Source organism: Pseudoalteromonas sp. SWXJ133 (genome assembly GCF_015864365.1).
GTDB classification, from domain to species: Bacteria; Pseudomonadota; Gammaproteobacteria; order Enterobacterales; family Alteromonadaceae; genus Pseudoalteromonas; species Pseudoalteromonas arctica.
Genome location: NZ_JADYXJ010000006.1, coordinates 115,343 through 173,013, shown reverse-complemented (window position 1 = coordinate 173,013; position 57,671 = coordinate 115,343). Strand labels below are relative to the sequence as shown.

Here is a 57,671-nt window from a genome sequence, read left to right as displayed (position 1 = left end):
GTAAACTGAAAAATGTTACGCGCTGTATTGTCCAAGTCATAACTATTGAAGCTTCTTATAATATCAGCATCAATATAGTCACTCACATCTGTATACCAAACATTGGTGCTTAATCGCCAACGGTCATCTTTAGCCGATTTAATATAAGTAGCACTTATTGTATGCGCTGTTTCAACGTCTAAATCAGGGTTACCAATATAGCCATTACCATCGCCATACCAACCAATCATGGTGGTTGCCATGGTACTTACACCCCAACTGTATCGCTCGTATAAATTAGGCGCTCGGTTTTTACGGGCAAGACCAAGTTGCAGCTCATCATAATTTGTTATTTGGTAGTTAATTAATAAGTTAGCATCAACTATAGTGTCGGTTTTATCTCTGTCGCCAGCATTAAAATTCTGTGCAGCAATGGTATTATCTGTAGACGTATCGCTCATGGTCATACTTTCCATACTACTCATATCGTCCATATCCGTCATACTCATGTCATCGTTGTAAGATTGAACCTCTCCAACATGGGTATTAATACTTTCAATGCGTACGCCTGCGTTTAACCATAACTTTGTATTTATTTGGCTCTCAAATTCTGCAAATGCCGCTATGCGCTCTCGTTTGCCGTTATTTACATTTACGTAATCGTCTGGTCCCATCATGGTTGAGCCTTCAATACCTGGCCACCAATCATCAATACTGTAATTGTAATATTCTTGACCGAGTAAAATACTGCTGTTTTTATCAAGCGCGATACGCCATTTAAGCTGCGTACTTATATCTTGTGCATCGGTTTTCATTGGCATCATGCCTGTTTTTTCTTCACTGAAAAAGCCCATTTCGTGCTTTACGCTATGCCAGTTAACTTGCCCTTCAAGCTCGCTGTTTTCAAAGGAGCGCTTGTATTGAGCTATTGCACCGTAACTGGTGTTATCGGTCATATCCATATACTGATTTGCAAATCCCTGATACGGGATTTTTTGATGCGTTAGCTTTATAACTAATTGCTGTTTATCATCGCGCATAGCTGCGGTTAAACTATGATTTTGTGCTCGATACAATGTATCTAATACTACATCGCCGTTACCGTCTTCATAACTATCTGCGTCACTAAACGAACCCTGATAATTAAGGCTAAACGTGTCACTTGCTAAACGTGCACCAACGCCAAGTTTACGTCCGTTATCAACGCTACTGTACTTTGCTGACACATAACCTGAGTGCCAACCTAATTCATTGCTATCGCTATACTGTGTTGAAATAGAATTAACGCTTATTACACCGGCAATATTATCCCCGCCCGCGCTTACTGGCGACACGCCTGCAACCACATTGTAAGACGTAATTTGATTAGCCGAGATATACGAAAGTGGCGGGTTCATATGATTAGCGCATGCAGCGGTTACATCTGCACCATCAACTAACACTTTAACTCTGTCGCCCATTAAACCATTTAAAATAGGTAAGTTAGATACGCCGCCCGCTGCTGAAAAATCGACACCTAAATCACTTAATAACGATTCTGACGAACCAAGTGCTAAATGCTTATTTTGAGCATGTCCGTGTACTTCAATCACTTCTAAAGGCGTATCGTCGGCAAATGCAAAAGGAGATAGCACACCGCTAATAAAAAGTGCGACAGGCGTTAGTAAATATGTTTTTTGAGTTTTGCTTTTATAAACCATTGTTAATTTATGCCACTGTAATAATTGACGTAATTATAGTATGAGTTGCAAAAGCAAAAGCGCGACATATTGTCGCACTTTATCAATTTAAAATGTTGTTAGGTGTGTTTGAACACATAAGAAGGCAGCTTTAAACATAGGAACATGCAATTAACTAAGTATTTAACTTAGCTACCGTTTGAGAAACAATATCGGCTCCATGTTCAATCTCTTTAATAACCTCAGACACATTAGCAATAAGCTCTCTTCCTTGTTTTGATGAGTCTGAAACTGACGTTATTTGCTTTGATATATCATTAGTGAGCTCTTGGTTATTTTTAACAACACTTGCTATTTCATTAGTAGAGCGACTCGTGCTGGCTGCAAGCTGCCTTACTTCATCAGCTACTACAGCAAAACCTCGACCATAATCACCAGCACGCGCTGCTTCTATTGCGGCATTAAGTGCCAGTAAATTAGTTTGATCCGCAATGCTGCTAATTGTCGAAACAATGGAGCCTATGACCGCAGACTGTTCATTAAGATTTTTTATTAAATCTACCGATTTAAGTACTTGGCTTACAATGGCGTCGGAGTTCGCTATAGAGCTTTGTAGTATTTCAGAGCCTTTTTTAGCGGTTGTAGCAGTAGCTACCGCCGATTCATGTGCTATTGCAGCGGCTTCTGTCACTGCACTGTTATTATTAATTCGATCGGTAATATTTGATGCAAACTTAATTATTTTAATTACATTACCTTTGCTATCTAAAATTGGGTTATAAGTTGCTTCTAACCAAATTTCTGAACCGTCGGCGGTAATACGTTTAAATTTTCCTGACTTAAACTGCCCCTGCGCTAATTCACTCCAAAAGCGTGGGTTTTTCTCATAAAACAATTTAGTACAAAACATTTTATGATGCTTGCCTACAATGTCTTTTAAGCTATAACCTATTGTTGCTAAAAAGTTTTGGTTCGCCTTTAAAATATTACCCTCTGGGGTAAACTCTATTGTAGCCAAGGCTTTGTCGAGTGCATTTGCAATAGCTTCTTGCGCTTTTCTTTGTATGTAACTGTTTGTAATATCAGAGGCTATTTTAATAACTTTGGTGACTACGCCGCGCTCTTCTACAGGAAAGTAAGTTGCCTCAAGCCAAAGCTTATCGCCATTAGCTTTGTACCTTAAAAACGAGCCTGCTTTAGAATTCCCTGCTCTCAATGCTTGCCAAAATTGACTATATTCGTTTGACTTTGCATATTCAGGTTCGCAAAACATACGATGATGCTTACCAATTATTTTCTCTTTGCTATACCCAATCGTTTTTAAAAACAACTGGTTTGCATCTAATATTATTCCATCAGGTGTAAACTCTATATAAGCAACGTGCTTATTAATTGCCGATAAAATAGATTGTTTTTGAATTAATTGAAGCTCCATTTCTTCAATTTTTGCGTTTCTTTTAGAAATACCAAACATATAAAAACCTTAAGGAGTAAATTAGTACAAAAATTAGCAAATTAATGTGATATCAATATGTAGCTGTACTGTAAATATAAGCTTTAAATAACCTTTCGGCTAATATTTAATATCTTATATATATATGCTTTATAAATAGTTTTTTTATTTTATAAATGTTAAGTAGCATTTTCTTCTAATTAACATTTTAAAAACCTAATAAAACCACTAATTTATGCATGACTCTGTACTTTTTTTAACTTAAAATAGCGCCCTCACAGACTACCCTCTCACACCAAAATTTAAGCATACACATAATATTTCCTATTCAAGATCTATTGTGCAGTTTCATTTTTAAAATTAAACCTTAAGGGATCATCTATGACATCAGATGTAACGTCGGCATCTAGTCAACTTAACAGAACCGCTATTTTACTCGTATTAGCGCTAGGCACATTTATTTTAGGATTATCTGAGTTTTCGATGATGCCTATGCTGCCACTAATTAGCGAAACATTTGGCTCAACGCCCTCACAAAGTGGTTACGCAATTAGTGCTTACGCCATTGGTGTTGTAGTTGGCGCCCCTATTTTAATGCTCACTACAGCTAATATGAGAAAGCGCAAAGCATTGCTCATTTTTATAAGCTTAATGTTTATCTCAAACGGGTTAAGCGCGATGGCAACATCGCTTGAGCAGCTTGTAATATTTAGATTTTTAAGTGGTTTACCTCATGGTGCATATTTTGGCGCGGCTATTTTATTAGCATCGGATATTGCCCCAAAAGGTAAGCGTGCTAGCTTTATGTCTAAGGTGTTTATGGGTTTAACTGTAGCTACTATTGTTGGTGTGCCTGTTGTAACACTTGTGGGTCAAAACCTTAGTTGGCGGTATTGTTTAGCCGGCGCTGCAGTGCTTGCATTTATTGCTTTTATTTTTGTTTATAAAGTAGTTCCAAATATAGATAACGCTAAGCCTTCTAACTTACTAAACGAGTTTGGCGTACTTAAAAACAAACTGGTTTGGTCTATTTTGGGTATTGTAATTATTGGCTTTGGCGGGGTGTTTTGTATTTATACTTACATTGCAGACACCATCTTAGTGGTAACAAAAACAGCCCCGTATACTATTTCTATCGCAATGGTAATGTTTGGTATTGGTTGTACGCTCGGTAACTATGTACTGGGTAAAGCAGCCGATAAATCAGCAATTAAAACGACTGGCCTTGCGCTTGTATGTACCATTGTATTTGCCTTTGCTTATGTAACGGCAAGCCATAATATTTGGGCTCTTTATGCAGTGATCTTCTTTATTGGTTGCAGTGTGGGCTTGGCTACGCTGATTCAAACGCTTTTAATGGACGTTGCACCCGAAGGCCACGCTATGATTGGTGCCTTAGTACAGTGCGCATTTAATACTGCCAATGCTATAGGCCCTTGGGTCGGTGGAATTGCAATAGCACAGGGTGCTGCACCTAATCAAACAGGTTACGTTGCAGCTGCATTATTTTTAGGTGGTTTGGGTATGTGGCTACTAAGTTACTTACAACTAAATAAACAGCAACCAACAGCGCAAGCTACTAATTAACTTGAGTTCAGATTAATTTAAAATACAAAAAGAGCCGCTAATTAGCGGCTCTTTTTAGGTAAAATTAAGCGTTTAACGATGCCATATCAATAACAAAGCGGTATCGTACGTCTGACTTTTCCATACGCTCGTATGCAGTGTTAATTTCGTCAATGTTGATCATTTCGCACTCAGGTAGCACGTTATTTTCACCACAAAAGTCGAGCATTTGTTGCGTCTGTGCAATACCACCAATAAGTGAGCCTGCAATACGACGGCGACCCATTAATAATGGCACCGTGCTTAGCTCATCTACAGGACCAACTTGGCCTACGATAACTAAAGTACCATCTACATCAAGTAGTGGTGTGTAAATAGATAAATCATGTTTTACAGGTACCGTATCTATAATGACGTCAAAGGCAGATTGCGAGTCTTTCATTTCGTCATCATTAGATGACACTAAGTAATGCTGAGCACCCAATTTAACCGCATCATCTTTTTTAGACTCACTACGGCCAATTACCGTAACGCTTGCGCCCATTGCAACTGCATTTTTAACGGCCATATGGCCAAGTCCGCCTAGACCAACAACACCAACACGGCTACCTTTTTTTACGCCCCATTTATGAAGTGGCGAGTAAGTAGTAATACCTGCACAAAGTAGCGGTGCTACGCGAGAAAGGTCTAAATTTTCTGGTACGGAAAGTACGAATTCTTCGCGTACAACAACATGTTTAGAATACCCACCTTGGGTCATTTCACCACTAATGCGGTCTTTGCCTGCGTAAGTACCAATCATACCTTCGCGGCAAAATTGCTCTTCATCGTTATCACATTGATCGCAGCTTTGGCACGAATCAACCATACAACCAACAGCAACCGTGTCGCCTTGCTTGTATTTTTTAACGTCGCTACCTACCGACATAACTTTACCAACAATTTCATGCCCAGGTACTAATGGGTAGTCACTGCCACCCCAATCATTTCGTACGGCGTGTAAATCTGAATGGCACACACCACAGTATAAAATTTCAATTTCTACATCGTTATTTCGTAAATCGCGGCGCTCAAAAGAAAACTCTGTCAATTCAGAACCTTGGCTTTTTGCTGCATATCCTACTGTTTTCATAATAACTCCATAGTGGTTAAAAATTTAAATCATCAACAGCATAGTACATAGCCTGTGAATAGAACCTGACAATATAAAATAGGCACAAAAAAAGCCCAAACAGTGTTTGGGCTTAATCGTTAGGACTAGGGAGCTAAATTTAATTATTTTGCAAGTAAGCTGTTTAATTCATTAATAATTGAATGAATGCGCTCTGCATTTTTTCCTAAATCACTACGCCCTACTCGCGACTTACTACGAATATCAACAAAACGTTGGCTGCCTTCATCTTTAATACGAATTACCACATCGTCTTTAAAACCAAACCACGTTGTTGTATCGGTAGCTTCCACAATACCTGTAGCCGTATTTGCACTTACCAATGCAAAGCCAAGATTTTTAACTGCTTGTTCGCTTGCTGTCATTAAATCGGCTTTAGATTGTGCAAAGCTTATCGTTACCAGCTCCGGGTATGCTTTGCGTTGCTGTACTGCCGTTTCTTCACCCGCGTATTCTACTGGGTTAGATGCATTTGCACGTAGTGGTGCAATTGCTACAAATTTTGGTGGATTAACTAAATCAGTTGAAATGTCATGAATTGCCGGTACACCTTCAGCCTTGTTCATCATATTAAGTGGCATAGCAATAGCCACAACCGAAAATACAAGTGCAATAACACCACTGCTTAGCGTTAACGTTTTACGCATAAATAACGCTTGTACTATAAGTAGCACCAATGCAGCGCCACCAGCATAAACGCCAAATTTAAACCCCGTAAACGCAACACCTAATTCTACAATACCAAATTTATACAAAGGCCCTGGCAGTATGACGAGTAAAAAAGCGATTAAACTAACTAAGCTCACTAAAACTTTCATTTTATGATTCCTATATTGTGTGTGATTTTTATTATTAAAACAGATAAGCACTATTAACCAGTAGCTTATACTACTAACAAGTGCTTTTAGATTACTATTAGCGACTAATTACACAAAAAAGTCCAATGTTGTGTGATCAAAGTTACTCAAGTTTGGAAAAATATCAACAAGTTCAGAGCTTGGCACACCAAACCACTGAGCCAATGTGGCAAAGTACTGCTCATTAGCAACACTTGGAATTAAACGCCCGCCACCGGTATCTTGTGGGCCATCCAAATGTTGAGTTAGTAGCTCGCCATATATATTGCCGCCTTTTACTGCGCCGCCCATTACTATTTGGTTTCCTGCCCAACCATGGTCAGTGCCATCGCCATTTGAGGTCAACGTGCGACCAAAATCAGACATAGTAAACGCAGTCACTTTATCTGCCATATCAAGCTCTTTCATCGCGCTATCAAATTCACTTAACCCTTGAGCTAACGTATTTAATAAAGCTGGGTGCGTTGTTAATTGGTTATCGTGCGTATCATACCCCCCCATGGAAACAAAAAACACTTGGCGCTGAGTGCTCAATTTTGCCTGTACGCTAATTGTTTTAGCGACTGCTGCAAATTGCTCACTAAGACTATTATCGCTAAATGGGGTAATAAGTGCAGGCGCGCTTTCTAACGCGCTGTTCATTGCTTGAGTGTTATTTATCGCACTTGTTAAGCCATTGGCATAAGCTGTACTTAACGGATGGCTCGTATTGCCTAGTAAGCGGTTCATAATAGAAGTTACGTGCTCGCTACGAGGTTGATACCCTCCAAACGCGTTAATACTACTAATGCCACTTTTGTTAAGCGCAAATGCATTGCTAGCACTTCCCGTTTGCCATAAATTAGTACCGTCGAGTGATACATTAGCTGCAAACTCATCTTGTAGCTCTAAACGTTCTAAAAGTCGTGCGCCCCAACCACTATTAAGTGATTGTTTTTCTCGACCATACATCCATGCAGCTTGCTGATCGTTATGCGAGAACAAATGCTTAGGCAAACCTATTGTTTTATTTTTATAGTCACTCAATGTTGTGGGAGCGAGTAAAGTACCTACCCCACCTATAAATGCTAAATTTTGAGATTCAAACACATTTTGTATAGGTTCAAGTGAGGGATGAATACCGACTCCACCGGCAAACTGGCTTTTAATACTTAACTCAAGTGGGCTCTCTACAGCCAGGTTCTGCCTACTTTTCTCGTAAACACTACGTTGTTCGCCTTCAAGCGGAACTAGCATATTTAACGAATCATTCCCTCCATATAAATACACACACACTAATGCTTTGTAATCTCCTAGCTCAACTGCATTAGTCGCTCCAGTTAATGCTTGTAATTGCAGGCTCGTTAACGCGGCAGCCGATACACTGCCTTTTACACATAACGACAAAAACTCTCTTCTATTAATGCTCATTATGCGCTCCTAATACTGCACGTTAAATTCAGGTGAAATAGCAATCATATATAATAAATACGAAACCCGTTCACGGTATTGCTCTTCATTAAAATAGGCATCTAAATCAAGTAACGCTTGGCGCGTGTCACTGCTCATTGCGCCTGCAAAATATAACGTGTTGTACTGAGCTAATAGCGCGCTAACACCGTTTTTCTCTAAAAAATTCATGTCGTCTTGAACATAAATATAAATACTATTTGAATTTAAATCACTGCGCGCTTCTGCGGTACTCCAAACTAAACTTGCGTAAAGCGCGTTCATGGTACCAATCAGTGTTGCGTCGTTTGCTATTTGTAATTCTGGTGCAACAATACCTTCATTTCGCAAAGCTGCGGTTTGATAATCAGGCCTAAAAAAGTTAAATACCGAAGCCGATTGCATGGGTCCTTGTCCGTAGCTATTTATTAAATTCCATGTTTTATAATAACCCGCTGGCGATTTAGCATCGAGATTTCGCCAAAACTGTACAGTTTTTAAAATAGGCTCTTTAATTTTACCTTGGTAATTAAGCACTGAGCCAAAATGCCGCGCTTCATCATCTAAATATATAGCCTTTACTACAGCCGCTAAATCGCCGCGTACACCGGCGCCATTATCAATAAATACATTAGCTACTCGTTCAACGTATTGGGGGGTTGGATTTGACGTAATTAATCGCTGAATAAGCTGTTTGCTAATAAACGGCGCAACATTTTGATGGTTAAATAAGTTATCGAGGGCTATTTGCAATGACTCTTCTGCTGCATAACCTTGTGGTATAACCTCACCGTTTAGTAAGGTTTTTTGTTTACTAGAGTGGTACTCGTCAAATGCTTCCATTGGCTTAATATAGTCACGACTTTTACGCTTAAATGTTTCACTATCGGCAAACGTCCAACCTGTAAATACGCGTGCAAAACCCTCTATTTCTACCTGTCCGTAAGTGGCAATAGTATTACCTTGTGCATCAAGCTTGGCGCTGCCATCTAGATTTAGTTCTTCAAGGCCAATAGTAAATAACTGCATTACTTCACGTGCGTAATTTTCGTCTGGGCGAATATTAAGTGTATCGTCTGCTTTTTCGTTACCCAAATGGCTTAAGTAAGTCCCCATAATAGGCGAAAGCGTCACATCTTCAAGTAAGTCACGATAATTACCAAAGGCATGCTTTAGTAATAAATCGTAATAAGTGATCATGCCCTCAGGTTGGCCTCTTAAGGCACTATTTTCATCCGACACCACTAATATTTCACTTAACGCAAACGCAACACGTTGACGAAGTTGATCGTCACTTTGCATTACTGCTTTCCACCATGCATCTATGCGGCTTATGTATTTAAAGTCGTCATCGTCATTTAGCTTTACTAAATAATCACGGTGATAATTAATAGATAGCGCTATTTGTTTATCAAGCCATTGCTGCTCGCTTAAACCTTGTGCGTTTTGTATTTCACTAAGCTTAGGCCCCATTGTTGCTTGGTGTAGTAACCGTGCGGCGCTAATCTCATCCATATTATTGCGCGCTATAAAGCTCAGCGTTTTTACACTGCTTGCCCCTTCGTTATCGGTTGCTGTGACCGAAAAAGCGTAATTAACAGGCTTATAACTTTGCGCATTTAGCAGTGTTACTGAGGTGGTTACTGCCTCTAAAGGCCCGCTAATTAGTTCAGGCCCTTGCGTTTGTTGCCATACAACCGATGTAATAGTGCCGTCTTTATCACTGGCTGTTGCTGTTAGCTCAATTGTTTGGCCTTTACTTAATTCACTAGGAATATCAGCGACTGACAAAATGGGGATTTTATTTCCGTTAACGGTTGGCGTATCATCTGAGCCTGAACCACCGCAAGCGCTTAGTATAAAAACAGTGCTTGCGATCAGAGCAAATTTATAATGCATGTAAAGTCGTCATCATTTGTTAATTAAAGTACGTTAGTGTGTACCGAGTTTGATGCATTTATTGAAACACAAAATTTACAATTTAACTCTTTATTTTTTGTAACCGAATCATGAACGCCCCATTAATAATGCACTAGCTGCAGGGGTAAACAGCCAGAGCTTTATTATTTATGAAAACAGAAATTCGCTATTGTTTTGAATCTTCACAAGTTGCTAACCGGTTTTTACACGAGCTGAAAGATTGGCCGGTTAACGATGTAAAAACACGACTTTTTAATGGCGGCGATAGTGTAAAAGTAACATACGAATACGACGAAAGTGGTTTTGATTACACTTGCGCCGAACTTGATGACCTAGCACAAGGCCATGGCGGGAAAGAGGTTTAACAGGCAGTAACATAAAAGTAGCGCCTATTCTTATAATAAAAGCCAAGATCATGCCGATACTCTGCATTTAGCTGTATAGGGTGCTTTACAAAAATTAACTACCATAAAAAATAGCTATGTATGAATAGCCTTACTGTATAAAAGCGCCATTGGTACAGTGCTTCAATGGCGTAAAATTATATTTTTAGATAGAAAAAAACTGAAACTATTTCGCTACCGAAACTTTCGATGAAGATGAACTCGCAAGATCCAGTACTTCATAATAATTTAAGCCATCAATTTTTTTACCAATAATAAAGTAATTCATTTCGTTCATCATGGTCGGGTCGCCCAAAACATCTTCTGCGCTTTGCACCTCAGAAAATTGAATTGTAATTAAGGCGCCTATAAAGCGCATTAAATCTTGAGATTTTAATGTCTTTAAAACTTTATTAACTCCCGCCTGAGTTGACTCAGGTGTAGAGCCATCAAATCTAAAATCACTTTTTGTACTAGCGCATGCACTAAGCATTAATATTGATAGTGCGATAAGTAAATGTTTCATATATATCCTTATTTGTTATTCGTGATACTTGCGGATCATCGCCACCTTGCCGTTTTCAATTTCAATCACTTCCATCATTGTGGAGGTGTATTCTATTGGCTGCTTACTTTGCGGGTGAATGCCCTTTGCATGACTCTTATAACGAATAGCAAAGCCTGTATCATTAAACACAAATGTATTAAGCAGTGTGCTTTCAAACAACGTGTGCGCACCTAAGTAAAAACTCATACCTTTGCGCATCTGCTCTTTGCCATCAGGAGTACGTAAGTCATCCGGTTGATACGGAATATGCTGATTACCAATATCATCGGTTAACAATGCAAGATAAGCCTCAAGCTCTTTAATACCTGCGTTAGGTGCTTGTGTGGCGGTCATTGTTTTATGGTACTGCTGCGCAAACGCGTTTAAGTCGAGTGGCTTTTCAGCATACGCCGAAAAAGCAGTTACTAGAGCCAAGCCTAACGTTAAAAGTAACCTCATTGACTATTCCCTGTAGCTAAAAATATTTTATAGGTACATTACATTAGTAAGTTCAATAATCAAACAAAATCAGTTTTAAGTGAATTATCACCTACATTTTGCTCTTTACTCTGTTGGTTGCAACGCTGTTGGCAGGATCGTCTGGCCAAAAATGTTTAGGGTAGCGGCCTTTCATTTCCTTTTGCACGTCGCGGTAACTGCTAGCCCAAAAGTGCGCTAAATCTTGAGTAAGTTGCAGTGAGCGTTTACCCGGCGATAGCAACTCCATAAGCAGTGGCAATTTACCGTTGGCAAGCATAGGCGTACTGGTCAAGCCGTAAACTTCTTGCATACGCACGCTTAGCTTTGCGGGGCCGTCAAGTTGGTATTCTATTTTTATATTTGAGCCACTGGGCACTGTTAAGCGCAGTGGTAACAGTGCTTTTAAAGCTGTTTGGTGTTGCCAATCAAAACAGTTTTGTAATGCCTCAAGGTAGTTAAACTTTTTAAGCTGTGTGAGGGTTTTAATATCTTCTAAAAACACGCCTAGCCACTGCGCTGCATTTTGAATAAGTTGTTGCTCATTTATTTGTGGGAATTTATCAGGCATTAAATTACTTGCTAAGCTCATACGTATCAGCAATTGCTGCGCATCAGGTTGCTCGTTAAATAATGCAAAGCCATGTTTAGCAAATAAGCTAAGCCACGCTTTAGCACGCTCGCCCTTATCTAATTTTTGTTTACTAGGCTGGCTGGTGAGCGTTATAGCACCAAGCTTTACTTCATCTTGATGAATAAAACGTGCTGATTTTTCGTCAAACTCACAGCGAGTAAGTTCACTAAATAAATGCGGTAAAAATTCTTGTAACTCAAATGGGTTAAGCGCGGTGGCAGCAAATATACGCCCTCCTTTGTGCCCGCCCATGGTTGCTATAGCTAAGTAATCGTCGTTGTGCCAGTAATCGGCATTTAACTCAGCACCTGCACCGTTGGCAAGTAGGTAACCATTACCGCGTTTTTTAGCAATACGATCTGGGTATGCCAATGCCACTAGCAAACTAATATAATGCGTATTTAATTCGCTGTTTTCGTCTTTTACTTTTAAGCGGCTTTGCCAATATTTTAACTGTTGTTTAAATACCGGATGCGGACGTTGCTGTTGGCTATGCAGCGCTAAACTCAACTCGTTTGGACTATTTACTCGGCTCTCAAGTAATGCCACTAAATAAATAGCAAGGCGATAAGTACCAGGGAGTTGGTCATCAAGTATTTGGGCTTTTAGTAGCATATGCGCCAAACGAATATCAGCACCAAAACCTAACATTTTACTGCCAAGCGGTGTGAGCTTACCTTTGCTATCAATAGCTTCTAGCATGTTAAGCAGGTTACTTGCCTGCTCGCATTGTTGCTCAGTGGGCTTATCGAGCAAGGTTAGCTCATCAATACTGGCTCCCCATTGCTTTGCCTCAAGCATAAGTTGGCTTATGTCTGATGTGAGTATTTCGGGATTGTCGTGGCTATTACGTCGTTCAAAAGTTTGCTTTGAGCCAATTCGATAAACAATGCCCGGCTCTATTCGCCCTGCACGCCCTGCACGCTGCACAGCAGATGAGCGCGATATACTTTGTGTTGTGAGCTCAGTAACCCCTGTTTTTAAATTAAAGGTCGCTGCACGGCGCTTGCCGCTGTCAATTACAATGCGTATACCTTCAATAGTTAAACTGGTTTCGGCTACATTGGTGGTAAGCACTACTTTGCGCATGCCATTTGGCGCGGGAGCAATAGCGGCTTGCTGATTGGATTTATCTTGCTCGCCAAATAGCGTTGCGACTATAAAGTTACTGGATAGATCGCTCAGTGCTTGTTGCACACGTAGTATCTCAAATTGCCCAGGTAAAAATACCAATGTGCTACCTGTTTGCTCATTAAGTGCTTGTTTTATTATGCTAGGAATTGCATCAAGCCAGCGGCTTTCATCTTTTATGGGTATGTATACTTCGTCTATTGGGTAGCTACGACCGCTCGATTGAATTACAGGGCAGTCAAAAAACGCTGTATAACGCTCAGTATCAAGAGTTGCCGACATAAGCATTATGGTTAAATCTTCGCGCAGTGCACTTTGGGTCTCGAGCGCAAAGGCAAGTGAGGTATCGGCTGCAATTGAACGCTCATGAAATTCATCAAATATCAGTAAATCTATATCGCTTAATTCAGGGTCGTTTTGCAGCATGCGTGTAAGCATACCTTCGGTGACTATTTCGAGGCGCGTATTAGCGCTTACTTTACTCTCGCCCCTAATCCGCAAACCTACACTTTGCCCAACACTTTCGTTTTGGCACTTTGCTAAGTAACTGGCAATATTACGCGCGGCTAAACGGCGTGGCTCTAGCATTACAATACGTTTAAAATGCCCGTCGCGCATTAGTTGCAGCGGCAACCACGTAGATTTACCCGCACCAGGTGGCGCTTGTAATAACGTAATAGGATTACTTTGCAATGTAGTAACGAGTTGTTGATATATGTCTTGAACCGGCAGCACAGCTATTTACTCTAAATTACTTTGCAGGCATTGTAACAAAAAAAGGTATCAGTAGAGGGGGAATAAATTAAAACAAGCTAGTATAAAATGACTCTAAACTATTTGTAAAGTTGACGGATATAAGCTTGGCTAACCATCTCATCCAATACTTTCTCTTCTTGTTTATTAGCATAGGTTTGTTTAATCGAAACTCTATTTTTTACTATTCCTTCAATTCCTTTATTGAAGGTCATTTGCTTTAAACAAGCTTGTTGCTGTCGCAGCTCATCCTGTTGAGAATCCTTCAAGCGTGTACTTTGTTGATTAGACAAACCACTAAGGATCCCTTTCATTCCAGATAGGTTTTGTAAACTAATAGCTGATTTCATCTGCCTGCTTTTGTCCATACTATTAATATGCAATTGCAGTTGAGCTAAACGTTGCTGTTCTTCTAAACTTTTTAACTGCAATTGAGTTTGTTTAGCGAGCATAAGATCGAGTTTATCTTTTTGTATAACTAGGTACTTATTTAACATTCAACTTACTCATCACTTCATTTAATTGTATGCATGATTGAACAAAATCTACTTTTTCATTAAGACCTTGGCACAAAAATGATTCAATTTCAGGGTAAAGTGCAACAGCACTATCAAGCTCAGGATCTTTACCCGCTTGATAAGCACCCAGTGGAATTAGCTCATGCACTTGCATATACCGACTGTATAATTTTTTTAACTTATAGCAGTATTCAAGTTGTTCTGGTGTAACAATATTGGGCATAACACGGCTAATAGATGCCCCTATATTTATTGCTGGGTAATGACCTTTTTCAGCTAATGTTCGATCAAGCACTATATGGCCGTCGAGTATTGCGCGAGCATTATCGGCAATTGGATCTTGTTGATCATCTCCCTCAGCAAGTACGGTATAAATCGCCGTCATTGACCCTTTGCTTTTTTCGCTATTACCTGAGCTCTCAACAAGTTGTGTAAGCTTGCTAAATACTGAAGGTGGATAACCTTTTGAAGCTGGTAATTCACCTACTGATAAACCAATCTCACGTTGAGCCTGTGCATACCTCGTTAGAGAATCCATTAACAACAATACATTTAAATCTTTATCTCTAAAAAAAGCAGCAAGACGATGACTTAATTCTGCAGCTTTAATACGCAATAAAGGCGAATCATCCGCTGGGGAAGCAATAACAATCGCCTTTTTTAAGCCTTCTTTACCTAAACTTTGTTCAATGAACTCTTTAACTTCCCAGCCACGCTCACCAACAAGGCTCACGATAACAACATCAGCCGATGTATATCGTGTCATCATACCTAAAAGCTTACTTTTACCAACACCAGAGCCTGCAAATAAACCTAACCGCTGCCCTTTTCCAACACTAAATAAACTATTTATTGCTCTTATGCCAACATCTAAAGGCTCGGTTACACCTTTACGCTCTAAGGGTGTTAGTGAATAATCTTTCGGTAATTTAGATAAATTAACGGTCTCGTCTTTATCTAAATCGCCTAAGTTGTCGATTGGTTGCATTTGCGCATCAACAACACGGCCAAGTAGCTTTTCAGAAATAGCGACTGTAGAAACTTTAGCAGCAGGACGTACTCGCCCCCCAGAGCATAAATTTTGCGCCTTTTTCAAAGGCATCAAGTACGCTTCGTCTTGGTGAAAACCAATAACCTCTGCGTCATACCAAACCCCATCCACGCTCTCAACTTGGTACTTTTCACCAATAGCAAATTGGCCGCCTGTGGCAGTTAAAGTTAAACCATTAACTCGAATGAGGCGACCATAGCTTTGAATCAAAGGGGGTGCTGTGAGTATATTTAAGGCTGATTTTAAACGGGAATTTAAATCACTGTTCATCTGAATCATTTCTTAATATTTCAGGGATAATAGTATCGAGCAAACTTTGTAAACGCTGAGAAAAAGAAAAACTATGTGTTTGTTGTTCAGCAATTAACTCAACGTCTCCAGAGATAAGTTCATCATCAAATTGAATCGGTATTGCAAAGTTTTTTAATACAGCTGAATCTAACCATTCTTTATCCGCTGAAGAAAAAATGATCTTTGTGACAACATCTCTATCTGAAAGAAGTTCTATCGCTTTTTCTACTAATCCCAACCTTATTTCAGGCTGTATTTTAAGCTCATTATCAATGACAAACTCAGCCAGCTTAGTAATTATTTGAGTAATGTCATTTTTTAAATCAGTAGAAAGTGCCAATAGTTCGTTATTAGTTTTTTCAAAAATCACATTAAAATGATCTACTAATATTTTTTTTTCAGACTCTAGGCGTTCATTGACCGAGGTTTCAACCTTAGTCTCAACTTGTTGTTCCAAATTATTTTGCTTATCTAACGCGCCTTGCTCGAGCCCTTTTTCATATCCACTTTGCCAACCCGCACGTTCAGCAGCTTCCAAACGCTCATGGAGGTTTTTTTGCTGCTCTATTTTGTTTAAAACAGGAAAACGAAATGTTTCAGTCATAATTATCCTGCTGTTTCTTCTTGATACAAGCGGTATTCTATTTCCCCTCGCTTAGTCATATCTCTTACTATTGACATGATCTCTTTTCGGGCTGCTCTAACTTTGCTTACAGGCTGAGATGTCAAACCTTCAATCTGCTGCTGGTAAACTTGAGCCAGTCGCTTAGGTAATGAACCTAAAACTCTCTCAAGAAGCTCACTCTCAGCACCTTTTAGTGACATAACCCATAACTCATCCGGAATATCATTTAACAACTGAGTTAATGTCTCATCTGTTTGTTTCGCCAAACTATCGAAGTCATACATTTTCTCTTGAACTTCGTCAGCAACAGTACTGTTGTGCTTTTTCATCATTTCGATAATTTGACTCTTATTACCGTTATAACGATTCATAATTTCAACAGCTTTATCTACGCCGTTAACTTGAGCTCCAACTTGGCGCCCAACGAATTCAATACATGCCTCTAGAGTTAAACGAACATCATCAATTACATGCTCGCTAACTTCCCTTAAGCTGGCAATCCTATAAAGTAAATCGTCATGCTTCGATTCAGGGAATAAAGCGATAATGGCAGATGCTTGCTCTGGCGGTAAAAAAGCTAAAAATAAAGCCTGCATTTGTACATGCTCTTGTTCAAGAAAACGAACAATAAGCTCAGGAGGGATCCACTCTAGACGACGTAAATCATCGTTCATAGCTCCACCATAAATATCATCAAGCATTGTTTTTGCTAATTTCCTACCTACAGCTTTATCTAATGCTTTTTCTAGATAAGCTCTAGATGCGCCATTAACACCACTTTCATTTCGGTAGCAATCAAAAAACTCACCTAAGGTAGAGGCAACTTCTTTTTGAGTAACGTTAGAAATTTTAGCCATTCTTTCTGAGATAGCCTGAACTTCCCTGCGACCTAGCTTGCGAATAACACTGGCTGCATTTTCTTCGCCCATGCTTAACAATAAAATTGCAGCTCTGTCTAATGCCGGTAACGGTGTTACCTTATCAAGCTTTTCTTGATTCAATTTCAACCCCTTGCTCTACCCAATATTTTATCACTGATGTTACACGCTCTGTCTCTCTACTCGCTAAAAGCTGCATGTGAGCAATCTGCTCTTCAAAATCATTACCTATTTGAGGAAGTGATATTGCCGAGTGTTCAACGCTTGCATCTTTTGAGCCTAAACTATTTACTTTTGCACTAGAGCTAATTGCATCATCTAGTGGAGTACTTTGTCTGTCTGTAACATCGTTAGGTCTAACATTATTTGAGTCTTGAGTTGACGCTGCTAATTCAGATGCACTCTTTCCTTTAATCAAGTGGTTAACTAAAGGACGAACACCAAATAGAATAAGTAAAATACTAATTAATGTACCGAAAATATAGCGAGCATATTCTCTGAATTCCGGCATTTGCCACCATTCAAGCCCTTCACCAGGGGCTAATACTTTTTCTTGCACAAACGCAAAGCTAGTTATATTAAACTGATCCCCTCTAGCCTCGTTATAACCAGTAGCCTTTTTAACCATTTCACCTAATGATGCTAAACGTTCATCTGTCCAACCTGCATCTTCTAGAGATGCACCTTCATTAATAAGTACAGACAAGCTCATCGATTTAACTCGACCTACTTCAAATTGTGTATGAGTAACAGAACGTCCATTTTCAAATTGTCGATTACTCTCACTTCTTTGTGAAGTTCGCTCATTATCCTCTCCCTCTACTTGCGCATTTGGCACAGGAGGCTCATTTGCCAGAGAGCCAGGAATACCAGCTGCAAATTGGTCTAAGGTAGTATCTGACTTTACAAATTCTTGTTTTAACACATTTTGAGGATCGACGAGCTCTTTTGTTTCCTCTACTACACTAAAATCTACATCTGTGGAAACTTGAATTCTAAAGTTATTCTCACCCAATATAGGCAACAACATTATTGATGCTCTTTGCTCAATATTTCGCTCAACCTTCTGCGTAAATGCTAACTTTTTATCTGTTTCTTTACCAACTGGAGTGTTATCAAATAAATCTCCACTTAATAGTTCACCTCGTTGGTCTACTACAGAAACGGATTTAGGTTCTAAACCAGGAACACTGCCAATAACTAAGGCAATAATAGCTTCGACTTGACCAGGTTTTAACTCATGCCCCGGTGCCAAATCAACCATCACAGACGCTGCAGTTTTTTGTTCGGTACGACCGACAAATAGACTACGTTTAGGGACGGCCAAATGTATTCTAGCGTTTCGGACACCTTGCATATTAATGATTGTTCGAGCGAGTTCCCCCTCTAATGCATGCTGATACTGCATTGATTCTATAAACTGACTAGTTCCCATTGAAACTTTATCACTAATGTTTTCCATACCTTCTGGCATAGAAGCTTTTATACCTCTTGCAGCAAGAGTAATTCTTGCATCAGCCAACTTTTCTTGTGGAACTAAAATATTGCCGCTATCGGTATCAATTCGAAATGTTATTTCTTCAGTATCTAAAATCTCAAGAATATTAGCTTTATCATAACTCTCTTGGTTACCGTAAAGAGGTACGTAATTTTTTGCTGATGTCCATAATATTAATACGATTGTCGCTGCTACAAGCGTTGCTAATAATGCTATTGTTGCAATACTTCTATCACTACCAGCATTGAAGTTTAATTTATTAGAGAAGTTCACGACTTTTTCTTTTAGCTTCATGTCGTTGTTATCTAATTCTGGAACTTTAGTTAATTCGCCCTTCATCATCAGCCTCTAGAGTGACATTCGCATTACATCATCAATACCATTGAGCACTTTATTTCGCATTTCCATAAGCATCGAAAAGCTTAAGCTTGCTTTTTGACTTGCGATCATAGCACCAACAACATCTTCACTTTGTCCCGTATCAACGGCTTTCATCATATCTCCAGCAATATTTTGCTGTTCATTTATGGAACGAACTACATACTTAAAATCTTCACCTATATTTACATTTTCATTAGGAATTATATTAGGCTCAATTCGATCAGATGCAGCTAACTGCTGCATTTCCATCATTTTACCAAGCATCAATCGTTGACTTTCAATTGGGGACATTAGGGTTTCCTTTAAATTATGCTATTGCATCTATATCAATGCCGTATTCACGCATAGCGGCAAGTTTGTATCTTAATGCTCGAGTACTCACTCCAAGCGCTTCAGCTGTTTGAGTTCTATGTCCTTTAAAGCGACTTAGTAAACTATAAATATAATCAAATTCAGCTTGTTTCTTATTTTCTTTCAATTGAGATGAGCAAAAGGTAGCTGCCGCAGGTAAACAGTTAGGCAGATTGAGATCATCAGATTGAATCTCTGCACCACGAGCCATGACAAGCGCTCTTTGCATAACATTTTCAAGCTCTCGTACGTTTCCAGGCCAGTTGTAACAAAGCATAAGGTCTTCAGCTTGTTTACTAATATGATACTCAGATGAACCGTATTTCTTAATGAAATAATGAGCCAAAGGTAAAATATCATCTGTTCTATCACGAAGTGCTGGCCAACTAAGTGGCAATACATCTAATCGATAAAATAAATCTTCTCTGAAATACCCTTTTTCTACTTGCTCTCTTAGTACTTTATTAGAAGCAGCAATAATCCGTATATCTAGATTGATTTTTTGATGACTACCTAATCTTTCAACTTCACGTTCTTGTAAAACACGCAGTAACTTCGCCTGTAAATCAAGTGGTAGCTCAGTTATTTCATCAAGTAATATTGTTCCTCCATTTGCAAGTTCAAACTTACCTTCTTGGGAGTTAACGGCTCCTGTAAATGCGCCTTTATTATGTCCAAATAATATTGCCTCAAGCATATTTTCAGGTATTGCAGCACAATTGACCGCTACAAAAGGTTTATCTTTACGTTCAGAAGCTTTATGAATGAAATGAGCTAACTTTTCCTTACCCGTGCCTGATTCCCCGCTAATTAACACACTTGCTGATGTTTGTGCAGCCCGGTTAGCTAAGCGCAAAACTTGCTGTGACTTAGTCGATACAGCAATTAAATCTTCAACGCCGTTCTTCATTGAATTAGCATTACGAATAGTATTTTTTAGCTGTTGCTCAAAAAAAGGCTTTAATAAATAATCAACTGCGCCACCAATATTTATAGTCTTTGACGCAATTTGACTCTGCGAAGAATCAACAAGTGAGACTACTTGAGTAATCGGACACGTTTTGCGGATAAGCTTAATTAATTCAACTAATTCAATGTTTTTAATATCCGCATCAACAAAAATAAGCTCTGGTTTAATACTAATACAATGGCTTACTGCTTCAGCAATAGAATTGGTATGCAAAAATTTGAAGTTTTCAGATATAACTATTTCTATAAACTCAATATCCGGCTGCTGTTCACTTATCCATAAAAGGTACTTTTGGCTCATTTTATCCCCTACAAAACACATTAATTTGAATGTCGAAACAAACGAATCAAAACACGACGATTGGACGCTAGTCCTTTTTCTGAATTTTCGACAATAGGATAACGTTGACCATGAGCTCGCACTTCTAACATACCTTTAGGCAAACCAAATTCGACTAATCTTGAAGCTACATCATCTGCCCTTTCTTTCGAAAGCAGACGATTTGCTAAAGGAGAACCTACATTATCAGTGTGCCCATCAACCATGACTTTAGTTACACCTTTATCTAGCGAAACATAACGGACAAGATCTTTCAAAAAGTCTAAATCGTCCTGTTGATAAACCGTACGTTTACCTGTTTTAAAGTGAATTTCATGATCTCTTGCCTGCTTCCATGACAAAGGAGATAGATTAGTTAAACAATGTTGATATTGCTTAATAACATCACTACTGAAAATGTTTGTAAATGTCAGGCGTAATTGTTCATCTCCAAAACCTATAATACTATCAAGCCAACCACCTTGTTTTATTACTCTTAGTAAGGTGCTTTCATTAATATCAAATGTAGCTGTATTATTTGCAATATCCGAAGTGAATAAATTAAGTTGCGGAGGGGAAATACTTTTCGACTGCCAATCAGCTTTCTTAGAGTGGACTTGAACATCAGTTACAGTTTTATCTGGTATTAGCCATTTAAGAACTAATTTTTGGGGTTCTGCAGGAACGCGAATAATTTCTAACGATGCGTAGCTGTCAAAATTTTGACTCAACCGACAAGAAAAAGAACTTTCTTGTGTAGACCATAAACCTTTTTCATAAGCTTGAGTAAAAACCTGTTCTTTTGCTGTTGCATCATTAATTGTAAAAATTAAAAACAGACAACAAACTAAAAGTTTAATTGATGTGAAAATATAACTCATGAGTATTCCATACAACCTTGAATAGACCAACTAGGTCCTATTTAATATAAACAGCGAAATGTATAAAAATACATTTATAGTATTAAACGATGTCGCTAAGTTAATGTAGCCTCACGATCTTAGTTATCCCTTAGACTGGTAGCTTTGCGTCCTACACTTTCGTGAAGCTTGCCATTTAATTTACTTTAACTTTACTTTTATTACTTTTATTTTTTAAAAAGTGATAATTCACAACATGAAAAGTAACCCATATGGACTACTTTATTTTCAAGGTTATAGTTAATTAGAACCAAATGCAACTATAATTGCATTTAGTTCATCACTTATTCAGCATAACTAATAAACGAGATTAACCTAATGACCCGAGAACATTAACTCTCACAAAGTCTGGAATTTCGTTATAAGAAAGAACAACTAAGCCACCTTTTGTAAAACTCTTTGCATACCGAGCAAGCAAAGGCCTCAACTGAGGAATAACGATTAAAACGGGAGTCACCCCCCTTGTTTTCATGTCATCAACAAGTAAGGGCATCATCCGTTGAAATTGCCCTAATAAATTAGGATCAACAGGAAAGCTATCTAATGCCACTTTTCCTGCCTGCATCGCTTGATCTAGTGAACTTTGCATTGTACTTTCAAGCTTTTCATCAAGACTGTAAGCGGCAAGCTCTTCTTTATTACCCATCACCTGTTTTACTAATACATTTTGTAATGCGCAACGAACATCAGAAACCAATAAAATAGGGTCTTTTGTTACTTCAACACTATCAATTAAAGTTCCTGCTATAGTTACAATGTCTTTGATACTAATATGTTCTCGCAGTAATAACCGAATAACTTTCAGCTGTAAGTTAGTCGATAATGATTTTTCAAAAGTTTCAGCCAGACTAGGTGAAATTTCTTTCAATCTATCATTTAATCTCTGAACATCTTCGTAACTAAACAGCTCATCTAAGTGTTCTTTAATAATCTTACCAGTATGAGTAGCAATTACCGTACCAAGATCTACAACTGAATAACCCATATTTAAAGCTTTAGCTTTGCTATCGTCTTTAATCCAAACTGCTTCTAGTCCGTAAGCCGGATCGGTTGTAATTTCTCCGTCTAGAGTTCCATAAACATCTCCGGTGTTTAAAGCGAGTAGTTCTTTGGCATTTAAAAAACCGTTTGCAACGGGAACGCCTGTTAGATTAACTTTATATTCTTGAGGATTTAGCTTTAAATTATCTTTAATTCGGATTTCAGGTAATAAAAACCCTAATTGCTCTGACAGGTTTTTTCTTACACCTCGCAGAGTTTTAACCAGTTCCTCGCCTTTATTTTTATCAGCTAAATAAACAAGCCTGAACCCTAACTCCACTGACAATTTATCGACATGAGAAATATCTCCCCACTCTAAGCTAGCTTGCTGCTCACTTAAAATAGAGTCAGTTATTTGTTCAGCTTCGAGCAGTTCTGTTGTGGGGAGTGACCTTTGTAATCGCCAAGAAACGTAGAGTAAGGGAATTGCAAAACCCAAAAACGCCACAGTAGGCATGCCTGGTACAATGCCCAGGACTACCATAATTAAAGCTGCGGTAAAAATAACTCGTGGAGATGCAAGCAGTTGTTTACCAACTGTTTCACTCATATCCCCTTCATCGTTCATTCGCGTAACAATGATAGCCGCCGCTACAGCAAGTAAAAGTGAAGGAATTTGTGCTACAAGGCCATCACCAATAGTAAGTAATGCAAAGCGCTGAAAAGCTTCAGCTAAACTAAGACCATGCTGGAATGCACCAATAGAAACACCACCCAGTAAATTAATTACTAGGATGATTAAGCCTGCAATAGCATCTCCTCGAACAAACTTTGACGCACCATCCATAGATCCGTAAAAATCGGCCTCTTGGGCAATTGTTGCTCGTCTTTCTTTTGCTTGCTCTGGACCTATTAAACCTGCATTCAAATCTGCATCTATTGCCATTTGTTTACCTGGCATTGCATCTAATGTAAAGCGAGCTGCAACTTCAGATATTCGTTCTCCACCTTTTGTTATTACTACAAAGTTAATTACCATTAATATAATAAAAACAACAATACCAACAACATAATTGCCACCTATTACAACTTCACCAAAAGCTTGAATAACCCGGCCAGCTACGTCAGAACCTTCATGTCCATGTAATAACACAACTCGAGTTGAGGCTATGTTTAAGGTTAGCCTCATTAGGGTGGCAACAAGTAAAATAGTAGGGAATACAGAGAAATCTAATGGTTTCTTTGAGGATACGGCTACCAGAAGAACAATAACTGATAGAACAATATTGAATGTAAATAATGCATCTAATAGCCATGCTGGCAATGGTAAAATAACCATTGATAGTATAGCCAAAAGTATTAAAGGAATGGCTGTATAAGGCCGAGTAAAACTGCGCCAGTTCAAATTAAGACTCCAACATCTAAGATTTTTGTAAATTTTTAGGGATTTTTAATTCAGGTAATGGGGCCGGAGGCTGCCCACGACCTTGCTTATAAGCCTTTAGCTGCATAACATAAGTTAAAACGTACGCTACAGCTGTATATAAACCATTTGGAACTTCTTGGTCAATTCTGGTAGAAAAATATATCGCCCGAGCAAGAGCCGGAAGCTCTATGATTTCTTTATTATTTTGACGTCCTACCTCTCTAATGCGTAATGCCATTTCATCAACTCCTTTTGCAACAACATAAGGAGCTTTAGCTGCTCCTTCACTATATTTAATTGCAACAGCATAATGAGTTGGATTAGTAACAATCACATCGGCAGTAGGAACTCGTTCTTCAATTTTTCGATTTGCTTGCTGATATTGAATTTGTCTTATTTTGTTTTTAATTTCTGGACTACCATCAGAAGACTTCCTCTCTTCTTTTACTTCTTGATGCGTCATTTTTATTTTTTTAGAGATTTGATGTTGCTGAAAAGGAACATCAATTACGGCAATAAATAACAATAATGTCACTGTAACCATTAATGACAAAAAGAGTAATTCAATACCTTGTCCTATAGCGACTTTAATGTCTAAGCTTTGCAAAAACATTAGTTGCCCCCATAGTTTGGTTAAAAATACATATAAACAAATCGCTAATAAGCTGATTTTTAGAATAGATTTAACCAGTTCTACTAATGACTGTGTCCCAAACATTTTACCTAAACCTTTTAACGGGTTTAGCTTACTAAACTTAGGGGATACTGATTTCATTGAAAAAACGAAGCCGCCCGGCAAAATCCCTGTAATCCACATAGCTAAAAATAATAAAAACAAAAATGGTGTTAAAGTTGAGATCATATCCATTACAGCCCTACCCATGGCAATAGGCATCATTTTAGTATTATTTATAATATTGTGATCGAGCTGCATACTCGTATTCATCAAATTTACAAATAATGTATAAAATAAATTTGAAAACCAGAGTAAACCTGAAATACCAACCATCAACAGTATGGCCGTATTCAGCTCTTTAGAACGAGCTACCTGACCATCTTCTTTGGCCTTTTTTAACCTTTTCTCTGTGGGTTGTTCTGTTTTTTCTTGGGAGCTATTTTCAGACATAAATTATTGCATCGCTTGTGAAAAAACAGTGAGTACATGATACGCCAAGGAAGAGAAAGCACTTCCCATATATTCTAACGTCATAAACACACAAAAAAATCCCATCAAAAGGGACATAGGAAAACCCAATACAAATATATTAAGTGACGGGGCCGCTCTACTAGCAACACCAAATGTAAGGTTGACCAATAACATGGCTATAATACCGGGTAGCGAAAGAAGCAATGCAGAGGAGAACATCCAAGTAAATAGCATTACTATTGACTGGATATTAAATTCATAAATGCTCCTCCCAATTGGGAAAACATTAAAGCTTTCGACCATTACATTTAGAGTAATTAAGTGACCATCGACAGCAAAAAATAATAATGCCCCCATAATCCAAAATAACTGCCCTAGTAATGCAACCTGGTTTCCACTTCCTGGGTCCATCACCAATGCCATAGATAAGCCCATCTGCATTGATAATATAAGCCCAATGATCGCCATAACCTCAAATAGCATTCGCAGTGAAAGCCCCATCATTACGCCAAAAATAATTTGTTCCGCTGTTAAAATAACAGCATCCAAAGAAAATATATCAACTGCGGGGGCAAGGGGTAATTGTGGAGCAACCAAAAAAGCAAGCATCATCGAAAGGAGTATTCGTGAGCGCGGCGTCACTGCTGGATTATCAAAAACAGGCATGGACCATAATAGTGCAGAAAAGCGCACAAAAGGCCACCATACCATGCCTATCCAACTAACTAAATCACCCGCAGTAAGCGATATTAACGAACTCACCCGAAGACTCCGGGAATCATAAATTTGAGTTTATCAAACCAATCAACAAGTATTTGAAGCATCCAGTGCCCTGCAAAAACTACCATTAATAGAGTTAGTAACATTCTTGGTAAAAAAGTCAGTGTTTGTTCTTGTATAGAGGTCGCACCTTGTATTATTGCTACAACAATACCTAAAATCAGCCCCGGTACAATTAAAACTAAAATCAATTTAATAATTGTATAAACTGCAGAAGCAATAAGCTCTACAGCCATTTCTGGACTCATGGCGACATACCAAAGGTGGCTGCTAGCGTACCTGCAACCATTGACCAACCATCCGCTAAAACAAACACCATAAGTTTAAAAGGTAAACTTATGATTAAGGGTGACAACATCATCATACCCATTGACATCAACACACTACTTACAACTAAATCAATGATCAAAAAAGGAATAAATAACATAAAACCTATTTGAAAGGCTGTTGTTAACTCACTAAGTACAAACGCTGGCATTAATACTTCAAAAGGGATCTCTTGGGCAGTTAATGTTGTTGGTTCGTTTGCAATTAATAAAACCTGTCTAAGTTCGCTTTCTCTAGTTTGTCTTAACATAAAAGTACGAAGTGGTTTTTCAGCCCTCGCTAGTGCTTCTTCTAAGCCAATAGTTTCAGCTTGAAATGGCTTATACGCATTTTGATACATATCTTGCCAAACAGGTCTCATTATTAACATCGTCAACATTAACGATATTCCAATTAGAATCTTATTCGGCGGACTTTGTTGAAGCCCCATAGCTTGTCTTAAAATTGCTAATACAATAATAATTCGAGTAAATGAAGTAAGTACCATCAATAAAGCAGGGATCAAGCTCAATACCGTCATAAGTAACAAAATCTGCAACTTAACGTTATAGTCTTGGCCTTGCGCAGTATCTTTTAAAGAAAATAGCGTAAGTTCTTCGGCATTTAACCAGCCTGGTATTAAAAGTAAGATTAAAAGTAAACCAGTCTTAAAAATTACGCTTTTATTCATTTCTTATGCTTCCTCTTGCTCAGGAGCATCTTCTTTTATAAATTTAAGCGCATACTTGCCTTCAGCCATAATAACTTCAGCTTTAGCAAAGAAAACCCCATTAACTTTAACATCTAAAGGCTCGCCAGCAACTTTGTCAAGTCGCAAAACATCACCGTCTTTAGCTTGGCTTAACTCACCCAGTGTAATTTCTGTGCTAGCAACTTCTAAAGTAACTAATAAAGGAACATCTTGGAAAAATGACATATTTTCAGCATTACCTTGCGCAACTGATTTATTTTCAAACTCATCCATTCCATCTAAGTCTAAGCCAGCTAAGGCACTATCAAGATTTTCATTCATAATTTATATTACTCGTTTCTTTATTTGTTAATTCTGTTATTTGAAATGCTAAGCCTGAGTCTTGCTCTACCACTTGACCTTTAAATATATTTTTCTTACCTAATTTAAACAATGCAAGTTCATTGAGCTCTATAGGCAAAAGTTCTCCATCCATACATTTCTTTAATTGCTTAAGAGTTACTTTCTTGTTTGCCATCTCAATTTTTCCTTGTACAGAAAACTGTGGCCAAGCGTTCATTGATATGTTTTCAGGTGAAGTACTTTTATCTTTAATATTCTGTTTATTTTCACTAAAAAAAGATATAGGCAACCAAAGAAACCAGCTGATAACTTCGTTTTCTAAAATAAAACGAACTTTAAAAGCTATATAGTTTAATGGGTTTGGGTGTTTTTCATATTTTTGCACTTCGCCTAGTAAAGCTGAGCGCTCTCTAAATAGTAATTTCTGCAGCCCCTGAACTTGCCTTTGCAATAAGCGGCAACAAATTCTATTTTCTGTAGAGCTCAACTCAGCAGGAAGCTCAACTGACTCATCAGCTGAAGGATTTAAGCTATTAAACTGCCCACCAAGACATAAATCTGCCGTCTTATGAGCGCTTTTATAGTCAAGCGCTAAGTAAGCTGAGTCCTCATCAGGAACAAATAAAGGGCATTCAATAAAAATACGTGGCGACTCTTTAAACCAGCTTTCAATTACACCTTTACTACATTGGGTAATATCAATATCAAACCGCGTATCGTTGAAAAGTTGGGCGAGTTCTAGCTCGAAAACTTTTCGCATATTAACTTTTATTTCATCAGCTTTTTTTATTGCATGATCTAAAGTACGCTGCTCTATTGTAAGAGGAAAAGCGGTAAAGCTCCCTGCATCTTTAGCTTTAATTAACTTAGGCCTAACATTTGACTTTTTATGCATACAAAAGCTTTCCCCAGTTTAGTTTCATCATTTCTTTCCTTGCTCTTTTCTATACTGAGCTTGTTGCTGTAATCTTTTCACAATAGCGCTTCGTTTTGATTCATTTTTAGATGTCCATTCAACCCCTAAAAACATTAGCTTCTCATTAACTTGGCGGCGGTACATCACCTTTCCCGCTAATCGGCTATATTCATCGAATACAACAGTAAGTGTATTGGGTATTGTCTTTTCTGCGGGTACTAATATACCTACTCCACCAACACTTATATCTTTGGCAACGGCATGGCAAATCGAAATATCAATGAAAAAATTGCGTAATAACTGGACACCAACTCCACCTCGTTGAATAGCTTCTGGTTCATAGTTGTCTTTAGGATTTAAATTCCAACGTTTATAATTGCGTTTTGTTTCAATTTGGCTACTCATAACCACCTTCTAGGCGTAATACAGGTTTATTAGCAGTAGCTGCTTTAACTGATTTATTTACAGGACTCTCAATGTTGTTGTCATTAAATAATGCATTAAGCTTTTCTTCTGCATCTTTAGTTAAAATCAACAACTCTACTCGTCGGTTCTCACTAGCTAATAGGTTATCTTTATTGAGGGGACGATTTGAAGAAAATGCATTTACTTGTAATACACTTTTAGTGGGCATCCCTCCTGCAGTCATTATTTTCCTTGCTTGCTGCGCTCTTTCACCAGATAGGTCCCAGTTTCTTGAGCTGCCATCTTTAAAAGCACTTGCGTCACTGTGTCCTGAAATAATTATTTTATTGTCAATATCACGAAATAACCCACCAAGATGTAAAAATAAATCTTCAAAAAAAGGTGTCATATCATTTTTAGAACGTTCAAACATTTTATGACTATCATTATCTCTAATAATGACCCTCAATCCCGATGGGACCTCTTCCACTAATAAGTTATTTTTTAACAAATCTTCTTTCGATAAATCTTGAAAGCTTTTCAATAATAAACTTAGCTCAGACGACGCTTTAAAGTCGCTATCAATCACCGAGTTAAGTTTATCACCTTTACCTGCTTTAGGGTCTATATCGCCCTTGGGAACTTGTAAAAATTCACTCATTCCTGGTTTAGGAGAGTCCGGAGGTACATCTCCTGATTCTAAGTGTTTTATTACTGACGGCGAACCGCCTAAATCAACAGGAAAAGGACTGTTTTGAGGGTCAAAAATAGCAGGCCCACCATCAAACACTGAATGAGTCCTCATATAATGAGCTATTTCAACACGCTCAGATTCATTCGTAATAGCCATAATCCACAACACCATAAAAAAGGCCATCATAGCTAATGTAAAGTCGGCAAAAGCAACTTTCCAAGCACCGCCATGCGCTGCATGCTTTACTTTTCTGCGTCCTTTTTTTATTATTATTTCATTAGTTTTTTCCATAACTATGCAGCCTTATTATTTATCCACTCTTCCATAGTGGTAAAAGTAGGCTTAACTTCTTCATTTATTAATTTTCTACCCGAGTCAGTAGCCACGATAGGAACATGCCCTTTAGCGTGAGCTACAAGCATTGCCCTTACACACTCAAGCATGGCCATTTGTTTTTTTACATATTGCTCCATTGCAGAAGCTAAAGGAGCAATTAAACAGTAACAAGCAAATATACCAATGAATGTACCTACTAATGCTGCAGCAACGTGGTAGCCAATTTCACTTAATGCCCCATCCAAATGTTGCATTGTAATAATAATGCCGCCCACGGCTGCTAAAATACCAAAACCAGGCATCGCTTCGGCAATACCTGCTAATGCATGAGATGGCTTTAATTTTTGCTCTTCAATGGTATAAATTTCTTGCTCTAACATTGCATCAAAATCATGAGATGTAATTTTACCCATGCTAAATAAGCGCAAGTTATCACAAATGAAGGTAACAAGTTGAGGAAACTCATAAACCTTAGGGTAAGCTAGAAAAATAGAACTTGTTTCTGGGTTTTCTACATGTTCATCAAGGCCTTTAATACCTTTAATTCTGGCTAAATCTAAAAGCGAATAAATAACTAACAACAGGTCATGATAAAGCTCTGAAGAATTACTCCCTTTACCACTTATAAATTGATATTTTAACTGACTTAACATTTCGGTTAAAACATATTTAGAATTGCCAACAATAAGTGCGCCTACACCCGCCCCTAAAATTATTACAAACTCAGCAGGTTGCCACATAGTAGCAACATTGCCTCCAGCAAAAGCAAAACCGCCCAATACTGCAGCAAGTACAACAATTAAACCTATAATTCTTTGCATTCTTTATCCTTCAGATACTATGTTTGTTGAAGCTTTCTAGTTAGAGTTTCGAGTGCGCGTTTATGTAACTGGCAAACTCGTGCTTCTGTAAGTTCAAGTGTTAGCGCTATTTCTTTCATATTCATTTCATGCGTGTAATACAACTGTAAAAGTAATTTATCGCGAGTATTCATCTCACCCATTACCTTTTTTAGCATTAACGCAGTATCGTTGTCGCTTTCAGAGTCTGATGTACTTATAGGTAATTTAGGATTATCTTCAAGTAGACTCTCCAAGCTCTCAATTGTTTCTGCTTGGCCGCTATATTGTAATTGCACTAATTCATCGTGCTTAATATTTAGTGCTTCACATAATTCGCTATCTGTCGCTTCACGGCCATATTCTTTTCTTAAGGTACGCGTCATATCTCGTAATTTATGAGACTGTTGCCTTAACTGTCTAGGTCTCCAGTCTAAGCGCCTAAACTCATCAAGCATTGCCCCACGAATTCGCTTAAACGCAAAAGCCGTAAACTTTTCATCTATATCTCGACCATAGCGCCTAAGTGAAGTAAGTAATGCGACTAAACCAATTTGCTGAATATCATCGTTATCAACAAGCACACCAACTTGTGTTCGCATATGCGCAGCAGCTCGTTTAACTAAATAAGAATACTGAGCTAATAACTCAGTTTCTTTTGCCGGTGAAAGCGTTACAAACGAGTCTGATTCAATCTCACCCCACTCTTCATTCAGTAACATGCTTAATGCACCTTACTGAATAAATACATTGGTAACGAGTACATTTTCTAGTTTTAAAGATACCTTACTTTTTAAAACCATATTAAATTCCTCTAATAACGTTTTTTGCACTGCATCTATATCTTTAAATAAAACCTTAACATCAGCATGGCTCATATTAGCAAACTGCTTTACTAATACATTACGCAATAATGGTGTTACTTTTTCTGCATCTAATTTATTGTCAATACTTGGAGGGATAACCAGTACTAAATCTAAAACTAAATACCGTGCATAACTATCATCAGATACACTAATTATAAAGCGTTCCATTTCATGGTACTGAGATTCTGACACTTGGGTAGTTACAGTATCAGCACTGTCATCAACTTTAGGACTACTATCGAGTAATTTACCGGCAAAAAAAGCGCCCGCAATCAAAATTAAAGCGCCAATTCCTAACAATATTTTTTTCACATTTATCTCACTTTAATCAATATTAATTATACTAATCTATTTAACCAATCAGACGATGTTTTTGACTGTTCTGTAGCGTCTATTTCTGAGCTATCTGTAAGCGAAAAGTTCTCAGCTACTCTTTCATCATCAGAATTATTGTTTTGCTCTTGCTGTTTATCACTAAAACTTAGAACAACTGAAACACTGCCATTTTGAGAAAGCGTTTGCTTTAACTGATCTAATGTTTGAGCAATAGCGTCTCTTACTTGTGGGTTACTGGTCACCAAATTAACGGATGTTTTATCACCATCAACACTAATTGAAATTTCTATTCGACCTAAATTAGGAGGATCCAACCTTATTTGAGCACGTTGTACTTGCTGGCCAATTTGCAGATTAACCTTGTCACCTAACACATTAAGCAACCGCTGACCCCATTCATTAGGGCCCCCTTTAAGTTTTTCTTGTCGCCATTCAAATGTATCAACTACCGCTACATTATTAGAAGCTGCACTAAGGAACTGCATTTTATTATTTAGTAAATCACGATTTTCAATACTAAAAGCGCCATTAGAAAGCGCATTAATTGAATGCTTTACTAATTCGTTTTTACGTACTACAAGCTGTTCATCACTTATATCTGAAATTGTCACACTATCAGCATTAGGCTGCGAACTTAAAGAGCGGAACTCTCCTTGTGTAACAGGCACTTGTATTGCTTTATTTAACATTGGCTGAGCAATTTCACTCGAAGCATTAGCCTTACTAACAAGCATATTTAAATCAGCACTAATGGACTGCGCAATAGAGCTTGATGTTTCAGGCGTAAAGTGATGTATATTATTTGAATTTAATCTATTTATACCAAGGTAGAGCTCGCTAGAAATACTGTTATTTTCCAAAGAGTTTAAGACCATATTACCTGTTGAGGTGTTAATTTTGGCCTGAGCATCTTGGTTTTCAGCCAATGGAAGTTCTATTGCACTTTCATTACTGGGAGTACTTAGTAATGCATCTTGCGTTAACGACTCATTAGTTAAACCTTGGTCCATATTAGCTAAGCCTTGTAAATTAACTTCAGGCTCGGCGATTTTTTGTTTTTGAATTGGATTGAGTAAGTAATGACTTTCAGACTTTTCATCTACATCAGCTGATTCTGCAGATACGTATTCATCACCAGTAACCTCGTCATCAGCAACATCATTTATAGTGTTGCCTTCATCCATTTCTTTTTGACTAGCTAAAGCATGTTCATTAAATTCTTTACCCTGTACATCGGCTTCTTCTGACGTTGGAGTATTTGCAATAACTCTTTTACCATTTACACTTTCAAACTCAGCTTTAGGTGCGGCATTGCCTACTTGAACATTCATAAATTACTTCCTTCAGAGAATTCCTTGTAAGCAGCAATACCTTCTTTATTTTCTTGATGGTTTTGCATTTTCACTTTAACTACCGATTGCTGTTTAGCAATTAAATTGATTATATTTTTATAACGTTTTTTTAATAATTTTCGCTGTGGCTCTATTGAATTAAACCATGGCATAGTTTGCGATACGCTAAGTAACGAATGCATTTTTTTATCGGCTTGTTTCACCTTAAACCAATTACCGTCTTGCACAGCTTGTTCCATGTACGTCAGTAACTGCTCTATTTTTTTTTCAGTTTCTTTACTTGATAAAACCATGAACAGCACTAAACCTATGAATAAACAACACAAAAACAAAGCAAAAAACAAGCCAACTTTAAAGCGCTGTTTTTATTAAACAAAAACATATAAAACCCCACAAAGCGGAAGTCAACCTTCCGTAGCGGAAGTTCAGAGGAAGCGTTTGTAATAAACATCTCAAAAAAAAACCAGCAAAATCAGCTGGTTTAATATTACTTATCAAGTGCACTAACCTATTTGTGTTCCTAAACCTTGCCAGCCTTCTTGTAAGTTAGTCATTACAATGCGAGTAGAGTCAATAAACGACAAATCATTTTTCAAACTTGCTTGAAGTAAAGCTTGCCCACAATGCTCATAAAGCTTTTGCATATTTTGAGCAACTTCGCCACCTTTTTCAAGGTCCAGAGATGCTTCTAATCCACCTAAAATACGCATTAGCTTTTCAATACTTTCGGCCTTTTTATCATAACGTTTTTGATTAATATGGCCCGCGACTCTTTCGAGTTCATCTAAAAAACCATCAAACAGCATTAAAACAAGTTTATGTATATCTGCACTGGCCGCTTTGGCGTCAACCGATGTGCTTTTATAAGCTGAAAAGCCATCATTTAAATCTAACATAATTAGTCCCTAACCAAATTGACCCATTGTAGATTCTAATTGCGCAATAGTCTGTTGCATTTGTGTAAATTGCGATAAATAACGCTGGTACACTTGTTCCATTGACGAATTATGACTTGCTTGCTGCCTAGTTATAATGTCTAAACTTGCTTGAAGGGTATCTTTTTTATCTGTCATTAGACCATAGCTTTTAGTGTAAGGCTCAATTCTTTTCTCTAACTTCGACATAACCCCATTATCACCGGTTAGCATTTTAGTTAGTAATTCAGGATCAGAGTTAAGTGCATCTTCCAATCTGTCACTATTAATTGTTAAGTTACCGCTACGGTCAAACTCAATTCCTACAGAATAAAGGGTTTTACCTTCAAATGTTCCTTGAAAATCGTTACGTAATGAGCGAGCTAAACTACTTGCTAAGCTATCTCTTTTTAAATTGTCGTTGGTAGTTATGCTACTTGATAAGTTATTAAATGCATCAATAAAGCTCTGGATATTTTTTTTAGTGTTTTCTAGGTCTTGGCCAACCGAGATATGAGCAGGGCTATCACCAGCACTCTGCGCTTTTGTTAGATTTAACGTTACCCCTTCAATAACATCTTCTAATGTATTTGTTGTTGAAGTAATTGTAATCGCTGAAGTTGCACCTAACTTTATTATAGAGTCTTGTGCTGCTGTGAGTTCTTTAATACCTGATATAGCGCTAGCTACATTGCTTCCATTGGCATCCGGAGCTGTAGAATCTGGTGAAAAACTAACTGCAATTTGATTTGCAGCACCAGATTTTTCACTCGTCATCACTAAAAATGTATCAGTACCTGAGCGAATTACACTTGCTTTAGCACCTTTATTGTCAACATGTGAATTTATAGCACTTGCTAGGTCACTTAACGAGGCACCTGCTGCAAGTGTTGATAAATCAACAGTAAACGAGTCCCCTGCCAAATCAATATTTAGCTCGCCATTGGTACTTAATGGAATACTGGTATCAAAGCTCAATGCGACTTGGTGCGCTTGTGCTAATTGCTCAACAAAAATATCATACTCGCCAGGTGATGCACTGCTTGTTGTTATATTTAGTACATCTTCATCTGTTACAGTGGCCGAATTTGCTAAAAAACTACTGTCGCTGTCTAAGTTGCCTTCTAAACTCGTATGAAAACTTGTCAAGTTACTTTTCAAACCGTCAATTGCACTTATTTTACTAGAAAATTCACTACTTTTATTACTTAAAAGCTGATCTTTTGAGGCACGCTCAATTTGTGTATATTGACTAGCCAAATTAGCCGGATCAATACCTAGTGCTGATAAACTCATTTTATTCCCCAATAGTTTTTTATATAAATAAAAACTTTAAATTAAAGCGTTTATTTATATAACCGCTATAAACCATGTTTGTAGCGGTCATTAATGTACTTCATTTTAATTAGAGTATCTAATTAACGAAGTAATGAACCAATCATTTGCGTTGTGCTGTTAGCAGTACTCAATACCGAAATACCAGAGTTCATTAACAACTGCTGCTTAGTCATGTTTGACGTTTCAGCTGCAAAGTCAGCATCCATTAACGTAGATGAAGCTGCTTGCGTATTTTCTTTCATGTTTGTTACGTTCGTCATTGTGTGCTCAAGGCGATTCATTGATGCACCTAGTGATGAACGAGCCGTGCCGACTGCCGCAATTAGGCCATCAACTTTAGCCAACTCAGCTTGCGCTGTTGCAACATCAGTAAAGGAAGTTGCAAACCCCGTAATTGCGGTATCAACAGTATCTAAATCACCATCAATATCAACAACCAGTTTTTCAGCAGCACTAGAGCCAACCTGAAAAGTAACATCAGTTGTTCTTGCAGTTGCTTGGGCTGAACCGAACGTACCAGTAGCTTTATCCAATAACGCTGTACCACCAAAAGAAGTATTTGTCATAATACTGCTTAGCTCTTTAGCTAGAGCATCGTACTCTGCACTTTGCGCAGCCCACTCAGTAGTACCATTTGCATCACTTGAACCTTGTGTCGCTAGCTCTTTCATGCGGTAAGCAATGTTCGTCATCTCATCAAACGCGCCCTCTGCTGTTTGCATCATCGACATCGCGTTCGCGCCGTTATACAAACCTGCCTCTTGGCCTTTTACTTGTGCGTTTAAGCGTGAAGCAATTTGTAGACCTGCAGCATCATCTTTCGCTGAATTGATTTTAAAACCAGAACCTAAACGCTCAAGCGCTGTAGATAAGCTATCGTTACTACGACCTAACTGGTTTTGAATTGACATTGATGCCATATTCGATTGAATTGATAAAGCCATGCTTAATTTCCTTTATGTTTTTTTAATACTATTTACACGAAAAAGCATAAATAGCAGTGACTAATCATTTAGAGCGACCACATTAAGAAAAAACTAAACTTTATTTTGATTATTTTAATAAATCTCAGTTTTGACACTCATATTTATATTGAGACTAAAACGTAAAGGACGCTGTGAGCACAAGTAACTAAATAGCTACTCAACACCATTAAAGCACTCTATAAACAAAAACAGCCACACCAAAGGCGCAGCTGTTTTATGTTTGCTCATTAGTTACTTATTAAGTGCTCATTAAAAGCTTTATTTAAGTAACCTCTCGTTAAGCTATTAACGAAGTAATGAACCAATCATTTGTGTTGTGCTGTTCGCTGTACTCAACACCGAAATACCTGAGTTCATTAACAACTGCTGCTTAGTCATGTTTGACGTTTCAGCCGCAAAGTCAGCATCCATTAACGTAGATGACGCAGCTTGCGTGTTTTCTTTCATGTTAGTTACGTTCGTCATCGTATGCTCAAGGCGATTCATTGATGCACCTAGTGATGAACGAGCCGTGCCGATAGATCCAATCAGAGTATCAACAAAACCAAGTTGCGCCTGTGCATCCGCAACATTAGAAAAGGTACCATTAGTCGTTGACGTACCCGTTGCAGCTCTACCTGATGAATTAGTCATCGCTGTTTCAACAGCCGTCAAACTACCTGCAATATCTACTGTTAAAGTTTCAGCAGCACTTGAGCCTACTTGAAATTGAACGCCCGCAGCAGCAAGGAATTTACCATCAGCAGTTGCTGGAGCTGTAGTTGCAGACCCTAATAACTTGGTACCACCGAACGAAGTGTTTTGCATAATACTGGTTAATTCTGCTGACAAAGCTGAAAACTCAGCACTTTGTGCAGCCCACTCAGTATCGCCATTCGCATCACTTGCACCTTGTGTCGCAAGCTCTTTCATGCGGTAAGCAATGTTTGTCATCTCATCAAACGCGCCCTCTGCTGTTTGCATCATCGACATTGCATTAGCGCCGTTGTACAAACCCGCTTCTTGGCCTTTTACTTGTGCATTTAAGCGAGACGCTATTTGTAGGCCTGCAGCGTCATCTTTCGCTGAATTGATTTTAAAACCAGAGCCTAAACGCTCAAGCGCCGTAGATAAACTGTCGTTACTACGACCTAGCTGGTTTTGAATTGACATTGATGCCATGTTTGATTGAATTGATAAAGCCATGCTTAATTTCCTTTATGTTTTTTTAATACTATTTACACGAAAAAGCATAAATAGCAGTGACTAATCATTTAGAGCGACCACATTAAGAAAAAACTAAACTTTATTTTGGGTTTATTTATTATATTTTTAGTTTAGCCCTCATATTAATAGTGCTACTAAATCCCAAACTGCTCTCAAACAGCTATCAAACAGTTCTCAAAACGATTAAATAGCGACCCTCAATATTATTAAAAAGCACTGCATAAATAAAAACAGCCACACCAAAGGCGCAGCTGTTTTATGTGCTTATTCATTGATTACTCATTAATTGCTTTATTTCAGTAATCATTCGTTAAATTATTAACGAAGTAATGAACCAATCATTTGTGTTGTACTGTTAGCTGTGCTCAATACCGAAATACCAGAGTTCATTAACAACTGCTGCTTAGTCATGTTAGACGTCTCAGCCGCAAAATCAGCATCCATTAACGTAGATGACGCTGCTTGTGTGTTTTCTTTCATGTTTGTTACGTTCGTCATAGTGTGCTCAAGACGATTCATAGATGCACCTAGTGATGAACGAGCCGTACCGATATCACCAATAATCGTATCCACTTTAGCTAGCTCAGCCTGCGCTGTTGTAACATCAGTAAAAGCGGCAGTGGTACCTATAGCAGTCTTAACATCACCAACTTCAGTCGAAACATCAACAGCTAAGGTTTCAGCAGCACTTGAGCCAACTTGAAAACTAACTGCACCAGTAAACTTACCTGCATCAACTGCAGGAGGACCGACAACTGCGTCATTAAAAAGCCCTGTACCACCAAACGAAGTATTCTCCATAATACTTGTCATTTCTGCTTTTAACGCTGTGTACTCTGCACTTTGTGCAGCCCACTCAGTTGTACCATTCGCATCACTCGCACCTTGTGTCGCAAGCTCTTTCATGCGGTATGCAATATTTGTCATCTCATCAAACGCGCCCTCAGCTGTTTGCATCATCGACATCGCGTTCGCGCCGTTATACAAACCCGCTTCTTGGCCTTTTACTTGTGCATTTAAGCGAGACGCTATTTGTAGGCCTGCAGCGTCATCTTTCGCTGAGTTAATTTTAAAACCAGAGCCTAAACGCTCAAGCGCCGTAGATAAACTGTCGTTACTACGACCTAGCTGGTTTTGAATTGACATTGATGCCATGTTTGATTGAATTGATAAAGCCATGCTTAATTTCCTTTATGTTTTTTTAATACTATTTACACGAAAAAGCATAAATAGCAGTGACTAATCATTTAGAGCGACCACATTAAGAAAAAACTAAACTTTATTTTGATTATTTTTTAAATTTATAAGTTTACTTAACGCTAGTAAGTAAATTTGCATATAAATAAAACTATAAACAGAAGGGGTAGCTAAATTAAAGATGAAAATTAAAGGCTAGTTTTTTGTAAAAATAACCATATTAGTAGAAAGTTAATATAGTTATTTTTTGGACATGTTTTCTTGCAATGTACTGGAAAGTAAATTAACTAGTTAAGTGAATACTGCACCATATTACGTGTTACGTTAGCTTGTGCCATAATAACGGTCACACTATTAGCGCCAGAACTCATCATTTGTTGTTTAGCATTACTGCTAACCGTCGTTAACTGCTCGCTATTATTGAGCGAACTTGCTGTATCTAGTTGTTGTAATTGAGCAAGTAGTTGTTGCCTTTTAGCTTGTACTTTTACTAGATTCGCTTTTAAATGGCGCTGAGCTGCTTGAATTTGATCTCTGTGCTCCTGAACTGAAGCATTTTTATTGGCTACGTCTGCTAACTCATTTAGTGGGTTACTTATTTCACTAAGTTGTAGTGATATGGGATTTCCTGCAGCAACACGCACTCCTTGCCCACTCATTATCCAAGGTTCAAGTAAGGGGCCTGAGTTTTCTTTTTGCGCACTGAAAAGCAAACGATTTTCTCGGCTCAACTCAACACTAATTTGATGCTGTGAAAAAGCACTTTGAACTGCATTAAAGTTGGCACGCTCATCTTGATTAGCAGGCAGTGTTAAATTTAACGACTTGCCGCTTCTTCCCATCATTAAATGTATATTTTCTTCGTGTGGGCGAGTACTAACAAGGTCTATATTAGCATTAAGCTTGCGAGTAATAGGACGCGTAGGATCAGTTATCATTAACTGTGAATCGAGTCCTGAACCTTTTTTATTTACTGTACTTTGTAAGCTAGTTATTTGCGAACTAATACTTCGTTGCTGCATAGCTTGAGGTTTACTGTTTGCAGCTTGTGTATTTAATTGTTTAGCGAGCCTTTCAAGGCCTGCATATAAACTACGAATAGTGGCTTCACTTTGCTCAGCCTTTGCAAGCTCCTGGCTTAAGGTGCCGCGAATAGACCAATGCGTTAATACTTGCACCTGCTCTTGCTTGGCTACAATCTTATTTTTCCAAAGATTATTAGCCGAGTCTTTTGATGATGTAACGACGCCACTAGATTTAGCTGTATTAGCTGGCTCTAGTGATTGAACTTTTTCGCTACTTTTGACGAGCATGGTATATTCCCGAAGTTATATAGAAGTTATATATTCAAATATATGAAAACAAAGAAAGGTTACTCACGCTTGAGTAAACTTGCATAGACGCTTCATAAGCTGCCATTGATTCGTTCATTGAAATAAATGCTTCAGGGTAGTCTACTGCACTTAAATCATCTCGAAGATTAACGGTAAACGTTTTTATGTCTTCATTACTTGTTGTTATTGAGTCAAGCGATGCCATTGTCGCACCAATTGTCGTTACTTGGCCACTTATTGTACTTAAAAAACCAGCAAGTTTATCAATCATAACCCTTGATTGATTGCCAACGCCGCCCACTGGTGGGTTATTTACATCTACAAGGTAGTCTTTCATTGCATTTAAAAAACCAGCACCCGGGTCTAGCGCATCACCAATAATATTATTAATTACGCTTGAGTCATCAGAAACCGATACATTTCTAACTAGTGTATCGCCACTGTATACATAGTCACCGGAAGCATTTATCTGAAATGGTTTTTCGTCTGTTTTACTACCCGAGAAATAGTATTTTCCGTCACTATCTGTCGCGTTAAGTAAGTCTACTATAGCAGGAAATGCGATACTCAAATCCTGTCCGATGGCTTTAATTTCGGCATCACCCATTGAGCCATCTGCTGCGGTCGTAATTAAACTTTGCAATGAATAAATTTGATTAACAATACCCGTTAACTGTACCTCTTGCTGGCCAAGCGAGTAATTAACTGCATTCATATTTGTTTTATATTGTTCTAATGAATCAATTTCTGAACCTAAGTTCATAAGCATTACTGCACCGAGAGGATCATCCGATGGCTTTAAAATTCGTTGATTTGTAGCAAGCTGAATCGATTTATCGTTAAAATTACTAGAGTTAGTTTGAATATTTTGAATTGTATTAATATGGTATTGGTGGCTACTAACGCGCATTGGATTATCCCTTAAAACATTTGCAGTAAAGCGTTAAACATTTGATCAGCGGTGCTAATCACTTTAGCATTTGCGCTATACATTTGTTGAAAATGCATCAAGCTTGCCGCCTCTTCATCTAAATTGACACCACTGAGACTATCTCTTGCTGCAACAGCATTATCGTTTAAGCTTGAGGCGGTAGCAATACTCGTTTGATTTTGCTTACTTGTTATAGCAAGCTCTCCAACAAGCGAAGTAAATCTATCCCCTTTACCCGTCATAGCCGTAATAATATTCGCAACGTTAGAGTTATCTCCTGCACCCGCTGTTGCAATGCCTTTAAATGCAAGCTCGTCTTTACCTATATTAGGATTAATTGTTATGCTTCCTAATGGGTTAGTCGCGCTGTAGTTAAATAAGGCTATGCCAGAGGCATTATTCAAATCAAAACCACCAGCTAGCGCTACATTTACATCATCAGCTAAATCACTTACAAGGCTATTCAAGCTTGCTAATGTAGGTTGAATAACGTCTTCGTTTGCACTTATCAAGCCGCCAAAATGTCCACCTACATTTTTATCCAGTTTAAATTCTTGACCTAAAAAGTGACTGCTAATATCAGTACCATTTACCGACATTGATGCGCCTTTTGAACCAATAACTAAAGGTGCACCGCTCAGCGTACTTATATCTATTAAGCCAGAACTTCGCTCAACTACTGACACACCAATATGCTGAGATAGCTCGCTTACTAATCTTTCTCTATTATCTTTTAGCTCCGCACTTGGTTTGTTATTAGCAAGGGCTTGGCCAATACTTGCGTTAACTTCAGCTATTTGCTTAGTTAATGATGTAACACTAAGAGAAACATTACTCATTTCTGAGCTTAATTTATCTAACTGCCCACCTAAAGCACCATTTATTTGTGCAAAATCTTGCATCAGCCCTTCGGCAGCTGATAAAAATTGCTGACGATATGCAGCAGAGTCAGGTGCCGTAGAAGCGGCATTTAATGCATTAGTTAAAGCTGAAATAGAAGTATTTAAGTTAAGTGAGTCAGTACCAACAACTTGTTCTATAAAACCTAAGTAGCTTTGTTTATTCTCATAATAAGATAAATCAGAATTTGTACGCCAAATGTCATTGTTTAAAAATTCATCAACAATACGTTCTACCGATGTAACCTCTACACCACCAAGGGCAACACCAGTTGTTTTAAATTGTGCTGCTTGTCGTGAGTACCCTTCAACAGCTGCATTTGAAACGTTTTGCCCTGCAACCGTAAGTGCTACATTTGCGGCATTAAGCCCACTTAATGCATTATTTAACATCGACATAATTTAACTACCTAATAGTAATAACATTCAACGGCTGAATAAACGATGCCCCAGTGTAAATATCATTACGTTGGGCAGGTTCAACACTTTCACCATCCTTATTTAAAGTACTAGCGACCGTTTCTACGTCTTTCTTAAATGTATTTTCAATTGGTGCAATTTTTTCGTCGAATTGTCTAATAATGGCTTCAGCCAAACCTAATTGATTAGTTGATGCTAAGTGCTGAGCAGTTTGCGCATCATGCATATCTCTAAACTGCGCTTGCTCTTTAGAGTTAAAAAAGCCATTTTCTCCAGACATTGTTTCTGTTGCACTATTCATGCTTTTTAAAACAAGCTGTAAAAATATCGCTTCAAACTGCTCTGCGGCTTGCCTAACACCTTCACTTTCTGAGCTGTTTTTAGTTATATTTTCTACATTTTTTGGGTCAATAGCCAATGATTGCGAAAGAAATTGTGGAGTCTCTATTTTCATTACAATGTTCCGTTAAATAACTAAAAGTTCAGCTTCAAGTGCACCAGCATTATCTAAAGCAATTAATATAGACATTAACTCTGCTGGTGTAGCACCAAGGGCATTTACGGCTTTAACTATTTCATCTAAAGAGGTGCCTTCAGGCCATAAAAGCATATTTTTTTGCTGTTGATCTACGCTTATATCACTGGATTGAGTTGTTGTTGTTTGTCCGTTAGAAAAAGCACCCGGTTGAGATACACCTTCTTGCTCGCTAATTGTGATGGTTAAATTACCATGATTAACAGCCGCTTTATGTACTCTTACGGTGTCGTTCATTACGACAGTACCCGTGCGACTATTAAATACAATTTTAGGACGCTCGGTTCCCTCTTCTACAACTATATCTTGCAACATCGACATAAACGTATTTCGACTGTTTGGATCGCTTGGTGCGCTTACAACTAAACGTCCCCAATTTTCTGCTGTTGCGACCTCAGGACCAAATACTTTATTTATTGCTTGTACTACATTACGAGCTGTTTGGTAGTTTGGTGATTTTAAATTTAATACCACATCGGATTGAGTTTTAAACATATCCATGACGTTACGCTCAATAATAGCGCCATTTGGAATAAGACCTGATGTAGGTACATTAACAGTGACTGATGAGCCATCATTACCGCTTGCGTTTATACCGCCAACAACTAAATTCCCTTGTGCGAGTGCATACACTTTTCCATCAACACCTTTTAAAGGCGTGAGCATTAAACTTCCACCATGTAGGCTTTTAGCATCACCTAAAGAATTAACAGTAACATCTATTAATTGCCCTGGGCTGCCCATAGGAGGCAACGTTGCATGTACTGCTACTGCTGCAATGTTTTTAGATTTAGGAAGACTTTTTTCGTCAACTGATACACCAAATTGTTTGAGCATATTACTCAAAGATTGCCCTGCAAACTTAATTTGTGCTTTGTCACCTGAACCAGGTAAACCTACAACTAAGCCGTATCCCACAAGTTGATTTTCGCGCACTCCAAGTACATCAACCATGTCTAATAATGGTCGTGCTTTGGCTGCGTAAGTAAATTGTGGTACAAAGCCAACTATGGTTATAAGTACCAGTAAAAAATATTTCATTAAAGCCTCAGTAATTACTAGAATGGGTTTAAGAATCGAGTAAACAATGTCGTAAACCAGCCAGGTCTATTTGCATCAGCCAATGTACCACTTCCGGTATAGCTAATTTGAGCCTCAGCTATACGCAAAGAAGATATTCTATTACTAACATCAATATCTTCAGGGCGAACCAAGCCTTCAATTTCTATATATTCATCACCTTGGTTTAGCTTTATTTGCTTGCGCCCTCGGATCACTAATGAATTATTAGACAATACATGCTCAACTCTGACAGTAATAGAGCCACTCAAGAAATTTTGTTGACTTGCACTACTTTCACCATCAAATTTGCTACTAGATCCAACACCTAAATTGAAATCCCCTACGTTAAGATTACCAGCAAGGGGAACACCCACATCGAAGTCTGTACTTTTATCTAAACTTGAATCTGCACTTTTACTTGATTGAGTTCGCTCATTTAATTCAACAGTTAAAATGTCACCCACTCTGTATGCACGCTTATCCGAATAAAGCGAAAACATGTAGCTATCTTGAAATAAACTCCCATCTTGGTGATTTAACCCTTGTTGATAGGCATCTTGGCTTATTTCATAATCTTGACGAGTTTTCTTTTTTGGGTTTTCTGGACATTTAACTTCGCCATACACAATTTCGCATTGAACAAATTGTCTGCTATCAGGTGCATTACTGCACCCTGCAATTAACAATAACAATATAATACAAGCTAACTTATTCATAATTATACGTTTTGATTTATAAAGCGTAACATTTCATCAGCTGCTGAAACGACTTTAGCATTCATTTCATAAGCACGTTGTACTGCAATCATACTCACCATTTCGTCAACAACACTCACGTTTGAACCTTCAATGGTGTACTGCTGTAAGCCACCGAAAGACTCTTCACCTGGTATACCCTCAACAGGTTCGCCCGAAGCTGCTGTTTCGCGATACAAGTTACCACCTAAGCTTTGTAAACCCGCTGGGTTTGCAAAATTAACAGTTAGTAGTTGACCAAGTTCAACTGGCTGCGCTTCTTTACCTACAATAGCGGTAACAGTACCATTAGTACCAATACTTACTTTTGTAGTTCCCTCTGGTAACGCAATATTTTGCGCTAAAGGAAGGCCATTAGTATTAACAAGTAATGATTCTGAATTAAGCTGAAACTGACCGTTACGAGTATATAAAAGCTCGCCATCTGGGTTTTCTATTTGAAAAAAGCCCTGACCAGCAATTGCGACATCTAACTGGTTGCTGGTTGTTTCAAAGCTACCTTCTGTGAACTCTTTTTGAGTACCGTTAATTCTTACACCAGTACCTACTTGTATACCCGACGGTAACTGATTTAAATCATCAGCTTGAGCACCCGGTTGTTTTTGCACTTGATAAAATAAATCTTCAAACACCGCTCGGTCTTTTTTAAAGCCTGCTGTACTTACGTTAGCTAGGTTATTCGAAATTGTTGTCATTCTTAAGTCTTGAGCAGCAAGACCTGTTTTACTTACCCATAATGCTGAATTCATAATTTACTCCCTTTTTATGCCTGTCCGCTAATAAGTTTATTGCCGCTTGTTGCTAGTTCATCAGCTGACTTCATCATTTTTACATTCATTTCAAACTGACGACTAATATTCATCGTTTTTATCATTTCAGCTACGGCATTTACGTTAGAGCCTTCTAGGGCTCCTGTTCTTACTTTTATAGTGTCGTCGGCTTGTAAAGGCTGCAAATCTGGGCTTCTTAATAAGCCATCTGGGCCTTTAACTAAATTTCCGTCTGTACTTGCTAACTTAATACGCGCATCTTCAGCAATCACACCACCACCAATTGGGGTTAAGTTAATAATGCCGTCGGAGCCAATTTCAACCTCACCAAATTCAGGCAATTGAATATCACCACCATCACCTTGTAAGCGACGGCCGCTTACTGTTACAAAGCCATCAGCATCAACCACAAGATTACCCGCACGCGTATATGCAGGGTTTCCGTTGTCATCCATTACTTCAAGGTAACCACCATCACTTAGCGCAATATCTAAATTACGACCAGTATCCATAATAGGACCAGATGATAAATCAGTTGTCACTGGAGTTAATTGAGCCATGTAGCGTGTACGAAAACCATTGCCAACAACCATCATCGATTGAGCTTGTTCCATGTCAGCTTTAAAGCCAGTCGTACTTACGTTTGCTAAATTGTTGGCTGTTACTCGTAAAGCAGTATTATTTAGCTCAGCACCAGAAACTGCGGTATAAATTAACTTTTCCACACTCTATTTCCTTAAGTATTACTAAACAAAATTTGCATCATTTCATCAGCACTACTGATTGTTTTAGCATTCGCTTGGTAATTTTGCTGAAATGACATTAAGCCAACTAACTGCTCACTAATGTCTACATTCGAGCCCATAAACGAACCTGACAGTAATTTACCTAGTGCTCCACTATCTGGCTCGCCATAAAGCGCATTACCAGATTCTTCTGTTTGATACCAAACTGTATTACTGCCTTGCTCTAAACCATCTACGTTAGCAAATGAAGCCAATACAACCTGCCCTTGTAGCTTTGATTCACCATTTGTAAAAGTAGCAAATACTTTACCGTCGTCACCAACGGTTACACCCGAAAATGCACCTGATGTATAACCATCAGCATCATTTTCGTTTACGCTAAAGCTTGAACCAAATTGAGTTGTACCATCAAATTTTAGATTTATAGCTAGAGCAGCTGCACCACTACTTATTTCAGCATTAGTTGTCGCTGTAGCACCTGCTACACCCACTGCCAAATTAACCGCTGTTACATTTGGAGCTGTGGTGTACGGAACCATTTGACCATTAGTATCAAATTCCATAGTTAATGTGCCTGCAGAAACCAGAGTGCCCGTACCGTCATCAACGTCTTGCGAACCAACAGTTGCACCTACTGCTGTTAAATCACCTGCAGTTAATGGCTTTCCGTCAAGGAAAAACATAGCTTGCCATTCGTTGCTACCTGTATGGTTAAAATACTGGGTCATTACATGGCTATTACCTAATGAGTCAAACACTTCCGTTGATTGCGAGAAGTTATATTGACTACCATCTGTAGGGTCAAAAAGCGTTGGCGCTGTAGGATATGAAATTACATCACTCGCTGAACTTAAGTTACCGTTGAAGTTAATTTCGGTGCTTGCTTTTGCTTCAATATTTGAGGCTTCAACTTTTAGGTCAGTTAAAACACCCGATACAATAGTAGGATCGCCACCAGCAGCTTCTGATATGCCAAAACCTTGTAATTTTGCACCATTGGCATTTACAATATTTAGTTCATTATCAAGTGTAAATTGACCTGCTTGGGTATAAGCTGTTCGGCCATTTTCTGATACAGCAAAAAAACCTTGCCCGTCAATAGCAATATCAAGCGAATTACCCGTACGAACAATCTCACCACCTGTTACAAAGTCTTCTTTGATGTTTGCAACTTTAACACCACCACGTTGACCACCATTATAGACAGCAGCAAATTCCGCCGTATTATTTTTATATCCGGCAGTACCTGAGTTTGCGATGTTATTACTTGTTACTTCTAAACCTGTTTGAGTACTTTTTAGGCCACTAAGACCAATATTAAACATAGACATATTATTTATTCCTTATTCAATTATTTATGCCAGTTGATTGATTTCAGTAAGACTAAAATTACCCAAGCCGTCAACTTGTAATAAAATATCTTCTGGCGTTTTGCCAACAGATACTCGTTCAACACTACCACTTAGCCATGTATCAAGCTGTTTAGGTACGCCTTGTGTTGTTGAATAAGCTCTCACGGCATATCCTCCTGCATTTTGATTTTCAAACTCAAAACGCAACTCACCAACACCTGAATAAGGTAAGTTTTTCTCTTCTACCATTACGCCGTTTTCGTTATAAAGCTGTACAGTCACTGAATCAGCAGCAGTATCTAAATTAACTAAGCCAGCGACATTACCGTCTTGCTCTAACGCAATACTGCTTGCTTTTACATCAACAGATTCGCCAACGATTTTGGTTGCCTCTAAGACTGCTAAGCTACTCATGTAATCTAAACTCTGAGTCGTATTTTGTCTGATACCTTGTAGCGACTCTACATTAGAAAACTCAGCTAGCTGGCTAACATAAGCTGTTCCATCCATTGGTTCTAGAGGGTTTTGATTGCTAATTTGAGCAACTAATAACTCTAAAAACATCGTAGACATTTCTTCTGATGAACTATTCCCAGATATGTTTGAAGTACCGTTAACAACATCTTGCGCATTTTGACTAGTTGTATTCACTTGCATTTTATTATTGTCCTAATTTGAGAATACTTTGTTGCATACTGTTAACGCGTCCCATAACTTCTACCGAAGTTTGGTAACTACGACTCGCAGACATCATGTCGGCCATTTCTTCTAATACATTTACGTTAGAGTAAAAAACATAACCATCATTATTAGCAATAGGGTTATTTGGCTCATAGCGCTGTTCAACTGTTCTTTTGGATTCTGTAACGCCCAAAACATCAACAGACGCTGAAATAGACTGACCGTCCTGGGTTTGTTTATATAAAGCCGAAAACACAGGCTTAAGAGCTTTGTAAGCATCTTGTTCAGAGCCCGCTGCTGTATCTGCGTTTGCAAGGTTTGAAGCGATAGTGTCTAAGCGAATTACTTGCGCACGCATAGCACTTCCACTTGAATCATAAATAGAGTTAAAAGACATTACACTTCTCCTTTAATTACTTTATACAAACCATTTATTTTCATATTAAGAAAAGTCAAACTGGTTTGAAAATCCATACTGTTATTTGCAAACTTAGCTTGCTCAATATTTAGCTCAACAGTGTTACCATCAGCCGACGGTTGGTACGGCACTCTGTATTTTAGTTCTTCGGCTTGAGCACCTGCAAAGGCAACATCTCGATTTTGTGAAATACTTGATGAAACACCATCCATAATTTGACGGTAATCTACATCTCGAGATTTAAACCCCGGTGTATCTACGTTAGCCAAGTTACTTGCTATTATCTCAGCGCGATCTAGCCTTAGCTGCATTGAGAATGGGTGCACTCCCAACGCCTTATCGAATAGTTCCATTGTTGCCTCTACTTTTTGATTCTTGTATGCTCGTCTGTTCGCACACCTCTATCTATAGCAGCTGACAATACAAACTTTATGCCAACTTTAATTAAAGATAAAAACCAATGAGTTACTCAAAAAAAACGACTTTCACAACAAACAGAGCGGAAGGTAAGCTTCCCCAAGGGAAGCACTGCGTTTTCCGCTTTATTTTTGTCTTATCATTTTTTAGTGCTCATACCTTCGCCAACAATATAAATTTTGAAAAAAAAATAAATACCTACTTACAAAATGAAATTGATACATATTTAGCAACAATAAGTTCAAGTAATCAGCAACAAAAAATAGAGCTGTTCATTCCCAGGGGTAGTAAAGGTTTAAGCTGCAATGACCTACAAATAAGCCGTTCGAAGAAAGATACTCCCCCAGCAGGAAGAATTAGTCTTTCTGTAGAGTGTGATAGCCCTAAATGGCGTTTTAGGGCTAGCGCCAAAATAAATTTATGGGTAAGACTTGTTGCAGCTAAGCGTAATATAAGTAGAGGAGAGGTACTTACAGCTGATCTTTTAGAATATAAAAGCGTAGATATAAGCAAGCATCTACATTCAGCAGAGGCGAATATAAGTAAAGTATTGGGCTTGTCCGTTAAGCGAGAATTAAGAAAAAATGATATAATCTCCCGCAGGTACCTAGAAAACAAGCAATTAGTTAATAAAGATGAGCACATCTTACTACAAGTTAATTTTGCAAATTTTTCAGCCAATGTAAAAGCTATCGCACTGGAAGACGGACAACTAGGTGAAATAATAAAGGTGAAAAACCTGTCATCTGACAAAGTCGTTCAAGGTAAAGTGATTGATGTAAGAGTGGTAGAAGCAATTTTATAAAAATAATATACAAAAAAAGTTAAGTTTTAAAGATTATTAGTCGCTATCTTCCTGCATGCAGGTATTAAGTAGCCTCAAACATAATGAGTAACACACTATGAACATTACAAATACGCCAACAACACAAGTTGAACAAATCAATAAATTGAGTTCTCGATCTTCTGCTTTAAATACTCCGGAGAAGAAAGTTCAGTCAGTTCCAGAGAAAAGCACAAGCGAAGTAAGCGAACTAAGTAAGTCTATAGACTCTACTTTTGAAAACTTAGCGTCGCAATCGGATGTTGACATGGACATGGTTGCACAAGTTAAAGCTGCTATTGCTAACGGCGAGTTTCAGATAGATATTGATGCGACAGTTAACGCACTTATTGAGTTACATAAATAATGAAAATTAATACCATAAAAGAGTACATACTCAGCTTAAAGGACGATATAAAAAAGCTAGACTCTTTAATTAAGTTTCTTGAATCTCAGTATGAACTGTTAAGTCGACGCGATAATCAGTTAAAAGAGCATAATGATAAAATGCTCGAATTATTAGATAGCCTTAACGGCTCACACATACAACGAGATAACTTTTTAGTTAGCTTGGGTTTGCCTAGTGGAAAAGAAGGGCTTACACAGCTAAGAGAAAAGCTACCTAGTGATATTAAAAGTGTCACCACAAAATTATTACAGGAACTAGAAATAAAAACTAAAACCTGCAAAATGATGAATGAGAGATCTGGTCAACTACTCTCAAGTCAACGCAGATTAGTGCAACGTTTAACTGGTGGTGAAAACAAACAAGCCTACCCAGAAATGCAATTATAAGATTAGTTATACTTATACACGCTCGCTCTGGGTATCCTCATAAATTTATCGCCATACCATACTCTATTATTTTAACCTTCATATAAAACCCTCAATTTTGAAACTCACAAAGCCTCTCTGTAATAGTTACAGGCCTATATGTATATTTTATTAAGTTTTATCCATAATAATAATCCCCACAGGTTAAATTCAACCTAATTAATTGATTTTAAAAGACAAATATAAAACGCCTTTATTGGTACATGTTTTGCTTTTATATAACTGACAGTTAATTCACTAACCTAAAGTAAGGATAAACTTATGAACAGCGATCGTATCGAAGGTAATTGGAAAGAACTTAAAGGTAAGGCTCAACAAAAATGGGGCGATCTTACCAACGACGATTTAGATAAAATTGAAGGTAGCCGTACAGAGCTAGTTGGTAAAATTCAGCAGCAATACGGTAAATCTAAAGAAGAAGCAGAGCGTGAAGTTGATGAGTTTGAAAAAGGTCGTTAAACCGCGTTAACCGCTTTTAAAAAAACCGCCATTTGGCGGTTTTTTTGTTTAAGCTGTAGGTTATTTAGCTACGCTTTTAATTGGTTACCAATCGGTAACTGCCTAATACGCTTTCCGCACGCTGCAAAAATAGCATTACATAATGCTGGCGCATAAACCGGTGTAGATGGCTCGCCAACACCTGCTGGTGGTGCATCGCTTTGTACAATTTCAACGTCAATCTCAAGAGGTGAGTCGCTCATACGCGGTACGCGGTAATCATGAAAGTTACTTTGCTGTACGCGCCCTTTATCAAAGGTAATACCATCGCTGATTGCAGTTGTAATACCGTAAATAGAGCCACCTTGGGTTTGGTTTTTAACCGTGTCGGTGTTTACAACCGTACCCGCATCAATGGCAACCCACGATTTAATTACTTTTAAATCGCCAGCATCCGACACTTCCACCTCAACTACCGTAGCTACGTAAGTTAAAAAGCTTCTATGTGCTGCTATGCCTAAACCTCGACCTTTAGGAAGTTCTCGACCCCATTTACTCATGTCAGCTACTTTTTCAATAACATGGCGCAGCCTGCCAATATCTAACGGATAAACCGCTTTATCGCCACCGTAATTATCGTATGTAGCATTTTGCTCAGTTACATCAACAATACGACTCGGACCTATCGTGTCTAGTAAATAGTCTTTTTGGTCGCGACCGGCTTTGTGCGCTGCTTCACCAATAAATGACTGAATAGCAAAGGCATGAAAAATATTTGATACAGAACGCATCCAACCAATTCGTGCTTTAGCAGGCGCATCACCGTTTTCTAACTTCATGTTAGGTGTGTTAATGGGGTTATCGGTAAATCCTAAGCGCAGTTCAAAGCTTCCTGGCGTAGTCGCCCCTTCTGAAAAGGTAGAGGTGATCGGTGAAAACGCGGTGCGGTGTAAATAAGATTCTATAGCACCATTTTTATCTAGCGATGCTTCAATGTGCTGAGCCGAAACTGCATGGTAAAAACCATGTTGTATGTCGTCTTCACGCGTCCATTGCACACGAATAGGCTTGCCTACTTTCATTGAAAGGTAAGCCGCTTCTGCTGAAAAGTCAGGTTTTGACTTACGCCCAAAACCGCCTCCTAACATGGTAACGTGAACATTAATTTTGCTCTCATCCATGCCAAGCATTGCAGCCACTGTTTTCATATCGGCTTGTGGATTTTGCGTAGCAGCCCATATATCAACACTGTCTTTGTTGTACATAGCTGTTGCACAAGGCGGCTCCATTGGTGCTTGAGCAAGATGCGGTGCGTAATAATCAGCTACCAATTTATTGCTCGATTTAGCCAACACGCCCATGGCATCGCCTTTATCACGTATGTTTGCCTGTGGTGTTTGTACTGTTTTTAGTAATGACTTTTTAAATTCTTCTGAATTGTAATCGCCATTTTTGCCATCATCCCACACCACTTCTAATGCTTTACGCCCTTGCCATGCAGTCCATGTGTTTTTAGCTATAATCGCAATGCCACCTTTTGGCTGAAACTGCGGTGCGCCTTTTGGTGCAGGTATTTCAATAACATCTATAACGCCGTTTATCGCTTTTGTAGCACTGGCATCAAACGACTTAACAACACCGCCTACTACCGGCGGGCGTTCAATTATAGCCACCAGCGCTTGTGGTTCGCGTACATCGGCTGCAAATATAGCTTTGCCTGTTACTAAATCGGCTAAATCTATGTGCGCCATGCCGGTATTAATGTAGCGCCATTCTTTGCGTGTTTTAAGTGTTAGTTTGTCAGCTTCTGGTGGCGTTATTGTAAATGCTAAGTCAATTAAATCTTTATAAGTAAGCGATTTACCTGAGCTGTGAGTAACAACGTGCTGTACTGCGGTACATGTTTCTGGTTTTACACCCCAATGCTTAGCAGCAGCATGCTGCATCATGTAACGCACACTTGCGCCCATTTCACGCAGGCGCTGCATGTTATAGCGAATACTGCGCGAGCCATCGGTATTTTGATCGCCGTATTTAGGATCGCCCTTACCCTGAATAACAATAACCTTATCCCACGCGGCTTCCATTTCATCGGCAACTATTTGTGCAATCGCGGTGCGAATTTGCTGACCCATTTCAGAGCGATGGCACGTTATTTCAACCATGCCGTCTGGGCGCAGTGCAATAAATAAGTTTGCGCGTTTTGCCAGCTCAGATGGCTGCTCTAACACACCAGCAATCGCTCTTGGCGCACTGCCTACAAAATAAGTACCGAGTACTAACGCACCTATTGCACTGGTTTTTAAAAACTTACGGCGGTTTAAATCAAAATATTTATTATCTTGGTTCATACTTCTTCCCCTTGTTCATTTGGGTCAAAATACTGAACACTCGCCATTGTTTTAGCAGCTGATTTAATTGCTTTATGAATACGCGGGTATGTACCACAACGGCAAATATTTCCCGACATATTACTTACTATTTCATCGTCGGTAGGGGTTGGGTTTGCAGCTAATAAGCTTGCAGCTTGCATCATTTGGCCGCATTGGCAAAAACCACACTGCGGTACTTTATGCTCAACCCATGCTTGTTGCACTGGATGGTCGCCCTGCTCGCTTAACCCCTCAATTGTAGTAATTGAAAGACCCGCTACTGCCGCTACAGGTAATACACACGAGCGCTGAGCTACCCCATCAATATGCACGGTACACGCACCACACTGCGCCATGCCACAGCCAAATTTAGGCCCAGTTAAATTCAATTCGTCTCGGAGATACCATAATACTGGCGTTGACGGATCGCCAGAAAACTCATGTTTATTACCATTAATGGTAAGCGTGATCATACTAAACTCCTTGGCAAAGCGCTTTACAGGAGGGTTCCTTGTTGCGCGAGAACTATTTTTAATTACTTACTATTTTATACTTACTACTTTTAGCCTACCACTTAGATCTGTTTTATAAAAATACTAATTATTAGAACGTTTTACTGTTAAAAACAGATCTACATTATCAAGCATACTAAAACATACATTAATGAGTGCTTATAACATCTTCAAATAGTAATCGCTCATCGTCTTTATAAACTTCAAGCCAACCTGGTGGTGATGTATCGCAGCCAATAATGGTTACTTGTAGCACATAACTATAACGACCATTTTTAAACGTATAGTGATGATTCCCGCCGCTGCCCTCAAATGTAATATCGCCATTTAGTAAAACCATATCAGGCTTGTCACTTGGCTTTTTATTAATACCCCACACTGCATAACGGTAATTTCCATCGCCTAAATCATCAACACGAATATGGTAGTTAGCCGTTTTCCAATCGAGTACTGGTTTTTCAAAAGTATTGATACTTGCGTGCAAGGATTGCTTACCTTGTTCAATTAAGCTTTTTGCAAGTGTCTGCTCTTTAGTATTTTGTGTATTTACAGCAATAATTTTACCTTCGGTATCAACCCACATAACGCCGCCCTTTAGCATAATGCCGCGCCAACCTACTTTATCCCAATCAGTATCAATGTTTGAACTGGCAATAACTGCCACTAGCTCATCATTAAAAACTTCATCAAAGCGGTTAATAAACTCAGCCTCATCTTTAATGTCAGGTATGGGGTATCGTCGTTTTAGCGGGTAGCGAATAAGTGCAGCAATTGCAGGTTTATCGTGATCTGCAAAGGCAGCAATAACAGGTAAAACGAACTCGTGATATTTTTGCTCAAGAGCAAATGTGCTAGATGTAAAAAGTAGAGATAGGCACAGTAGGATGTGGTTTAGATGTTTCATTTATAGTCCTTCAATTTGGGCTTTTATTATATTTCTAATACTTTGACCTAAAATCTTAGAACATACCTTTCTGCTGAGGCGCTTCTTTATGATCTGTAACTTTCGTAATGAGTTTTTCGATCTTCAAACCTTGCGGTGTTTTGGTCTGAATTATTTCCATTTCAACTATTAATAGATCCCCTTTACCAAACCGCTCTCCTTTATCTACAGTCTCAATAAATTCTCTATCAGTAATCTCTGCATAGAAACTGGATTGTCCATCAAATAATTTCCACTTATTTCCATCTTTAAAGGATGGTGATTCAATAGTTAAACCTGTTGTAATTGTATTTTTTGAAATTGGTAAATCGAAATCTAGAGGTTTAAAAAATTCAGCATCATTAGCCGAAGCTTTAGTTTGGATGTCAAACTTTGAAGATTTTAACTTTACTTCGCTTAACCCTTTGAGCAAAGGCTCTCTAATAAATGTATCCAATGAATTAGCAGCTTTTGGGTCAGAAAGAACATTTAGCGTTTGAATATGAAATACTTGAGTATGACCATTAGAGTTTTCAATATTAACTGTATTCGCGTTACTATCTGGTGTGCACTGCTTCGGTTGATTGCCAGCTAAATGAATACACAACTTAATTGAGTCAGTAGCCAGAGTAATAAGGTCTTTGGGGGAGCTAGTGCAAAATAGTGCTCCAGAGGATAAACCTACAACCTGAAGTAAAAAATCAATATCAAATGATTGTCCTCTAAAACCTGATACATCCATACATAGCGATGCATCTTTACCATAAGCTTCTGTTGTAATAACGTTCATAAATTCATCTAATGCCAAAATATAGCGAGCAACATCTTTCGCTTTTAGTTGCCCTTTTTCAACTGCTGCACCGTAATATTCAAGAGATAGCTGATCTTCCGTAATTGTCTGCATTATAATTCCTTAGTTAGAGTAACTAAAACTTAGTATCCTTTATGCTTAGTCCAAAACTAATACATAGACTACATGTTCAATCCATTTAATAGTCACATCTAATACCTATTATGTAAACAACTGAGTTATCGATATTTATTGTCATAACAAATATAAAGATACAAAATAAAAACGAGCCAAATTAGGCTCGTTTTTTGTTTTAACGGATAGTTGACAGCTGTTCTATTACTCCGGATCATACCCCAAATTAGGCGATAGCCAACGTTCAGCCTCTTCAAGCGCCATATTGGTTCGTTTGGCGTAGTCTTCAACTTGATCGCGTTGTACTGCGGCTACTGCGTAGTATTTAGCCTCAGGGTGTGAGAAATACCAACCTGAAACAGCAGCACCTGGCCACATGGCGTACGAACTAGTTAGCTGCATACCAATGCGTTTTTCGGTATCGAGCAACTGCCAAATTTTCTTTTTCTCGGTGTGCTCTGGGCACGCGGGATAACCTGGCGCTGGGCGAATACCTTGGTAGTTTTCGCGTATTAGCTCATCGTTTGCTAGGTTTTCGTCTGGTGCAAAACCCCAATACTCTTTACGTACTTTTTCGTGTAGGTATTCGGCAAACGCTTCGGCGAGTCTGTCGGCAACCGCTTTAATCATTATTTTGTTGTAATCGTCTTGCTGTGCGTCAAACGCATTCGCTAAGTCGTCTTCTTCTAAACCGCCCGTTACTGCAAACGCACCAAAATAGTCTGGTGTGCCTTTGGGTGCTATGTAGTCGGCTAGGCAGTAATTAGCAAAGTCGGTTTTTTCGGTTTGCTGACGTAAATGGCATGAGGTCGTTAATAGCTCTTTGCGTGTTTCGTCGGTGTATATTTCTATGTCGTCCCCTACGCGGTTTGCTGGGAATAAACCAATTACGCCAAGTGGTTGCAAACTGCCTGCTTTTTCAAGGTCGTCTAACATGTCGTTAGCGTCTTTAAATAAGCTTTGCGCTTGCTCGCCTACTACTTCGTCGGTCATTATGCGCGGGTATTTACCAGCGATTGACCACGTCATAAAGTATGGCGTCCAATCTATGTATTTACGCAAAGTAGCAATTGATACGTTTTTAAACTCGATCACGCCGAGCTTTTTAGGCACTGGTGGCGTGTAGTTATCCCAATCAAGCTTTGCTGCATTATCGCGTGCGCGCTGGATTGTAACAGGCTTAGAGCGAGGTTTTTTACGTGCTTGCTGCTCGCGTACTTTTACATATTCAGCTTGGGTTTTTTCTAAAAAACCAGACTTATGCTCTTTTGATAATAAATTAGATACTACACCTACCGCACGGCTTGCATTACTTACATACACTACGCCTTTGTCATATTGCGGCTCAATTTTTACTGCGGTGTGCGCTTTAGAAGTAGTAGCACCACCAATTAGTAGCGGCAGTTCAAAACCACGGCGTTTCATTTCTTTTGCTACGTGTACCATTTCGTCAAGCGATGGGGTAATTAAGCCCGATAATCCAATAATATCGGCTTTTTCGTCGATTGCGGTTTGCAGTATTTTATCAGCCGGTACCATTACACCTAAGTCAATTACTTCATAGTTATTACATTGCAGTACAACACCCACAATATTTTTACCTATGTCGTGTACATCACCTTTTACGGTCGCCATTACTATTTTACCGTTAGTTGAGCCTTCTTCTT

At 38.5% G+C, this 57,671-nt stretch carries 59 protein-coding genes and 1 riboswitch (2 of these 60 running past the window's edge); of the genes, 6 read left to right on the top strand and 53 right to left on the bottom strand.

Going from position 1 to position 57,671, the window contains the following annotated elements:
• Positions 1-1,679, bottom strand: partial view of a TonB-dependent receptor gene (locus tag I6F40_RS06720; RefSeq protein WP_166378704.1) — the 5' portion only. 478 nt of this gene lie to the left of the window's left edge; the window shows 1,679 of its 2,157 coding nt (coding positions 1-1,679); it begins with the start codon at positions 1,677-1,679; the stop codon falls past the left edge of the window.
• Between the two features lie 154 nt (positions 1,680-1,833).
• Positions 1,834-3,132, bottom strand: coding sequence for a methyl-accepting chemotaxis protein (locus I6F40_RS06715; protein ID WP_166378706.1), 1,299 nt, complete (start codon positions 3,130-3,132; stop codon positions 1,834-1,836).
• A gap of 360 nt (positions 3,133-3,492) precedes the next feature.
• On the opposite strand from I6F40_RS06715, the gene I6F40_RS06710 reads away from it, so the two are divergent.
• A complete protein-coding gene (locus I6F40_RS06710) occupies positions 3,493-4,698 on the top strand; it encodes an MFS transporter (RefSeq protein WP_197192687.1) in 1,206 nt (401 codons plus the stop codon).
• A 64-nt stretch (positions 4,699-4,762) separates the two neighbouring features.
• Here I6F40_RS06710 and I6F40_RS06705 read toward each other — a convergent pair whose 3' ends face one another.
• From I6F40_RS06705 to I6F40_RS06690, 4 genes are all read right to left on the bottom strand, one after another.
• A complete protein-coding gene (locus I6F40_RS06705) occupies positions 4,763-5,809 on the bottom strand; it encodes an NAD(P)-dependent alcohol dehydrogenase (protein WP_007581239.1) in 1,047 nt (348 codons plus the stop codon).
• 143 nt (positions 5,810-5,952) lie between these two features.
• The gene (locus I6F40_RS06700; protein ID WP_166378710.1) at positions 5,953-6,666 is read right to left on the bottom strand and encodes a DUF1499 domain-containing protein; all 714 of its coding nucleotides are present in this window, start codon (positions 6,664-6,666) and stop codon (positions 5,953-5,955) included.
• 108 nt (positions 6,667-6,774) lie between these two features.
• A complete protein-coding gene (locus tag I6F40_RS06695) occupies positions 6,775-8,115 on the bottom strand; it encodes a DUF1501 domain-containing protein (protein WP_166378712.1) in 1,341 nt (446 codons plus the stop codon).
• A 9-nt stretch (positions 8,116-8,124) separates the two neighbouring features.
• Entirely contained in the window at positions 8,125-10,032 is a 1,908-nt protein-coding gene (locus I6F40_RS06690) for a DUF1800 domain-containing protein (RefSeq protein ID WP_166378714.1), read from the bottom strand.
• A 170-nt stretch (positions 10,033-10,202) separates the two neighbouring features.
• On the opposite strand from I6F40_RS06690, the gene I6F40_RS06685 reads away from it, so the two are divergent.
• Positions 10,203-10,418: a hypothetical protein gene (locus I6F40_RS06685; RefSeq protein ID WP_166378716.1), complete on the top strand. Its 216-nt coding sequence runs from the start codon at positions 10,203-10,205 to the stop codon at positions 10,416-10,418.
• Between the two features lie 205 nt (positions 10,419-10,623).
• Here the strand turns inward: I6F40_RS06685 and I6F40_RS06680 are convergent, their stop codons facing one another.
• From I6F40_RS06680 to flgB, 42 genes are all read right to left on the bottom strand, one after another.
• Complete coding sequence (locus tag I6F40_RS06680) at positions 10,624-10,962, bottom strand: hypothetical protein (RefSeq protein WP_166378718.1); 339 nt, start codon at positions 10,960-10,962, stop codon at positions 10,624-10,626.
• Between the two features lie 15 nt (positions 10,963-10,977).
• Positions 10,978-11,442 carry a nuclear transport factor 2 family protein gene (locus tag I6F40_RS06675; RefSeq protein ID WP_024589261.1) on the bottom strand — a complete coding sequence of 155 codons (465 nt, stop codon included), beginning with the start codon at positions 11,440-11,442 and terminating at the stop codon, positions 10,978-10,980.
• Between the two features lie 91 nt (positions 11,443-11,533).
• Positions 11,534-13,960: an ATP-dependent helicase HrpB gene (hrpB, locus tag I6F40_RS06670; protein WP_166378720.1), complete on the bottom strand. Its 2,427-nt coding sequence runs from the start codon at positions 13,958-13,960 to the stop codon at positions 11,534-11,536.
• 98 nt (positions 13,961-14,058) lie between these two features.
• Positions 14,059-14,475, bottom strand: a complete 417-nt coding sequence (locus I6F40_RS06665) for a hypothetical protein (protein ID WP_166378722.1) — start codon at positions 14,473-14,475, stop codon at positions 14,059-14,061.
• Positions 14,465-15,817, bottom strand: a complete 1,353-nt coding sequence (locus tag I6F40_RS06660) for a FliI/YscN family ATPase (RefSeq protein WP_166378724.1) — start codon at positions 15,815-15,817, stop codon at positions 14,465-14,467. Before I6F40_RS06660 ends, I6F40_RS06665 begins: the two co-directional genes overlap by 11 nt.
• Positions 15,807-16,442 carry a FliH/SctL family protein gene (locus tag I6F40_RS06655; RefSeq protein WP_166378726.1) on the bottom strand — a complete coding sequence of 212 codons (636 nt, stop codon included), beginning with the start codon at positions 16,440-16,442 and terminating at the stop codon, positions 15,807-15,809. Before I6F40_RS06655 ends, I6F40_RS06660 begins: the two co-directional genes overlap by 11 nt.
• A 2-nt stretch (positions 16,443-16,444) precedes the next feature.
• A complete protein-coding gene (locus I6F40_RS06650; RefSeq protein ID WP_166378728.1) occupies positions 16,445-17,464 on the bottom strand; it encodes a FliG C-terminal domain-containing protein in 1,020 nt (339 codons plus the stop codon).
• Positions 17,445-19,178 carry a flagellar basal-body MS-ring/collar protein FliF gene (fliF, locus tag I6F40_RS06645; protein WP_166378730.1) on the bottom strand — a complete coding sequence of 578 codons (1,734 nt, stop codon included), beginning with the start codon at positions 19,176-19,178 and terminating at the stop codon, positions 17,445-17,447. Before fliF ends, I6F40_RS06650 begins: the two co-directional genes overlap by 20 nt.
• A gap of 9 nt (positions 19,179-19,187) precedes the next feature.
• Positions 19,188-19,511 (bottom strand): flagellar hook-basal body complex protein FliE, encoded by a 324-nt coding sequence (locus I6F40_RS06640; protein ID WP_166378732.1) that lies wholly within the window; start codon positions 19,509-19,511, stop codon positions 19,188-19,190.
• 16 nt (positions 19,512-19,527) lie between these two features.
• Positions 19,528-20,841: a sigma-54 interaction domain-containing protein gene (locus tag I6F40_RS06635; protein ID WP_166378734.1), complete on the bottom strand. Its 1,314-nt coding sequence runs from the start codon at positions 20,839-20,841 to the stop codon at positions 19,528-19,530.
• Positions 20,842-20,861: 20 nt separating this feature from the next.
• Positions 20,862-21,740: an OmpA family protein gene (locus I6F40_RS06630; protein WP_166378736.1), complete on the bottom strand. Its 879-nt coding sequence runs from the start codon at positions 21,738-21,740 to the stop codon at positions 20,862-20,864.
• Positions 21,741-21,841: 101 nt separating this feature from the next.
• Positions 21,842-21,923: riboswitch (cyclic di-GMP riboswitch) on the bottom strand.
• A gap of 166 nt (positions 21,924-22,089) precedes the next feature.
• The gene (flhA, locus tag I6F40_RS06625) at positions 22,090-24,165 is read right to left on the bottom strand and encodes a flagellar biosynthesis protein FlhA (protein WP_197192686.1); all 2,076 of its coding nucleotides are present in this window, start codon (positions 24,163-24,165) and stop codon (positions 22,090-22,092) included.
• Between the two features lie 16 nt (positions 24,166-24,181).
• Positions 24,182-25,312, bottom strand: coding sequence for a flagellar biosynthesis protein FlhB (flhB, locus tag I6F40_RS06620; protein ID WP_166378740.1), 1,131 nt, complete (start codon positions 25,310-25,312; stop codon positions 24,182-24,184).
• Positions 25,313-25,315: 3 nt separating this feature from the next.
• Complete coding sequence (gene fliR, locus I6F40_RS06615) at positions 25,316-26,095, bottom strand: flagellar biosynthetic protein FliR (protein ID WP_197192685.1); 780 nt, start codon at positions 26,093-26,095, stop codon at positions 25,316-25,318.
• A complete protein-coding gene (locus I6F40_RS06610) occupies positions 26,092-26,361 on the bottom strand; it encodes a flagellar biosynthetic protein FliQ (RefSeq protein WP_166378744.1) in 270 nt (89 codons plus the stop codon). The genes fliR and I6F40_RS06610 overlap by 4 nt, the downstream gene beginning before the upstream one ends.
• Entirely contained in the window at positions 26,358-27,110 is a 753-nt protein-coding gene (gene fliP / locus I6F40_RS06605) for a flagellar type III secretion system pore protein FliP (protein WP_166378746.1), read from the bottom strand. Before fliP ends, I6F40_RS06610 begins: the two co-directional genes overlap by 4 nt.
• A gap of 3 nt (positions 27,111-27,113) precedes the next feature.
• Positions 27,114-27,452: a FliM/FliN family flagellar motor switch protein gene (locus tag I6F40_RS06600; RefSeq protein WP_166378748.1), complete on the bottom strand. Its 339-nt coding sequence runs from the start codon at positions 27,450-27,452 to the stop codon at positions 27,114-27,116.
• Positions 27,445-28,368: a FliM/FliN family flagellar motor switch protein gene (locus I6F40_RS06595; RefSeq protein WP_166378750.1), complete on the bottom strand. Its 924-nt coding sequence runs from the start codon at positions 28,366-28,368 to the stop codon at positions 27,445-27,447. The genes I6F40_RS06600 and I6F40_RS06595 overlap by 8 nt, the downstream gene beginning before the upstream one ends.
• Positions 28,369-28,395: 27 nt before the next feature.
• Positions 28,396-28,794: a PilZ domain-containing protein gene (locus I6F40_RS06590; protein ID WP_166378752.1), complete on the bottom strand. Its 399-nt coding sequence runs from the start codon at positions 28,792-28,794 to the stop codon at positions 28,396-28,398.
• On the bottom strand, positions 28,787-29,779 hold the full coding sequence (locus tag I6F40_RS06585) for a flagellar motor protein MotB (protein WP_166378754.1): 993 nt from the start codon (positions 29,777-29,779) through the stop codon (positions 28,787-28,789). Before I6F40_RS06585 ends, I6F40_RS06590 begins: the two co-directional genes overlap by 8 nt.
• Before the next feature lie 2 nt (positions 29,780-29,781).
• A complete protein-coding gene (gene motA / locus I6F40_RS06580; protein WP_166378756.1) occupies positions 29,782-30,645 on the bottom strand; it encodes a flagellar motor stator protein MotA in 864 nt (287 codons plus the stop codon).
• Between the two features lie 17 nt (positions 30,646-30,662).
• Entirely contained in the window at positions 30,663-31,385 is a 723-nt protein-coding gene (locus I6F40_RS06575) for a FliA/WhiG family RNA polymerase sigma factor (RefSeq protein ID WP_166378758.1), read from the bottom strand.
• A gap of 12 nt (positions 31,386-31,397) precedes the next feature.
• Positions 31,398-31,841 (bottom strand): flagellar basal body-associated FliL family protein, encoded by a 444-nt coding sequence (locus I6F40_RS06570; RefSeq protein WP_197192684.1) that lies wholly within the window; start codon positions 31,839-31,841, stop codon positions 31,398-31,400.
• Positions 31,842-31,867: 26 nt separating this feature from the next.
• Positions 31,868-33,196, bottom strand: coding sequence for a flagellar hook-length control protein FliK (locus I6F40_RS06565; RefSeq protein ID WP_231609313.1), 1,329 nt, complete (start codon positions 33,194-33,196; stop codon positions 31,868-31,870).
• Positions 33,193-33,510, bottom strand: coding sequence for a hypothetical protein (locus tag I6F40_RS06560; protein ID WP_166378762.1), 318 nt, complete (start codon positions 33,508-33,510; stop codon positions 33,193-33,195). Before I6F40_RS06560 ends, I6F40_RS06565 begins: the two co-directional genes overlap by 4 nt.
• A 210-nt stretch (positions 33,511-33,720) precedes the next feature.
• Entirely contained in the window at positions 33,721-34,113 is a 393-nt protein-coding gene (gene fliS, locus I6F40_RS06555; protein ID WP_166378764.1) for a flagellar export chaperone FliS, read from the bottom strand.
• Between the two features lie 9 nt (positions 34,114-34,122).
• On the bottom strand, positions 34,123-35,427 hold the full coding sequence (gene fliD / locus I6F40_RS06550) for a flagellar filament capping protein FliD (RefSeq protein ID WP_166378766.1): 1,305 nt from the start codon (positions 35,425-35,427) through the stop codon (positions 34,123-34,125).
• Positions 35,428-35,549: 122 nt separating this feature from the next.
• On the bottom strand, positions 35,550-36,413 hold the full coding sequence (locus I6F40_RS06545; protein WP_197192683.1) for a flagellin N-terminal helical domain-containing protein: 864 nt from the start codon (positions 36,411-36,413) through the stop codon (positions 35,550-35,552).
• A 327-nt stretch (positions 36,414-36,740) separates the two neighbouring features.
• Positions 36,741-37,640: a flagellin N-terminal helical domain-containing protein gene (locus I6F40_RS06540; RefSeq protein WP_197192682.1), complete on the bottom strand. Its 900-nt coding sequence runs from the start codon at positions 37,638-37,640 to the stop codon at positions 36,741-36,743.
• 339 nt (positions 37,641-37,979) lie between these two features.
• A complete protein-coding gene (locus I6F40_RS06535) occupies positions 37,980-38,840 on the bottom strand; it encodes a flagellin N-terminal helical domain-containing protein (protein WP_197192681.1) in 861 nt (286 codons plus the stop codon).
• Between the two features lie 305 nt (positions 38,841-39,145).
• Positions 39,146-40,171 (bottom strand): flagellin, encoded by a 1,026-nt coding sequence (locus I6F40_RS06530; RefSeq protein WP_197192680.1) that lies wholly within the window; start codon positions 40,169-40,171, stop codon positions 39,146-39,148.
• Between the two features lie 34 nt (positions 40,172-40,205).
• Positions 40,206-41,102 carry a flagellar hook-associated protein FlgL gene (flgL, locus tag I6F40_RS06525; protein ID WP_197192679.1) on the bottom strand — a complete coding sequence of 299 codons (897 nt, stop codon included), beginning with the start codon at positions 41,100-41,102 and terminating at the stop codon, positions 40,206-40,208.
• An 11-nt stretch (positions 41,103-41,113) separates the two neighbouring features.
• On the bottom strand, positions 41,114-42,421 hold the full coding sequence (flgK, locus tag I6F40_RS06520) for a flagellar hook-associated protein FlgK (protein WP_197192678.1): 1,308 nt from the start codon (positions 42,419-42,421) through the stop codon (positions 41,114-41,116).
• 7 nt (positions 42,422-42,428) lie between these two features.
• Entirely contained in the window at positions 42,429-42,896 is a 468-nt protein-coding gene (locus I6F40_RS06515; protein WP_166378472.1) for a rod-binding protein, read from the bottom strand.
• A gap of 12 nt (positions 42,897-42,908) precedes the next feature.
• A complete protein-coding gene (locus I6F40_RS06510) occupies positions 42,909-44,018 on the bottom strand; it encodes a flagellar basal body P-ring protein FlgI (RefSeq protein WP_166378474.1) in 1,110 nt (369 codons plus the stop codon).
• Between the two features lie 17 nt (positions 44,019-44,035).
• Complete coding sequence (locus tag I6F40_RS06505) at positions 44,036-44,755, bottom strand: flagellar basal body L-ring protein FlgH (RefSeq protein WP_197192677.1); 720 nt, start codon at positions 44,753-44,755, stop codon at positions 44,036-44,038.
• 2 nt (positions 44,756-44,757) lie between these two features.
• On the bottom strand, positions 44,758-45,543 hold the full coding sequence (flgG, locus tag I6F40_RS06500) for a flagellar basal-body rod protein FlgG (RefSeq protein ID WP_197192676.1): 786 nt from the start codon (positions 45,541-45,543) through the stop codon (positions 44,758-44,760).
• A gap of 14 nt (positions 45,544-45,557) precedes the next feature.
• Entirely contained in the window at positions 45,558-46,289 is a 732-nt protein-coding gene (locus tag I6F40_RS06495) for a flagellar basal body rod protein FlgF (protein ID WP_197192675.1), read from the bottom strand.
• An 11-nt stretch (positions 46,290-46,300) separates the two neighbouring features.
• Positions 46,301-47,641, bottom strand: coding sequence for a flagellar hook protein FlgE (locus I6F40_RS06490; RefSeq protein WP_166378482.1), 1,341 nt, complete (start codon positions 47,639-47,641; stop codon positions 46,301-46,303).
• Between the two features lie 24 nt (positions 47,642-47,665).
• Positions 47,666-48,319, bottom strand: a complete 654-nt coding sequence (locus I6F40_RS06485) for a flagellar hook assembly protein FlgD (protein WP_166378484.1) — start codon at positions 48,317-48,319, stop codon at positions 47,666-47,668.
• 4 nt (positions 48,320-48,323) lie between these two features.
• The gene (gene flgC, locus I6F40_RS06480) at positions 48,324-48,740 is read right to left on the bottom strand and encodes a flagellar basal body rod protein FlgC (RefSeq protein WP_166378486.1); all 417 of its coding nucleotides are present in this window, start codon (positions 48,738-48,740) and stop codon (positions 48,324-48,326) included.
• Complete coding sequence (gene flgB / locus I6F40_RS06475) at positions 48,740-49,114, bottom strand: flagellar basal body rod protein FlgB (RefSeq protein ID WP_166378488.1); 375 nt, start codon at positions 49,112-49,114, stop codon at positions 48,740-48,742. The genes flgC and flgB overlap by 1 nt, the downstream gene beginning before the upstream one ends.
• Positions 49,115-49,221: 107 nt before the next feature.
• Between flgB and flgA the strand changes: the two genes are divergently transcribed.
• The 4 genes from flgA to I6F40_RS06455 all read left to right on the top strand — a co-directional run bounded on the left by flgA (position 49,222) and on the right by I6F40_RS06455 (position 51,294).
• Positions 49,222-49,983 carry a flagellar basal body P-ring formation chaperone FlgA gene (gene flgA, locus I6F40_RS06470; protein ID WP_166378490.1) on the top strand — a complete coding sequence of 254 codons (762 nt, stop codon included), beginning with the start codon at positions 49,222-49,224 and terminating at the stop codon, positions 49,981-49,983.
• 97 nt (positions 49,984-50,080) lie between these two features.
• Positions 50,081-50,368, top strand: coding sequence for a flagellar biosynthesis anti-sigma factor FlgM (flgM, locus tag I6F40_RS06465; protein WP_166378492.1), 288 nt, complete (start codon positions 50,081-50,083; stop codon positions 50,366-50,368).
• Positions 50,368-50,796, top strand: coding sequence for a flagellar export chaperone FlgN (gene flgN, locus I6F40_RS06460; RefSeq protein WP_206017724.1), 429 nt, complete (start codon positions 50,368-50,370; stop codon positions 50,794-50,796). Before flgM ends, flgN begins: the two co-directional genes overlap by 1 nt.
• 300 nt (positions 50,797-51,096) lie before the next feature.
• The gene (locus I6F40_RS06455) at positions 51,097-51,294 is read left to right on the top strand and encodes a CsbD family protein (protein ID WP_007581220.1); all 198 of its coding nucleotides are present in this window, start codon (positions 51,097-51,099) and stop codon (positions 51,292-51,294) included.
• Positions 51,295-51,362: 68 nt separating this feature from the next.
• On the opposite strand, the gene I6F40_RS06450 is transcribed toward I6F40_RS06455, so the two are convergent.
• The 5 genes from I6F40_RS06450 to metH form a co-directional block, all read right to left on the bottom strand.
• A complete protein-coding gene (locus I6F40_RS06450; protein ID WP_197192674.1) occupies positions 51,363-53,624 on the bottom strand; it encodes a xanthine dehydrogenase family protein molybdopterin-binding subunit in 2,262 nt (753 codons plus the stop codon).
• Complete coding sequence (locus I6F40_RS06445; RefSeq protein ID WP_002958127.1) at positions 53,621-54,118, bottom strand: (2Fe-2S)-binding protein; 498 nt, start codon at positions 54,116-54,118, stop codon at positions 53,621-53,623. The genes I6F40_RS06450 and I6F40_RS06445 overlap by 4 nt, the downstream gene beginning before the upstream one ends.
• 187 nt (positions 54,119-54,305) lie before the next feature.
• Positions 54,306-55,061: a hypothetical protein gene (locus I6F40_RS06440; RefSeq protein ID WP_197192673.1), complete on the bottom strand. Its 756-nt coding sequence runs from the start codon at positions 55,059-55,061 to the stop codon at positions 54,306-54,308.
• 55 nt (positions 55,062-55,116) lie between these two features.
• Positions 55,117-55,983, bottom strand: a complete 867-nt coding sequence (locus tag I6F40_RS06435) for a hypothetical protein (protein WP_007376159.1) — start codon at positions 55,981-55,983, stop codon at positions 55,117-55,119.
• A 225-nt stretch (positions 55,984-56,208) separates the two neighbouring features.
• Positions 56,209-57,671: the 3' portion of a methionine synthase gene (gene metH / locus I6F40_RS06430; RefSeq protein ID WP_197192672.1), read on the bottom strand. It continues 1,168 nt past the right edge of the window; only the last 1,463 of its 2,631 coding nucleotides appear in the window; its start codon lies off the right edge, out of view; its stop codon occupies positions 56,209-56,211.

Bases quoted from the DNA above. Each gene is read 5' to 3' on its own strand.
- I6F40_RS06715 (WP_166378706.1), bottom strand. From the start codon at position 3,132: ATGTTTGGTATTTCTAAAAGAAACGCAAAAATTGAAGAAATGGAGCTT.
- I6F40_RS06710 (WP_197192687.1), top strand. From the start codon at position 3,493: ATGACATCAGATGTAACGTCGGCATCTAGTCAACTTAACAGAACCGCT.
- I6F40_RS06705 (WP_007581239.1), bottom strand. From the start codon at position 5,809: ATGAAAACAGTAGGATATGCAGCAAAAAGCCAAGGTTCTGAATTGACA.
- I6F40_RS06700 (WP_166378710.1), bottom strand. From the start codon at position 6,666: ATGAAAGTTTTAGTGAGCTTAGTTAGTTTAATCGCTTTTTTACTCGTC.
- I6F40_RS06695 (WP_166378712.1), bottom strand. From the start codon at position 8,115: ATGAGCATTAATAGAAGAGAGTTTTTGTCGTTATGTGTAAAAGGCAGT.
- I6F40_RS06690 (WP_166378714.1), bottom strand. From the start codon at position 10,032: ATGCATTATAAATTTGCTCTGATCGCAAGCACTGTTTTTATACTAAGC.
- I6F40_RS06685 (WP_166378716.1), top strand. From the start codon at position 10,203: ATGAAAACAGAAATTCGCTATTGTTTTGAATCTTCACAAGTTGCTAAC.
- I6F40_RS06680 (WP_166378718.1), bottom strand. From the start codon at position 10,962: ATGAAACATTTACTTATCGCACTATCAATATTAATGCTTAGTGCATGC.
- I6F40_RS06675 (WP_024589261.1), bottom strand. From the start codon at position 11,442: ATGAGGTTACTTTTAACGTTAGGCTTGGCTCTAGTAACTGCTTTTTCG.
- I6F40_RS06665 (WP_166378722.1), bottom strand. From the start codon at position 14,475: ATGTTAAATAAGTACCTAGTTATACAAAAAGATAAACTCGATCTTATG.
- I6F40_RS06660 (WP_166378724.1), bottom strand. From the start codon at position 15,817: ATGAACAGTGATTTAAATTCCCGTTTAAAATCAGCCTTAAATATACTC.
- I6F40_RS06655 (WP_166378726.1), bottom strand. From the start codon at position 16,442: ATGACTGAAACATTTCGTTTTCCTGTTTTAAACAAAATAGAGCAGCAA.
- fliF (WP_166378730.1), bottom strand. From the start codon at position 19,178: ATGAAGGGCGAATTAACTAAAGTTCCAGAATTAGATAACAACGACATG.
- I6F40_RS06640 (WP_166378732.1), bottom strand. From the start codon at position 19,511: ATGTCCCCAATTGAAAGTCAACGATTGATGCTTGGTAAAATGATGGAA.
- I6F40_RS06635 (WP_166378734.1), bottom strand. From the start codon at position 20,841: ATGAGCCAAAAGTACCTTTTATGGATAAGTGAACAGCAGCCGGATATT.
- I6F40_RS06630 (WP_166378736.1), bottom strand. From the start codon at position 21,740: ATGAGTTATATTTTCACATCAATTAAACTTTTAGTTTGTTGTCTGTTT.
- flhB (WP_166378740.1), bottom strand. From the start codon at position 25,312: ATGTCTGAAAATAGCTCCCAAGAAAAAACAGAACAACCCACAGAGAAA.
- I6F40_RS06610 (WP_166378744.1), bottom strand. From the start codon at position 26,361: ATGAGTCCAGAAATGGCTGTAGAGCTTATTGCTTCTGCAGTTTATACA.
- fliP (WP_166378746.1), bottom strand. From the start codon at position 27,110: ATGAATAAAAGCGTAATTTTTAAGACTGGTTTACTTTTAATCTTACTT.
- I6F40_RS06600 (WP_166378748.1), bottom strand. From the start codon at position 27,452: ATGAATGAAAATCTTGATAGTGCCTTAGCTGGCTTAGACTTAGATGGA.
- I6F40_RS06595 (WP_166378750.1), bottom strand. From the start codon at position 28,368: ATGCATAAAAAGTCAAATGTTAGGCCTAAGTTAATTAAAGCTAAAGAT.
- I6F40_RS06590 (WP_166378752.1), bottom strand. From the start codon at position 28,794: ATGAGTAGCCAAATTGAAACAAAACGCAATTATAAACGTTGGAATTTA.
- I6F40_RS06585 (WP_166378754.1), bottom strand. From the start codon at position 29,779: ATGGAAAAAACTAATGAAATAATAATAAAAAAAGGACGCAGAAAAGTA.
- motA (WP_166378756.1), bottom strand. From the start codon at position 30,645: ATGCAAAGAATTATAGGTTTAATTGTTGTACTTGCTGCAGTATTGGGC.
- I6F40_RS06575 (WP_166378758.1), bottom strand. From the start codon at position 31,385: ATGTTACTGAATGAAGAGTGGGGTGAGATTGAATCAGACTCGTTTGTA.
- I6F40_RS06565 (WP_231609313.1), bottom strand. From the start codon at position 33,196: ATGAATGTTCAAGTAGGCAATGCCGCACCTAAAGCTGAGTTTGAAAGT.
- I6F40_RS06560 (WP_166378762.1), bottom strand. From the start codon at position 33,510: ATGGTTTTATCAAGTAAAGAAACTGAAAAAAAAATAGAGCAGTTACTG.
- fliS (WP_166378764.1), bottom strand. From the start codon at position 34,113: ATGTTAGATTTAAATGATGGCTTTTCAGCTTATAAAAGCACATCGGTT.
- fliD (WP_166378766.1), bottom strand. From the start codon at position 35,427: ATGAGTTTATCAGCACTAGGTATTGATCCGGCTAATTTGGCTAGTCAA.
- I6F40_RS06545 (WP_197192683.1), bottom strand. From the start codon at position 36,413: ATGGCTTTATCAATTCAATCGAATATGGCATCAATGTCAATTCAAAAC.
- I6F40_RS06540 (WP_197192682.1), bottom strand. From the start codon at position 37,640: ATGGCTTTATCAATTCAATCAAACATGGCATCAATGTCAATTCAAAAC.
- I6F40_RS06535 (WP_197192681.1), bottom strand. From the start codon at position 38,840: ATGGCTTTATCAATTCAATCAAACATGGCATCAATGTCAATTCAAAAC.
- I6F40_RS06530 (WP_197192680.1), bottom strand. From the start codon at position 40,171: ATGCTCGTCAAAAGTAGCGAAAAAGTTCAATCACTAGAGCCAGCTAAT.
- flgL (WP_197192679.1), bottom strand. From the start codon at position 41,102: ATGCGCGTTAGTAGCCACCAATACCATATTAATACAATTCAAAATATT.
- flgK (WP_197192678.1), bottom strand. From the start codon at position 42,421: ATGTCGATGTTAAATAATGCATTAAGTGGGCTTAATGCCGCAAATGTA.
- I6F40_RS06515 (WP_166378472.1), bottom strand. From the start codon at position 42,896: ATGAAAATAGAGACTCCACAATTTCTTTCGCAATCATTGGCTATTGAC.
- I6F40_RS06510 (WP_166378474.1), bottom strand. From the start codon at position 44,018: ATGAAATATTTTTTACTGGTACTTATAACCATAGTTGGCTTTGTACCA.
- I6F40_RS06505 (WP_197192677.1), bottom strand. From the start codon at position 44,755: ATGAATAAGTTAGCTTGTATTATATTGTTATTGTTAATTGCAGGGTGC.
- flgG (WP_197192676.1), bottom strand. From the start codon at position 45,543: ATGAATTCAGCATTATGGGTAAGTAAAACAGGTCTTGCTGCTCAAGAC.
- I6F40_RS06490 (WP_166378482.1), bottom strand. From the start codon at position 47,641: ATGTCTATGTTTAATATTGGTCTTAGTGGCCTAAAAAGTACTCAAACA.
- I6F40_RS06485 (WP_166378484.1), bottom strand. From the start codon at position 48,319: ATGCAAGTGAATACAACTAGTCAAAATGCGCAAGATGTTGTTAACGGT.
- flgC (WP_166378486.1), bottom strand. From the start codon at position 48,740: ATGTCTTTTAACTCTATTTATGATTCAAGTGGAAGTGCTATGCGTGCG.
- flgB (WP_166378488.1), bottom strand. From the start codon at position 49,114: ATGGAACTATTCGATAAGGCGTTGGGAGTGCACCCATTCTCAATGCAG.
- flgA (WP_166378490.1), top strand. From the start codon at position 49,222: ATGAGTTACTCAAAAAAAACGACTTTCACAACAAACAGAGCGGAAGGT.
- flgM (WP_166378492.1), top strand. From the start codon at position 50,081: ATGAACATTACAAATACGCCAACAACACAAGTTGAACAAATCAATAAA.
- flgN (WP_206017724.1), top strand. From the start codon at position 50,368: ATGAAAATTAATACCATAAAAGAGTACATACTCAGCTTAAAGGACGAT.
- I6F40_RS06455 (WP_007581220.1), top strand. From the start codon at position 51,097: ATGAACAGCGATCGTATCGAAGGTAATTGGAAAGAACTTAAAGGTAAG.
- I6F40_RS06450 (WP_197192674.1), bottom strand. From the start codon at position 53,624: ATGAACCAAGATAATAAATATTTTGATTTAAACCGCCGTAAGTTTTTA.
- I6F40_RS06445 (WP_002958127.1), bottom strand. From the start codon at position 54,118: ATGATCACGCTTACCATTAATGGTAATAAACATGAGTTTTCTGGCGAT.
- I6F40_RS06440 (WP_197192673.1), bottom strand. From the start codon at position 55,061: ATGAAACATCTAAACCACATCCTACTGTGCCTATCTCTACTTTTTACA.
- I6F40_RS06435 (WP_007376159.1), bottom strand. From the start codon at position 55,983: ATGCAGACAATTACGGAAGATCAGCTATCTCTTGAATATTACGGTGCA.